This is a genomic window from Pseudomonas matsuisoli, from assembly GCF_014647635.1.
In the GTDB taxonomy this organism is placed as follows: domain Bacteria; phylum Pseudomonadota; class Gammaproteobacteria; order Pseudomonadales; family Pseudomonadaceae; genus Pseudomonas_P; species Pseudomonas_P matsuisoli.
Genome location: NZ_BMPO01000011.1, coordinates 57,672 through 115,342 on the forward strand (window position 1 = coordinate 57,672; position 57,671 = coordinate 115,342).

42 protein-coding genes and 1 pseudogene (3 of these 43 running past the window's edge) are annotated in these 57,671 nt (G+C 60.9%); 27 read left to right on the forward strand and 16 right to left on the reverse strand.

From position 1 onward, the window contains the following. Positions 1-32, forward strand: partial view of an STAS domain-containing protein gene (locus tag IEY47_RS19165; RefSeq protein WP_188985711.1) — the final stretch only. The gene continues 394 nt to the left of window position 1, outside the view; 32 of the gene's 426 nt are visible here — the last part of the coding sequence; its start codon lies off the left edge, out of view; its stop codon occupies positions 30-32. Continuing rightward, positions 1-390, forward strand: partial view of an ATP-binding protein gene (locus IEY47_RS19170; protein WP_229779533.1) — the 3' portion only. The gene continues 9 nt to the left of window position 1, outside the view; only the last 390 of its 399 coding nucleotides appear in the window; the start codon falls outside the window, past its left edge; its stop codon occupies positions 388-390. Before IEY47_RS19165 ends, IEY47_RS19170 begins: the two co-directional genes overlap by 41 nt. After that, a complete protein-coding gene (locus tag IEY47_RS19175) occupies positions 387-1,355 on the forward strand; it encodes a SpoIIE family protein phosphatase (RefSeq protein WP_188985713.1) in 969 nt (322 codons plus the stop codon). Before IEY47_RS19170 ends, IEY47_RS19175 begins: the two co-directional genes overlap by 4 nt. Continuing rightward, positions 1,348-3,105 carry an ATP-binding response regulator gene (locus IEY47_RS19180; protein ID WP_188985715.1) on the forward strand — a complete coding sequence of 586 codons (1,758 nt, stop codon included), beginning with the start codon at positions 1,348-1,350 and terminating at the stop codon, positions 3,103-3,105. The genes IEY47_RS19175 and IEY47_RS19180 overlap by 8 nt, the downstream gene beginning before the upstream one ends. After that, positions 3,098-4,213, forward strand: coding sequence for an ATP-binding response regulator (locus IEY47_RS19185; protein ID WP_188985717.1), 1,116 nt, complete (start codon positions 3,098-3,100; stop codon positions 4,211-4,213). Before IEY47_RS19180 ends, IEY47_RS19185 begins: the two co-directional genes overlap by 8 nt. Positions 4,214-4,635: 422 nt before the next feature. Beyond that, positions 4,636-5,199, forward strand: coding sequence for a type 1 glutamine amidotransferase domain-containing protein (locus IEY47_RS19190; RefSeq protein ID WP_188985719.1), 564 nt, complete (start codon positions 4,636-4,638; stop codon positions 5,197-5,199). Positions 5,200-5,257: 58 nt separating this feature from the next. On the opposite strand, the gene IEY47_RS19195 is transcribed toward IEY47_RS19190, so the two are convergent. Continuing rightward, a complete protein-coding gene (locus IEY47_RS19195; protein WP_188985721.1) occupies positions 5,258-6,199 on the reverse strand; it encodes a LysR family transcriptional regulator in 942 nt (313 codons plus the stop codon). Positions 6,200-6,359: 160 nt separating this feature from the next. On the opposite strand from IEY47_RS19195, the gene IEY47_RS19200 reads away from it, so the two are divergent. The 8 genes from IEY47_RS19200 to IEY47_RS19235 all read left to right on the forward strand — a co-directional run bounded on the left by IEY47_RS19200 (position 6,360) and on the right by IEY47_RS19235 (position 15,990). Next, complete coding sequence (locus IEY47_RS19200) at positions 6,360-8,069, forward strand: AMP-binding protein (RefSeq protein WP_188985722.1); 1,710 nt, start codon at positions 6,360-6,362, stop codon at positions 8,067-8,069. Between the two features lie 153 nt (positions 8,070-8,222). Beyond that, positions 8,223-9,716 carry a CoA-acylating methylmalonate-semialdehyde dehydrogenase gene (locus IEY47_RS19205; RefSeq protein ID WP_188985724.1) on the forward strand — a complete coding sequence of 498 codons (1,494 nt, stop codon included), beginning with the start codon at positions 8,223-8,225 and terminating at the stop codon, positions 9,714-9,716. A 28-nt stretch (positions 9,717-9,744) separates the two neighbouring features. After that, the gene (locus tag IEY47_RS19210) at positions 9,745-10,518 is read left to right on the forward strand and encodes an enoyl-CoA hydratase (RefSeq protein WP_188985726.1); all 774 of its coding nucleotides are present in this window, start codon (positions 9,745-9,747) and stop codon (positions 10,516-10,518) included. Positions 10,519-10,806: 288 nt separating this feature from the next. Continuing rightward, positions 10,807-11,706, forward strand: a complete 900-nt coding sequence (gene mmsB, locus IEY47_RS19215; protein WP_188985728.1) for a 3-hydroxyisobutyrate dehydrogenase — start codon at positions 10,807-10,809, stop codon at positions 11,704-11,706. Then, entirely contained in the window at positions 11,699-12,757 is a 1,059-nt protein-coding gene (locus IEY47_RS19220) for an enoyl-CoA hydratase/isomerase family protein (RefSeq protein ID WP_188985730.1), read from the forward strand. Before mmsB ends, IEY47_RS19220 begins: the two co-directional genes overlap by 8 nt. Before the next feature lie 156 nt (positions 12,758-12,913). Next, positions 12,914-14,065 carry an acyl-CoA dehydrogenase family protein gene (locus IEY47_RS19225; protein ID WP_188985732.1) on the forward strand — a complete coding sequence of 384 codons (1,152 nt, stop codon included), beginning with the start codon at positions 12,914-12,916 and terminating at the stop codon, positions 14,063-14,065. Positions 14,066-14,418: 353 nt separating this feature from the next. Beyond that, complete coding sequence (locus tag IEY47_RS19230) at positions 14,419-15,276, forward strand: cation diffusion facilitator family transporter (protein ID WP_229779535.1); 858 nt, start codon at positions 14,419-14,421, stop codon at positions 15,274-15,276. A gap of 33 nt (positions 15,277-15,309) precedes the next feature. After that, complete coding sequence (locus IEY47_RS19235; protein WP_188985736.1) at positions 15,310-15,990, forward strand: SDR family oxidoreductase; 681 nt, start codon at positions 15,310-15,312, stop codon at positions 15,988-15,990. An 18-nt stretch (positions 15,991-16,008) separates the two neighbouring features. Here IEY47_RS19235 and IEY47_RS19240 read toward each other — a convergent pair whose 3' ends face one another. Continuing rightward, on the reverse strand, positions 16,009-16,530 hold the full coding sequence (locus IEY47_RS19240) for a GNAT family N-acetyltransferase (RefSeq protein ID WP_188985738.1): 522 nt from the start codon (positions 16,528-16,530) through the stop codon (positions 16,009-16,011). A 76-nt stretch (positions 16,531-16,606) separates the two neighbouring features. Between IEY47_RS19240 and surE the strand changes: the two genes are divergently transcribed. Continuing rightward, complete coding sequence (surE, locus tag IEY47_RS19245; protein WP_188985740.1) at positions 16,607-17,401, forward strand: 5'/3'-nucleotidase SurE; 795 nt, start codon at positions 16,607-16,609, stop codon at positions 17,399-17,401. Between the two features lie 76 nt (positions 17,402-17,477). Then, entirely contained in the window at positions 17,478-18,548 is a 1,071-nt protein-coding gene (souR, locus tag IEY47_RS19250; protein ID WP_188985742.1) for a transcriptional regulator SouR, read from the forward strand. A gap of 112 nt (positions 18,549-18,660) precedes the next feature. On the opposite strand, the gene IEY47_RS19255 is transcribed toward souR, so the two are convergent. From IEY47_RS19255 to IEY47_RS19265, 3 genes are all read right to left on the reverse strand, one after another. Continuing rightward, complete coding sequence (locus tag IEY47_RS19255) at positions 18,661-19,026, reverse strand: histone-like nucleoid-structuring protein, MvaT/MvaU family (protein WP_188985744.1); 366 nt, start codon at positions 19,024-19,026, stop codon at positions 18,661-18,663. Between the two features lie 443 nt (positions 19,027-19,469). After that, positions 19,470-20,036, reverse strand: coding sequence for a sugar O-acetyltransferase (locus tag IEY47_RS19260; protein WP_188985746.1), 567 nt, complete (start codon positions 20,034-20,036; stop codon positions 19,470-19,472). A gap of 121 nt (positions 20,037-20,157) precedes the next feature. Beyond that, entirely contained in the window at positions 20,158-21,054 is an 897-nt protein-coding gene (locus IEY47_RS19265) for a LysR family transcriptional regulator (RefSeq protein ID WP_188985747.1), read from the reverse strand. Between the two features lie 62 nt (positions 21,055-21,116). Between IEY47_RS19265 and IEY47_RS19270 the strand changes: the two genes are divergently transcribed. From IEY47_RS19270 to IEY47_RS19285, 4 genes are all read left to right on the forward strand, one after another. Continuing rightward, complete coding sequence (locus IEY47_RS19270) at positions 21,117-22,511, forward strand: MFS transporter (RefSeq protein ID WP_373293638.1); 1,395 nt, start codon at positions 21,117-21,119, stop codon at positions 22,509-22,511. A 67-nt stretch (positions 22,512-22,578) separates the two neighbouring features. Continuing rightward, positions 22,579-23,856 (forward strand): glucarate dehydratase family protein, encoded by a 1,278-nt coding sequence (locus tag IEY47_RS19275; RefSeq protein ID WP_188985751.1) that lies wholly within the window; start codon positions 22,579-22,581, stop codon positions 23,854-23,856. Between the two features lie 247 nt (positions 23,857-24,103). After that, on the forward strand, positions 24,104-24,604 hold the full coding sequence (locus IEY47_RS19280; protein ID WP_188985753.1) for a response regulator: 501 nt from the start codon (positions 24,104-24,106) through the stop codon (positions 24,602-24,604). A 425-nt stretch (positions 24,605-25,029) separates the two neighbouring features. Beyond that, positions 25,030-25,431 (forward strand): response regulator, encoded by a 402-nt coding sequence (locus IEY47_RS19285; RefSeq protein ID WP_188985755.1) that lies wholly within the window; start codon positions 25,030-25,032, stop codon positions 25,429-25,431. Positions 25,432-25,463: 32 nt separating this feature from the next. Here the strand turns inward: IEY47_RS19285 and IEY47_RS19290 are convergent, their stop codons facing one another. After that, positions 25,464-25,925 carry an Lrp/AsnC family transcriptional regulator gene (locus IEY47_RS19290; protein ID WP_188985757.1) on the reverse strand — a complete coding sequence of 154 codons (462 nt, stop codon included), beginning with the start codon at positions 25,923-25,925 and terminating at the stop codon, positions 25,464-25,466. A gap of 450 nt (positions 25,926-26,375) precedes the next feature. Here IEY47_RS19290 and IEY47_RS19295 point away from each other — a divergent pair, with 450 nt between their 5' ends. The 4 genes from IEY47_RS19295 to lpdA all read left to right on the forward strand — a co-directional run bounded on the left by IEY47_RS19295 (position 26,376) and on the right by lpdA (position 31,833). Beyond that, a complete protein-coding gene (locus tag IEY47_RS19295; protein ID WP_188985759.1) occupies positions 26,376-27,611 on the forward strand; it encodes a 3-methyl-2-oxobutanoate dehydrogenase (2-methylpropanoyl-transferring) subunit alpha in 1,236 nt (411 codons plus the stop codon). 3 nt (positions 27,612-27,614) lie between these two features. Next, positions 27,615-28,676, forward strand: coding sequence for an alpha-ketoacid dehydrogenase subunit beta (locus tag IEY47_RS19300; protein WP_188985761.1), 1,062 nt, complete (start codon positions 27,615-27,617; stop codon positions 28,674-28,676). Between the two features lie 313 nt (positions 28,677-28,989). Further along, complete coding sequence (locus IEY47_RS19305) at positions 28,990-30,423, forward strand: dihydrolipoamide acetyltransferase family protein (protein WP_188985763.1); 1,434 nt, start codon at positions 28,990-28,992, stop codon at positions 30,421-30,423. A 3-nt stretch (positions 30,424-30,426) separates the two neighbouring features. After that, positions 30,427-31,833, forward strand: coding sequence for a dihydrolipoyl dehydrogenase (gene lpdA, locus IEY47_RS19310; protein ID WP_188985765.1), 1,407 nt, complete (start codon positions 30,427-30,429; stop codon positions 31,831-31,833). 53 nt (positions 31,834-31,886) lie between these two features. Here lpdA and cynS read toward each other — a convergent pair whose 3' ends face one another. Next, positions 31,887-32,336 carry a cyanase gene (gene cynS / locus IEY47_RS19315; RefSeq protein WP_188985767.1) on the reverse strand — a complete coding sequence of 150 codons (450 nt, stop codon included), beginning with the start codon at positions 32,334-32,336 and terminating at the stop codon, positions 31,887-31,889. A gap of 343 nt (positions 32,337-32,679) precedes the next feature. Between cynS and IEY47_RS20840 the strand changes: the two are divergent. Then, positions 32,680-33,687: pseudogene (locus tag IEY47_RS20840) on the forward strand (cache domain-containing sensor histidine kinase); the annotation flags it as partial. A gap of 90 nt (positions 33,688-33,777) precedes the next feature. After that, complete coding sequence (locus IEY47_RS20845; protein ID WP_373293640.1) at positions 33,778-34,545, forward strand: methyl-accepting chemotaxis protein; 768 nt, start codon at positions 33,778-33,780, stop codon at positions 34,543-34,545. Between the two features lie 101 nt (positions 34,546-34,646). Here IEY47_RS20845 and IEY47_RS19325 read toward each other — a convergent pair whose 3' ends face one another. The 9 genes from IEY47_RS19325 to IEY47_RS19365 all read right to left on the reverse strand — a co-directional run bounded on the left by IEY47_RS19325 (position 34,647) and on the right by IEY47_RS19365 (position 43,808). Further along, positions 34,647-34,901 carry a hypothetical protein gene (locus IEY47_RS19325; protein WP_188985771.1) on the reverse strand — a complete coding sequence of 85 codons (255 nt, stop codon included), beginning with the start codon at positions 34,899-34,901 and terminating at the stop codon, positions 34,647-34,649. 129 nt (positions 34,902-35,030) lie between these two features. After that, positions 35,031-35,933: a LysR substrate-binding domain-containing protein gene (locus IEY47_RS19330; protein ID WP_188985773.1), complete on the reverse strand. Its 903-nt coding sequence runs from the start codon at positions 35,931-35,933 to the stop codon at positions 35,031-35,033. 189 nt (positions 35,934-36,122) lie between these two features. Continuing rightward, entirely contained in the window at positions 36,123-38,174 is a 2,052-nt protein-coding gene (locus IEY47_RS19335) for an oxidoreductase (RefSeq protein WP_188985775.1), read from the reverse strand. 93 nt (positions 38,175-38,267) lie between these two features. Further along, entirely contained in the window at positions 38,268-39,047 is a 780-nt protein-coding gene (locus tag IEY47_RS19340; RefSeq protein WP_308426310.1) for an amino acid ABC transporter ATP-binding protein, read from the reverse strand. Beyond that, complete coding sequence (locus IEY47_RS19345) at positions 39,034-39,852, reverse strand: amino acid ABC transporter permease (RefSeq protein WP_188985777.1); 819 nt, start codon at positions 39,850-39,852, stop codon at positions 39,034-39,036. The genes IEY47_RS19340 and IEY47_RS19345 overlap by 14 nt, the downstream gene beginning before the upstream one ends. After that, positions 39,849-40,595 carry an amino acid ABC transporter permease gene (locus IEY47_RS19350; protein WP_188985779.1) on the reverse strand — a complete coding sequence of 249 codons (747 nt, stop codon included), beginning with the start codon at positions 40,593-40,595 and terminating at the stop codon, positions 39,849-39,851. The genes IEY47_RS19345 and IEY47_RS19350 overlap by 4 nt, the downstream gene beginning before the upstream one ends. A gap of 51 nt (positions 40,596-40,646) precedes the next feature. Further along, positions 40,647-41,501 (reverse strand): transporter substrate-binding domain-containing protein, encoded by an 855-nt coding sequence (locus IEY47_RS19355; protein ID WP_229779537.1) that lies wholly within the window; start codon positions 41,499-41,501, stop codon positions 40,647-40,649. A 340-nt stretch (positions 41,502-41,841) separates the two neighbouring features. Then, positions 41,842-43,044: an acetyl-CoA C-acyltransferase gene (locus tag IEY47_RS19360; protein ID WP_188985781.1), complete on the reverse strand. Its 1,203-nt coding sequence runs from the start codon at positions 43,042-43,044 to the stop codon at positions 41,842-41,844. Beyond that, on the reverse strand, positions 43,041-43,808 hold the full coding sequence (locus IEY47_RS19365) for an SDR family NAD(P)-dependent oxidoreductase (protein ID WP_188985784.1): 768 nt from the start codon (positions 43,806-43,808) through the stop codon (positions 43,041-43,043). Before IEY47_RS19365 ends, IEY47_RS19360 begins: the two co-directional genes overlap by 4 nt. Positions 43,809-44,370: 562 nt before the next feature. Between IEY47_RS19365 and IEY47_RS19370 the strand changes: the two genes are divergently transcribed. After that, on the forward strand, positions 44,371-57,671 hold the 5' portion of the coding sequence (locus tag IEY47_RS19370) for an Ig-like domain-containing protein (protein ID WP_188985786.1). Its footprint extends 9,025 nt past the window's final position; the window shows 13,301 of its 22,326 coding nt (coding positions 1-13,301); it begins with the start codon at positions 44,371-44,373; the stop codon falls past the right edge of the window.

Here is a 57,671-nt window from a genome sequence, read left to right on the forward strand (position 1 = left end):
ACGCAGACACTTCCGCTTCAGCAGGAGACTGACATCGTCCTGATTCGCCAGCAGGTACGCAAAGCGGCCGAGAGCATAAGGCTGGGTATCATCTCGCAGACGAAAATCGTGACGGCCGCCAGTGAGATCGCGCGAAACGCGTTGATCTATGGCGGCGGTGGCGAGTGCGTTCTGGAGGAGACCCAGCGCAATGGCAAACCTGCGGTCCGCCTTCTTATCAAGGACAACGGCCCCGGCATTGCGGACATCGAGCGCGCCATGGTCGACGGCTACACCTCCGGGAATGGCCTCGGCCTGGGTCTGTCCGGCTCTCGACGATTGGTGGACGAGTTTTCCATCGACAGCGCGGCTGGCCGTGGTACGGCCATCGAGCTCTGGAAATGGCGATGAGCGCGAATCCGTTACTGATGGTCGCGGAAAGTGCCCATGTGGATGCGGCGCGGCGAGCCGTCGTGCGCCTGGCTGCGACGGTGACGAGCGACGAAACAGTGCTCGGGCGTATCGCGATCGTGGTGCAGGAACTGGCGTACAACCTCGTTCGCCACGCCGGACATGGTGAGCTCTTGCATGCATTGAACGATGGCGTGCTGGACATCATTGCCCTGGACAAAGGCCCTGGCATGACGGATGTGCGGCGCTGCCTGTCCGACGACTACAGCACCGCCGGCACGATGGGCGCTGGACTTGGCGCGATCCAGCGGCAATCGGACGTGTTCGACATCTATTCGCAGCCAGGCCAGGGAACGGTCGTGTTGTCCCGCTTTCATCTCCTGCCGAAACGCAACGAGCCCTTCCTGGTCGGTGCGGCGGGCACGCCCTACCCGCAGGAAGAGGTGTCTGGGGACAGCTGGGCTGTCAAAGGTAACCGCTTCATGATCTGCGATGGGTTGGGACATGGCCCGAGCGCGGCGGTTGCCTCCGAAAAGGCGCGGGAGATCTTCCTGGCCTATGCGGATCGTTTCCCGCTGGATGAGCTGATGGAAAACCTGCATCAGGCATTGATGTCGACCCGTGGCGGCGCGTTGTCGATGGCAGAGGTCGATCCCGAGCATGGGCAAGTCAGTTTTTGCGGGATTGGCAACGTGGCGGGCCGCCTCCTGACGAACGACTCCCGCAGTATGGTTTCGAACAATGGAACGCTCGGTTACAAGATCGGCCGGATCCAGACGTTCACCTATCCATGGACGCCTGGCGCGCTGCTGGTCCTGAACTCGGACGGCCTGACCTCCAAGGTCGGTTTGAAGGACTACCCCGGCAGCCTGCTTCGTCACCCCGCACTCATCGCCGGATTGCTTCATCGGGATTTCCGTCGCCACAACGACGATGCCACCGTATTGGTAATCAAACATGCCTGACTTGCGGCACCTCATCAGCCTGCCCATCGAAACCGAACAGGACATCGTTCATTGCCGGCAATCGGCCAAGCGCCTCGCGGCTAAAATGCACTGGAACACGCTCGACCAAATTCGATTGGCCACTGCGGTTTCCGAGCTTGCTCGTAATATCTATCAGTACGCTGGCAAAGGTACGTTCAAATTTTCCCTCGCCGTCAACGCGCGCGGTCAGCTGTGCGGTATCGGCATCCGTGCCGAGGACAAGGGCCCAGGCATCGCGCAGCTCAATGCGATTCGCGCCGGGACCTACCGCTCGCCTACGGGAATGGGCGTAGGGCTGCGGGGCGCGCAGAAGTTGCTGGACGATTTCGAGATCGAGTCGTCTAGCACCGGCACCTGCATTCAGGCCTGCAAATACCAGTCACCGCACGCGTTCCCCGATGATGCCACGCTTACGCTGCTGATTGCCGAACTCTCGGGAGCCGAGAAACCCGATCCGTATCAGCAGATCCGCCAACAAAGCGCCGAGCTGCTGATCACCAACACAGAGCTGCACACAAAACAGCAAGAGCTCGAAGCGACCAACAAGGAATTGGAAAACACCAACCAAGGGGTGGTGGCGCTCTATTCCGAGCTGGAAAAAACGGCACATGACCTGCAAGAGGCGAGCACCGCCAAGAGTCGCTTCTTCTCCAACATGACCCACGAGTTCCGCACGCCGATCAACATCATTGAAAACGTGTCGAAGCTGCTGGCCAGCGGCGTGGACGGATCGCTCAACTCGGAACAATTACGGCAGGTCCGCTTCATCAGCAACGCCGCCGTCGAACTGTCTAATCTCGTCAGCGAATTGCTGGCGCTTGCTGAAGTTCAGTCGGGACGGCTGGCCATCGATCCGCAGCCATTCGAGTTGGTCGCCTTCGTGGAACGACTCGATGATTTCGCCGCAGCGATGGCGCCTCGCTACCCGAACGTCAGCTACGAAGTGGTGAAGCCCAAGGCCGAGCTCAAGCTGGAAACCGACGAGAGCCGACTCTTTCAGATACTACGTAACCTCATCTCCAATGCGTTCAAATACACCCCGGCGGGCCACGTGCGTATCCAGGTGTTCCAGACGGACGATGCCACTGTGGAATTCCTGGTCGAGGACAACGGCCTGGGCATCGCGCCAGAGAACCGCCAGAAAATTTTCGAGGAGTTCGGCCGGATCAAATCGCCGCACCTGACGCATATCGAAGGCACGGGGCTCGGTTTGCCCTTGGCGCAAAAGCTTGCGGTGCTGCTCAAGGGCGAACTGCTGCTGGAGAGCGAGGAAGGTCAAGGCAGCCGCTTCACCGCACGTATTCCGCGTCAATTCCAGCCCGCCAAAGCCGATACCGTTGCGCCGGACCTCAGCGGGACGACCATTCTGGTGATCGATGACAGCGAAGCGGATCGCTATCTCGTCCGACGCACGCTTGAGCCGTGCAACCCCGTCCTCATCGAGGCAGATAGCGCGCGTGCCAGTCTCGACCGCCTGAACGCTGTGCGTCCGGATATCATCCTGCTGGACCTGGACCTGCCGGACATTAGCGGTGAAGACCTGCTGGCCAGCATGGACTGGAGCATGCACCAGCGCGTGCTGATCAACACTGCAAACCCTTTGGATGAAACAGCATTGGCAAGGCTGCAAGGGCACTGCCGCGCGGTGCTATTCAAACATCAAGCCGATCACGCCGAGCGACTCTTGGCCGAGGTTCGCGATCTGGCCCGGAGCCTGGACCATGAGTAGGCCATCACAGCGCATCGTCATCATCGACGACACCGATGCCAATCGGTACGTCCTGCGCCGCATTCTCGAGGCGCAGACGCAGCTGCAAATCCTCGAAGCCCCCAGCGGCAGAGCCGGCTTGGAGCTGATTGACGATGACGTCGAACTGGTGATCATCGACATCAACCTGCCCGACATGACGGGCTTCGAACTTATTCAGGCGATCGAGAAGAAGCGCGGCCGTGGGCGGTTGCCCGCGATCATCAACATCTCCGCGACCTTCATCACCGGCAAGGACAAGGCGCTTGGCCTGAACACTGGCGCGCAGGCCTATCTCACGCACCCGATCAACGCTGAAGAAGTATTGGCAACGGTAGGGTCGCTGCTCAAGGCCAGCTCCCGGGTTGGTCGCATGGAGCGTCAGCGCAATTCGGCGATCGCCCGCAGTGAGAATCTCCAGGCGGAAAAGGTCATGCTTGAGCGCTTCATGCGCTCACTCAACCATGACCTGCGCTCACCGCTGACCGCCGCCACGATGATCGTCAATTTGATGCAGAAGAACCCGGCGCGCCGCTCGGAAGACATGCTGCAAACCCTGCATGACAACCTGCAACGCATGAACCAGATGATCACCAACGTACTGGATATCTCGCACATGAGCCTCGGTGGCGGCGTGCAACTCCGGGGCGAACCGCTCGTGCTAGGCGAGTTGCTTAACGAGGCGAATCACAATCTTCGTCTGCAATTTTCGAACGCACTGAACGTGCACATCGAGACGCCGGAACAAGAAGTTCACTGGGACAGAAACGCCTTCCTGCGGATCTTCGATAATGTGGTGCTCAATGCTGCCAAGCATGGCGCTGACGACACACCAATCGAAGTCAAGCAGGTCTTCGATCCCAATGGAGTGATATTGACGATCAGCAACTATGGTCGTCTTCCAGACGACGTTCTCGCCAACCTCGCGACGCCCTACTTCATCTCCAGCCGCAGCGAGAAACGCGGCTGGGGGCTTGGCTTGCCCATCGTGAAGGCGCTGTGCGAAAGCTTCGGCGGCAACGTGCGCTTTGCCAACGTGGATGATCAGGTGGTGATTACGTTGTGTTTGCCCAAGACCATCGGCGCGTAATGCGCGACGGGAGGCCATAGAACGCACCTTCCAGGCCGTTTCCATCGATCCAAACGGATGAACGGCCAGGAAAAAGTCGGAAAAGCGTGCTGGACTTCACGGTATCGGACTGGATCTGGATATCGGACGTTATAGCTATCACAAGAGCGAGCGCGCACTTCTCTCCTTTTTCCTAAGTGGCCAACACGCTGCAACGTCAATCGGGCAGACAGATGGCCACTGGTGCAAACGGTAATGTCACTAACGGCAGCGTTGACTGTACCGCTCTACCCGCCATGAGCACCCGATCGCCTAGCGATCCACCACACCACTGATCCTGTCCGCCTGAACTTCACAACCCTTGCCGCTTTCCTGATTTATAGGGGTCGATGCGGTGCGCCGCGTCCGACACGTTCAACAGCATTCGCTCAGGAGATCGCATCATGAGTAACCGTCTCGACGGCAAGAAGATTCTTATCATCACGTCCAACACCGGTATCGAGCGCGACGAACTGGTCAAACCCATGGAAACGCTCAGCGGGTTCGGCGCCTCCGTTGTCCATGCCTCATCCAAAGGCGGCACCACCCAGACGTTTTTGCAGGACACCGAGAAGGACAAGACCGTCGAATCCACCGCGCGTCTGGCGGATGTCAACGCAACGGAATTCGATGCGCTCGTCATTCCCGGCGGTACGGTCAATGCCGATACGCTGCGTCAAGATGAAAGCGCTCAGCGCCTCGTCAAGGCCTTCGTGGACGCAGGCAAACCCGTCGCCGCGATCTGCCATGGCCCTTGGGTGCTGATCAACGCGGGCGTGGTCGAGGGCAAGACGTTGACCTCTTACCCCAGCGTGAAAACTGACCTACTCAACGCTCATGCAGCGAACTGGGTAGACGAGCAAGTCAAAGAGTGCCCAGCGAACGGCTACACGCTTATCACCTCGCGCAACCCCAACGACCTGCCGGCGTTCAATGAAGCGATCGCCAAGGCGGTCGCCGCGGCATGATCCCGCACGTGTGACTGAACGGTGGATTACGCCACGGCGTGGCTGATCCACCCTACGTCTACACGATCAACGCCCTCTCCTCTCCCATCAAGAACGCCCGGTTCTGGTCGGTGGCACTCTTCAGGTAATCCACCAACACCGTAATGCGCTTGAGACGGCGCAAGTCTTCTCGGTAGTAGATCCAGAAACGCCGCGTCACATGCACATCGTCCGGCAAAACTTCAACGAGACGCGTATCCGGCGCTGCGACGAAACAGGGCAGGATGGCTAACGACCGCCCTTGCAGCGTCGCCGTGTACTGCGCGATCACGCTCGTGCTGCGAAAGGCCGTGTTGGCATTCGGCACCGTACGCTCGAGATAGAGCAATTCAGGACTGAACACCAAATCGTCGACGTAGGTGATGAAGCTGTGCTGTGCCAGATCGTCCACCGACCGTATGGGCGGATGTCGTTCCAGGTAGGCCGTCGTGGCATACAGCTTGAGTCTGTAGTCGCAGAGCTTCGAACAGACATAAGGCCCGCGTTCCGGCCGTTCGAGGGTGACGGCGATATCCGCGTCACGCCGCGACAGATTGATGAAGTGCGGCACCGGCATCAGGTCCAGCGTGATGTTCGGATAGCGTTCCTGGAAACGGCTCAGTTGTGGCGCGATAAAAAACGTCCCGAAGCCTTCGGTCGAACCGATCCGAATGTTTCCAGACAACGCCAGCCCCGTGCCCGACACCTGCTCGCAAGCCGCCTGCAAGGTGTTCTCGAGAGACTCCGCGTAGCCCAGCAGGTGCGACCCTTCGGCGGTCAGTACGAAACCGTTGGCGCGGGAGCGTTCGAACAGCAGCGCACCCAGGGCCTTTTCCAAAGCGCCAATCCGGCGCGACACCGTCGTGTAATCGACCCCGAGGCGCCGCGCAGCGCTGCTGGCCGTTCGGGTGCGGGCGACTTCGAGGAAAAACTTGAGGTCATCCCAATTCAACTCGCTGGGGCTATTCGGGGTTTTCTGCATAACCAACCGGCTTATTTGTTGTTATCGACGAGAAGTTTGCACACCTATACTCAATTCGACCCTGCCCTGCTACTAGACAAATAACCGAGTCCGCGAACCGAAAGCTTTCCTGCACCACGTCTCACCTCGACTTCCAATAACAACAAGAAGGAGGCTTCACGTGAACAGCACCTCGCACCCTTTCCTCGCCGCACGCGACTTCCTGCTGCGCCATCGTGACGACTACGACACGGCATACCGCGACTTCCAATGGCCCGCACTCGACAACTTCAACTGGGCCCTGGACTACTTCGACCCCATGGCTGCGGGCAACCAACAGCCGGCACTTTGGCTAACGGCCGAAGGGGGTGACGAAGAGCGTTACAGTTTCGAAGAGATGCGAGCGCGCTCCAACCGCGTCGCCAATTACCTGCGCGACCTGGGCGTGACGCGCGGGTCGCGGCTCCTGCTGATGCTCGGTAACGAGGTGGCGCTGTGGGAAACCATGCTTGCCTCCTTCAAGCTTGGCGCGGTGATCATTCCAGCCACGGGATTGCTGACGGGCGATGACCTGAAGGATCGCATCGAGCGCGGCCGGGTGGAACATGTCGTGATCGGCGACGGCCACACGGATAAGTTCGCGGCGGACGCGCAAGCACTGACGCGCATCTGCGTTGGCAGTGCGCCGGAGGGATGGCACGCGTATGCCGACAACGAGCGCCATCCCTCGACCTTCCAGCCCGACGGGCCAACCCTCGCCAGCGACCCCCTGCTCCTCTACTTCACCTCTGGCACGACCTCGAAGCCCAAGCTCGTGCTGCACAGCCACCAGAGCTATCCCGTCGGGCATCTGTCTACGATGTATTGGATCGGCCTGCGGCCCGGCGACGTTCACCTGAATATCTCCTCGCCAGGGTGGGCCAAGCATGCATGGAGTTGCTTTTTCGCACCCTGGAATGCGGGCGCCTGCGTATTCATCCACAACAGTCCACGCTTCAACGCGAAGGGCCTGCTGGAAAACATCACGCGGCACCCGGTAACTAGCCTGTGTGCGCCACCGACGGTTTGGCGCATGCTGATTCAGGAAGACCTGCCGATCTATCGCGAGCGGCTCAAATTACGCGAAGTGATCGGCGCCGGCGAACCGCTCAATCCCGAGATCATTGACACTATTCGCGAGGCCTGGGGCCTGACGCTGCGTGACGGTTTCGGGCAATCGGAAACCACCGCCGTGGTCGGTAATTCGCCCGGCCAAAGGCTCAAGCCAGGATCGATGGGCCGCCCCCTACCGGGCTTTCGCATCAACATGCTGGACCCGGACGGTAACGTCGCTCGTGAAGGCGAGGTGGCGCTGCAGACGTCCCCAAGGCCTCTTGGGCTGATGCTTGGGTATGAAGACAGCGCGGACAAAACCGCGGAAGTCATGCGCGGCGACCACTACCGAACCGGCGACACCGCGCAGGTGGATGAGGACGGCTACATTACGTTCGTGGGTCGAGCGGACGATGTGTTCAAGGCGTCCGACTACCGCATCAGTCCGTTCGAACTGGAAAGCGCCCTGATCGAGCATGAGGCCGTGGTGGAAGTCGCCATCGTTCCCAGCCCCGATCCCCTGCGCCTGGCGGTGCCCAAGGCGTTTCTGATCCTCGCGCAGGGCTATGCGCCGAGCCCCGCGCTCGCCGCCGAATTGCTCGGTTTCGCTCGCGCAGCACTCGCGCCATACAAACGCGTACGGCGGCTGGAGTTCGTCGCGGAGTTGCCCAAAACCTTGTCCGGCAAGATTCGCCGCGTCGAACTGCGCCTGCTCGAAGCAGAGCGTCGCAAGAGCGGTACACGCGCAACGCACGATTACTGCGAGGAGGATTTTCCCGACCTCAAAGCGGCTGGCTAGCATTCCGCCCTGCTCTTGTAGGAGCCAGCTTGCTGGCGATCTCGTACCTAAATTCAGCTTTGTATCGCCGATAAGGTCGCGATCGCCAGCGAGCTGGCTCCTACAAAAAGCACGTCGCCCCTATTCATCAAACAACTACAAAAAGGCCCGACCATGACCACCACCGTCAAACTCCTCATCAACGGCGAATTCGTCGAATCGCAAACCACCGAGTGGCGCGACATCATCAACCCGGCCACCCAGGACGTGCTGGCACGGGTGCCGTTCGCTACGACGGATGAAGTCGATCGGGCCGTCGCCAGCGCGCAGGCGGCTTTCAAAACCTGGCGCAAGACCCCCATCGGTGCCCGCTCGCGAATCTTCCTGAAATACCAGCAACTCATTCGCGAGCACATGAAGGAGTTGGCCGCGATACTCACGGCCGAACAAGGCAAGACACTGGCCGACGCCGAAGGTGATGTGTTCCGCGGCCTGGAAGTCGTCGAGCACGCGGCAGGTATCGGCAACCTGCAATTGGGCGAGCTGGCAAACAACGTTGCCAGCGGCGTCGATACTTACACCCTGCTTCAGCCCCTGGGCGTCTGCGCCGGCATTACGCCCTTCAACTTCCCCGCGATGATCCCGCTGTGGATGTTCCCGATGGCCATCGCCACCGGCAATACCTTCGTGCTCAAACCGTCCGAGCAGGATCCGATGGTCACGATGCGCCTGTGCGAACTCGCGCTGGAGGCCGGCATTCCGCCTGGCGTGCTCAACGTCGTTCATGGCGGGCCGAACGTGGTAAACGCCATTTGCGACCACCGGGACATCAAGGCCGTGTCCTTCGTGGGCTCGACGCGCGTGGGTACTCACGTCTACCACCGCGCCAGCCAGGCGGGCAAACGCGTGCAATGCATGATGGGGGCGAAGAACCACGCCATCGTGTTGCCCGATGCCAACAAGGAGCAAACGCTCAACAACCTCGCAGGCGCCGCATTCGGGGCGGCGGGTCAACGCTGCATGGCCGTATCGGTGGCGGTGCTCGTTGGCGAAGCGCACGACTGGCTACCGGACCTGGTGACCAAAGCGAAAGGGCTGAAAGTCAGCGCCGGCCATGAAAGCGGCACCGACGTCGGCCCGTTGATTTCCTGTGCGGCACTCGATCGCGTGGGCAGTCTCATCGAACGCGGTGTGAGCGAAGGCGCGACGTTGTCGCTGGATGGGCGCAACCCTTCGATCTCCGGGTATGCCAACGGCAACTTCGTCGGGCCGACCATTTTCGATGGCGTGACTCGCGAAATGAGCATCTACAAAGAAGAAATTTTCGGTCCGGTGCTCTGCGTGATGCACGCCGCCACGCTGGATGATGCGATCGAGTTGATCAACGCCAACCCCAATGGCAATGGTGTCGCCATCTTCACGCGTTCAGGCGCCGCGGCACGGCATTTCCAGGAAGAGATTGACGTGGGCCAAGTGGGCATCAACGTGCCGATCCCTGTTCCCGTTCCCATTTTTTCCTTCACGGGGTCGCGCGCCTCCAAGCTTGGCGACTTGGGCCCTTACGGCAAACAGGTCGTGCAGTTCTACACGCAAACGAAGACGGTCACCGAGCGTTGGTTCGACGAGAACGACGTTGGCACGGTGAACACCACGATCAATCTGAAGTAACGCGTATACGGACGCGAAGGGACATACCATGACATTCGAAACCATAGCGCTCGAGATCCAAGGACGCGTGGGCCTCATCACGCTGAACCGTCCGCAGGCGCTGAACGCGCTGAATCGACAGCTCATCGCCGAACTGAACGCAGCACTCGATACCCTGGAGGCCAACCCGGATATTGGCTGCATGGTCATCACCGGATCGGAAAAGGCCTTCGCCGCGGGTGCCGACATCAAGGAAATGGCCGGCCTGGGATACCCGCAGGTCTATCTCGACGACTTCTTCGATACCGCTGACCGCATCGCACGGCGGCGTAAGCCATTGATTGCGGCCGTCTCGGGCTATGCGCTCGGCGGCGGCTGCGAACTGGCGCTGATGTGCGACTTCATCTATGCCGCCGAGACCGCCAAGTTCGGCCTGCCGGAAATAACCCTCGGCGTACTCCCCGGTATCGGCGGTACCCAGCGGCTGACACGCGCGATTGGACGAGCCAAAGCCATGGAGATGTGCCTGACCGCCCACCAGATGAACGCGGACGAAGCCGAGTGCGCCGGACTGGTCGCCCGTGTGTTTCCGTATGCGGAACTGCTCGAAGAAACGCTGAAGGCGGCGAGCACCATCGCCGCACGTTCACTCCCCACCGCGATGATGGTGAAAGAGTGCATCAACCGCGTGGATGAAATCGGCCTCACCGAAGGCATTCGTTTCGAACGCCGCCTGTTCCACTCGGTATTCGCCACCGAGGACCAGAAGGAAGGCATGAACGCATTCGTGGAGAAGCGCAAGGCGGTGTTCAAGCATCGATAGCGGACATATCAACGCCCCTGTAGGAGCACACCGGGCTGCGATCAGCTTGTGGGCGATCGTGTGCGCCCACTCTAAAACGTGCTTTCTGTTGGATCTGGATCGCCCACAAGTGGGCTCCTACAGGTGTCCGCCGGACCTGCCGATCGCCTTCGATCTTGTAGGAGCCAGCTTGCTGGCGATCGCGTTATATCTGCCGCGTACATCGTTTCTGTAGAACCTCGATCGCCAGCAAGCTAGCTCCTACAAAAAGAGCAACTGCATGCCCTACAACAAAAAGAGGCAAACACCATGAACATCGGATTCATCGGCCTGGGCAACATGGGAGCGCCCATGGCGCGCAACCTCATCAGGGCTGGCCATACGCTGACCGTTTTCGACCTCTCCGCGCCCGCTGTTGCAGAACTCGTAGACGCAGGCGCGACGGGAGCGGATTCGCCTACCGATGTTGCCCATGCGAACGTCGACATCATCATCACCATGCTGCCCGCGTCGGCACACGTCAAAAGCGTTTACCTCGGCGAAAGCGGACTGCTAAGCACGGTAGATCCGCAGGTGCTGCTGATCGATTCGTCCACCATCGACCCGATCAGCGCCCGCGAGGTCGCCAGGGCCGCGAGCGCAAACGGCAATTCACTGCTCGACGCTCCCGTGTCCGGAGGCACCGGTGGCGCCGCAGCGGGTACCTTGACGTTCATGGTCGGCGGCACCGAAAACGAGTTCGAGAAAGCGCGCCCGATCCTTGCCTGCATGGGCAAGAACATCGTCCACTGCGGCGCCAGCGGCAACGGCCAGGTGGCCAAAGTCGCCAACAACATGCTGCTGGGCATCTCGATGATCGGCGTGGCGGAAGCGATGGCGTTGGGCACACGGCTGGGGATGGATGCGAAGGTGCTGGCGAGCATCATCAACACGTCCAGTGGGCGCTGCTGGAGCTCGGACACCAATAACCCCTTCCCCGGCGTGCTGGAAAACGTCCCGGCCTCACGTGGCTACAGCGGTGGGTTCGGTACGGACCTGATGCTCAAGGACCTCGGGCTTGCCACCGATGCGGCGCGGGCTATTCGCCAACCGGTCATCCTCGGTGCTCTGGCCCAGCAGCTCTACCAGCAATTCAGCAGCGGCGGGAACGGCGGACTAGACTTCTCGGCAATCATCAACAATTACCTGGAGCCCGCTAAAAATGAGTGATGCCACCGTACTGGTCGACGTCCGCAACCAGGTCGGTCATTTGGTCCTTAACCGTCCCAACGGCCTTAACGCCCTTTCCCTGGAGATGATTCGCGTCATCGAAGAACGCTTGAGGGAATGGGAGACCGATGACGGCGTACAAGTCGTCGTTTTGCGCGCCAACGGGGAGAAAGCATTCTGCGCGGGTGGCGATATCCGCGCGCTGTACGACAGCTATGCGGCCGGCGATGAGTTGCACCGGATCTATTTCGACGAGGAGTTCGCGCTCGACCGCCATCTGCACGACTATCCAAAGCCCATCGTTGCGCTCATGGATGGCTACGTGCTCGGCGGCGGCATGGGCCTTGCGCAAGGGGCCTCGATCCGCGTGATTAGCGAACGGGTGCGCATGGCGATGCCGGAAACGGCCATCGGCTACTTTCCCGACGTTGGCGCGAGCCACTTCCTTGCCCGCTTACCGCACAACGTTGGGCTGTATATGGGCCTGACCGGCAACCAGATCAACGCCGCAGATGCCCTGGCGCTCGGGCTGGCGGACTGGCATCTGCCGCGTGAACGCTTTGGCGCGTTCCTGGACGCGCTGGATGTGCTGCCCTGGCAACAGAGCGCAATCGCTGAGCTGGACGCCCTGCTAAACGAGTACGCTGCGAAATCATTGCCGGACGCTGAGCTGGAAGGGTTTTACTCCACCATCGAGCGGCATTTTACCTATGAAGGTGTTAACGCCATCCTTGCGTCGCTCCAGCGAGAGTCCGATCCCCATTACCAGGCGTGGGCGCAAGCCACCCGTAACACCCTCGAAAGCCGCTCGCCGCTGGCGGTGAATGTCGCGTTCGAGGCGTTGAAGCGCGGGCAGACGTTGAACCAGCATCAGGCATTCGATCTGGAGCTGCATCTGGTGAAGCAGTGGCTTGACCGTGGCGACCTGCTCGAAGGCGTGCGCGCACTCATCGTCGACAAAGACAAAGAGCCGCGCTGGAAACCGGCACGCTTTGAAGAGGTCGATCAAGCCAAGGTAGCGGCGTTTTTCGATGGGTTCTCGGCAGCATGAATGGGATAACACCGAACCGCGTGGAAAAGGCTCCGCCGTTTTCCACCCTACACCTCGGATTCGGACACAGGCACACGTAGGGTGGATGGCCGAAGCCATCCACCTGGACAACCTCTAACCGCGCGGAACACGACAACAAGAACAACAGGAGTCCCCATGCAAGACCTCGAATTGACCGAAGATCAGCGCCTGATTCGCGACATGGCACGTGATTTCGCCAAGGGCGAGATCGCGCCTAAATCGCGTGCATGGGAGGCGGCAGGCTGGATCGACGACACCACGATCGCGCAAATGGGCGAACTCGGCCTGCTGGGGATGATCGTTCCGGATACGTTTGGCGGCAGTTACATCGACTACGTTGCCTACGCCCTTGCGGTAGAGGAAATCTCGGCTGCGGACGGCGCGCTTGGCGCATTAATGAGCGTCCACAGCTCCGTCGGCTGCGGGCCGCTGCTCAACTACGGCACGCCCGAGCAGCAACAAACCTGGCTGCCCCGCCTCGCCAGTGGCGACGTCATCGGCTGCTTTTGCCTCACCGAACCGCAAGCCGGCTCCGAGGCACACAACCTGAAAACGCGTGCGGTGATGGAAAGCGGTGAGTGGGTACTCAACGGTGCCAAGCAGTTCGTCACCAACGGCAAACGCGCAGGCTTAGCCATCGTGTTTGCCGTGACGGATCCTGAGCTTGGCAAGAAAGGCCTTTCCGCCTTTCTCGTGCCCACCGACACGCCCGGTTTCAACGTCGAGCGGACCGAGGACAAGATGGGCATTCGTGCGTCCGACACCTGCGCCATCACCCTCTCCAATTGCCGTGTTCCGGAAGCGAATCTGCTGGGCTCGCGCGGCAAGGGACTGGCAATCGCCCTGTCCAATCTCGAGGGTGGCCGCATCGGTATCGCGGCGCAGGCGCTGGGCATTGCCCAGGCGGCCTTCGAAGCGGCGCTGGGCTACGCCCGCGAGCGGGTGCAGTTCGACAAGCCCATCATCGAGCACCAGAGCATCGCCAACCTGCTGGCCGACATGCACACTCGGCTCAACGCCGCGCGCTTGATGATCCTGCATGCGGCGCGCCTGCGCAGTGCTGGTCAACCCTGTTTGAGCGAAGCTTCCCAGGCCAAGCTGTTCGCCTCCGAAGCTGGTGAATGGATCTGCTCCAAAGCTATCCAGATCCACGGTGGCTACGGCTACCTCGAGGATTACCCAGTCGAGAAGTATTACCGCGATATCCGCATCACGCAGATATATGAGGGCTCGAGCGAGATCCAACGCCTGCTCATCGCGCGGCAGCTGGCGCATTACGATCTTTGACGGAACGCATTCCGCTTTTGTAGACCGAGTGAAACCCGGGTGCTGTAGCGGCACGCCATACACCGCACGCGGGTTCCACCCGCCCTACGGATGCACTCTCACCTGTAGGAGCGAGCCATGCTCGTGAGGGATCATCCTACTGATCAAACGCATTTCGACGAACCCGCAGCTGAACAAATGCCTCCGGCGTTGACTCTGTAGTGACTCCAAGGTCTATGGTGCTCAGGCATCCACGTCTTCAACGGAGTTCGCGCATGGGGCATGCCCACCACGATCATTCAGATCACCACGACCACACTCACCACGCCGGTCATCATGACCACGGCGCTCATGGTCACAGTCACGCGCCTTCGGTGACCGACGGGAACGAGCGCCGTATCCGTTTCGTGTTCGTCATTACAACGCTATACGCGGCCCTCCAGGCATTGGGCGGGTGGTTATCCGGCTCCCTAGCCCTGATCGCCGATTCCGGCCACATGGTCTCCGACGCGGCGGCGCTGCTGCTGGCCTTGATTGCCTACCGTTTCGCCGCTCGTGCTCCTGATCACCGCCGCACCTACGGCTTCCATCGCGTGCGGGTTCTGGCCGCACTCGCGAATGGCGCGGCCTTGCTGTTGCTCGTGGCGTGGATCGTCTGGGAGGCGTTCAGCCGCTTCTACACGCCAGTCGAAGTCATGGCGATGCCGATGCTGATCGTCGCGTCGATCGGGCTGGTCGTGAACATCGTCGGTGCGCTGGTGCTCAACGCCGGGAACAAGGGTGACAGCAATCTGCGTGGCGCCTTCCTCCACGTGATCGGCGACCTACTGGGCTCCGTGGGCGCGATCGCCGCCGCACTAGGGATCATGTACACGGGCTGGTCGATACTCGATCCTCTGCTATCGATCATCGTTGCATTGCTGGTCGTGCGTTCGGCGTGGCGCTTGGTGATCGAGTCCATCCAGGTGCTGTTGCAAGCCACGCCACGCGGTATCGACCCCGCTCGGACCGAGGCTGAAATCCGCGCGCTGCCGGGCATTGCCGAGGCGGGTCATTTTCATGCTTGGACCTTGATGGACGATCGCAACGTCGCCACGGTACACGTCACGCCGGCTCCCGAGGCCGACCCGCTGGCGCTGCCAGCCCTGGTGAGCGAGCATTTGCGGCGTAGGCATAAACTTTCGCACATCACCGTTCAGGTCGATCCACCCGGTCAATTGAACGCGCATTGAACCCTTTTCGCATTCCAACGTGGAGTACACCCTTTGCAGTACATTCTCGTCGTCGGCGCCTCGCGCGGTATTGGCCTGGCTTTGGTAGAAAACTATCTCCAGCAAGGTCACCAGGTATTCGCAACCCTTCGTAAAGCGGGCAACTCCGCGCTGGACGCCCTGTCCCGCAAACACCCAGGGAAACTGACGCAGATCCTGTGCGACCTTACCGATACGGACGCCGTGGCTACGATCGAAGCGGCACTTGGGGACATAACGTTAGACGTCGCACTGTTCAATGCCGGTATCAAGGGCCCGGATAGCCTCGACGACGCGAGCAAGGAAGAGGTTGCCTCGCTGTTCATCACCAACACCCTTGCACCGGTGCGCATGGCGCGAAGGCTGAGCCATCGTGTTTCCCCTCAGGGCGTCATTGCCTTTACCAGCTCGCAAATGGGCAGCGTGTCGCTCGCGTTGTCAGCGAGCATGCCGCTATATGGCGCCAGTAAAGCGGCGCTGAACAGCCTGCTGCAAAGCTGGAATCAGGCAGAGGACAAACCTGCCTCGACGCTCCTCGCCTTGCATCCGGGCTGGGTAAAAACGGACATGGGTGGTGAAAATGCGGCAGTGAACGTCACCGAGAGTGCGACCGGTCTTATCGAGACAATCCAAGGATTTTACGGCGTGGGCGGCTGCCATTTCGCCGATTACCGCCAGCGGCCGATGCCCTGGTGAGCTGAACGCACGCGCCCGTCAGGTACGTTCGAGTCGGCGCGACATGTGAATCGTCTGCCAGACGGGGTCGGTGTCGCGTACATCCACCTGAAATCCGTGGCGCGTCCAAAATGTCTCGGCTCCGGGTAGGTAAGGATGCGTATGCAAATAGAGCGTCTTGATGCCGTTTGCCAGCGCGTATGCCTCCAACCCGAGAAAGAGACGGTCGGCCAGGCCCTGCCGGCGTTGATCGGGCCGGACGTACAGTTTGACGACTTCGACGACGCGCGCGCCGCGGAGGTCGAGTTGCGGGAAGCGATGATCATAGGCCCGGTAGCCGATGGTACCGACGATCTCGCCCTCCCGACGTGCGATCCGCAGGTAGCCGTCACTTCCGCCATATACCGCTGGGATGTCCTTCAGGTCCGCAGGGATCGGCCCCCGCTCGAAACGGTCGCCGAACATTTCGGTACGCGCCTGCATCGCAAACGTACGGACGTCATCGAGTGCGCTGGCGTCAGGCACTTCGATGCGCCAGGTGTCGGTATCAGGTAAAGCCATGGGCTCCCTCGCGGGTGGCGGAGGTCAAGGCGTACATGGTAAATCAACGGGACCGAATCGCGCCTGGAGGCCATTGATGACGCATGCACGGTTGTTCCAACGAATCCTGCTGACCAACGATGACGGCATCGACGCGCCCGGCTTGGCGCTACTCGAATCCATTGCCTCCACGCTTGCAGAGGACGTCTGGGTCGTCGCGCCGGCCGAAGACCAGAGCGGCACGTCGCACTCACTTAGCCTGCACGCCCCCTTGCGCGCACATCCCAAAGGCCCCCAGCGTTTTGCCGTATCAGGTACGCCCGGTGACTGCGTGGCCCTGGCCATTGCCCACATTATGGACGGCCAGCTGGATGGGCAGCTTCCTGAGCTGATTCTTTCGGGTATCAATCGAGGTGCGAACCTTGGTACCGAGACGGTGTTCTCGGGCACAGTCGGCGCAGCCATGACCGGCATGTTGCTGGGCATTCCCTCCATTGCGCTGAGCCAGGCGTTCCGCGACCGCAATGATGTGCCCTGGGACATCGCCCGGGAACATGCCCCCGACGCGATTCGCCGCGTCGTCGAAGCCGGCTGGGCAAAGGATGCCTGCATCAACATCAACTTCCCTGCCGTGGCACCGGGGGATGTCAAACCGCTCAAAGCGACGCGCCAAGGCGCCGGTCTGCTACAGGGTGTGGACGTCGTCTCCGGGCGGGACCCTCGCGAGATGGCTTACCATTGGCTGAAACTGAAGCGGGCCTGGAACAATGATGCCGACGACACCGAAAGCGGCGCCTTGGAGGCTGGACATGTCACGGCAACACCGCTGAAGTTCGAGCGCACTCACGAACAGGCGCTCGATCAACTGCGAGCGCTGTTGGAGCGGGCCTGAAGCAAAGAAAGTTAGGGTTTATTCAAGTGAACCGTATTTCATCACTCAATCGCCGTAGTGATCATGTAGGTGCCCGATGAGGCTAGAGCGCACATTCAGCGAAAGTCTGCAGGGCCGTAATTTGAAGCCGGTTCAATCAGGTACGGTCACAGACAAGACAATGAAGGTCGGCTTTCTATTGCTGACGCATTTCTCGCTGCCGTCGTTTACGCAGTCGCTCGACACTCTGGTGACAGCCAACCTCATTCGTACGGGCTCGTTCGAGTTCTTTACATTCGGGTTGGAAGAAGGCGACGTGGTCAGTGATTTGGGGATTCCCATCAAACCAGGCCAGGTGCTCCGGCCCGGGGATGTCCTCGGGCTCGATCTGCTCGTCGTCTGCGGTGGCCTGCGCACGCCCTGTAACACCCGCCCTCACCTCTCTAGCATTCTGAAGAAAGCATCGGACCAGGGCGTTGCATTGAGTGGTTTGTGGAATGGCGCCTGGTTTCTTGCCGACGCGGGCCTTTTGAATGGCTATCGCTGCGCCATTCATCCTGAACAGCGTCTGGCCTTGACCGAGATCGCCCCGGCCACCCAGGTCACCAACGTCACGCATATGGTTGACCGGGACCGGCTGACAGCGGCCAGTCCCAATGGCGCGTTCTACATGATCCTCGAGTGGATTGGCCGGCTCTACGACAGCGGTCTGGTGAACGGCATCGTCGATATTCTCGCGTTCGACATGTCGCGGGTCAGAGCCGTCACCCGCTCGCGCTACCGTAACCTGGCGGCTCCGGTGCAGGAGGTGATCAGCCTGATGGAAGCCAACCTGGAAGAGCCCTTGTCCATGGACCAGATGGCGCACTACGTGAAAAAGTCGCGACGCCAGATCGAACGGTTGTTCAGTGAGCAGCTCGGCACGACACCGCAACGCTATTACCTGGAGCTCCGCGTCACCGAAGCACGCCGTTTGCTCCAGCATTCATCCAAGTCGATTATCGAAGTGAGCCTGGCGTGCGGCTTCGTATCGTCGAGCCATTTCAGCAAATGCTATACCGCCTACTTTGGGCATAGACCGTCGAAAGAGATCCGCCTGGATCGTCGGATGGATCGACAAGAACCGGCGAACACCGAAGTCGTGTCGTTTCAAATAGAAGAGGTTTAGCGAAGGGCGGGCTGGCCGTGGAGTCACGTCCCCTTGGAGTGACAGTATTTTCAGCAAACTAAGCAAACAAAAAAGGCTGCATATGCAGCCTTTTCGTTTGAAGCAGGACCGATTATTCGAGCCAGCTTTCAACCTCGGACGCACCGTGTTCCTGTTTCCAGGCTTTGAGCGTTTTATGGTTGCCGCCTTTGGTTTCAACGACTTCGCCGTTGTGCGGGTTCTTATAACGCTTCACTGCACGCTCACGGCGTGTAGTCTTCGCAACCGGCGCTGCAGATTGACGCTTGTTGCCCGACTCAGGATCGAGCATGTTGATGACATCACGAAGTGACATTCCATACTCGCCCAGCAGCGAACGCAGTTTGGTTTCGAATTCGATTTCCTGCTTGAGCGAAGTGTCGTTCTTCAACGCTTCGAGGCGCTTGCGTTGCTCTTCGATCTGCGCTTCGAGCGCCTTGTATTCAGCAAGTTTAGACATGAGAAACTCTCAAATTTGATGATGCGAAGCACTATAAGCATCGAAGGTGAATTTAGCAAACAAGCACTGCAACTTTATTTAGATTTTGTTGAGTGCCGCTGTCTTTGTTGCACCGCCAACCATGAACGCCAAAAAACTTGGGCACTGCGAGCCTGCAACATACGAAAAATACCGCGCGAAGCATCGGTGATGTACATGCTCATCAATGACTTAACTTTTAAAGGTGAATACCCTTCAAAAGGAACTGTGTGAGCTCCTTACAGCCAGCAAGACAACGCTATGCGAGGCCCGTGAGCAGCTAAACGTCGAAGGCCTGATGCCTGAACTCGACCGCCGAATGCCGCGAGAAAATAAGCCATCCGAGATTAAGCGGCCAATATTCGCTTGCGTAGCAATTACGCCCTAGCGCGTAGTTCCGTTATCGACAACAACTTGGGATCTTGTCACAGAGCACGCACCTTTGCAGGATTGCCAACGACCGTCGCACCAGCAGGCACGTCGCGAGTCACGACACTACCTGCGCCGATAATTGCGTTATTGCCAACAGTGATACCGGGAAGAATCAGAGCGCCCGCACCTATCCAGACGTCTTCGCCAATAGTGATGGGCTTTCCCGATTCGAACAGTTGCTTTCTGAGTTCAGGGTCTCTTGGATGATCTGCCGTCAGGATCTGAACACCTGGCCCGATCTGAGTACGATCGCCGATGGCGACCGGATTGACGTCCAGAATGACGCAATTGAAATTGATGAATACATTCCGACCGAGATGGATGTTGTAACCATAATCGCAATGGAAAGGGGGACGAACATTGGCGCCCTCCCCGACAGAACCAAAAAGTTCGGCCAGCATTGCGAACCGTGTTTCAAACGGGTTCGTGTAGTTCGTGTAGTTCGTGTTGTATTCCTGCATCCATACGTGCGCTTTCATACTGTCTGCCGCTAACTCCGGACAGTCCGCCACGTACAATTCTCCGGCAAGCATTCGATCTTTCTGCGTACGGTTTTTCATCGCCCTGCTCCAGTTATCACATCGGGCACTAGACGCTGGGAAACGTCAAGCGTTCAGTTCGGGGTTAGCAGCCGAAAACCGATAGCGACTCGGAGACGTTATATTTCGAAAAGTGTGAAGTTCAGTGTTCGGCTTTAGTCGCCGCCCTGATCGCATCAAGCAGCATCATGCAGGCAGGATTGTCGTTATCGGAGCGCCACACCAGATGTAGCTCGCTCTGCACACCTTCGCCCAAGTCGATGTCGCGGAAAACGACGTTCTTAAAGACAACATTCGTGGCGCACCGTGGAACCAGCGCCAAGCCCATTCCGGCATTGACCAACGAAAGCATCGTCAGCGATGACCCCAACCATTGCACATACTCTGGCTCCACACCTGCTGTGCGAAATACGCCCATGAGCAACTCATTGAATGGCGGATAGGCGGAGTGCGAGTACATGAGAAAAGGCACGTGGTCCAGATCAGCCACGGCAACCATGGTCGCCGTAGCAAGCGGATGCCCCACGGGGATCCCCAATACGAACGGTTCGCGCACGAGGCATTCGGTTTCGTACCCTGGCTGCAACAGGGGAGCTCGGGTGATCCCCAGATCGATACGACGCGCTCGCAGCGCTTCGTGTTGTTGATGGGTGTTCATTTCGGCCAGCGACACCTTCACATGCGGCTGACTGAGTCGCGCTTCCGCAAGCACCCGGGGTAGGAATTCGTACACGGCACTGCCAACGAAGCTGATCGTAACCGAGCCGATATCCCCTTGAGCAAAACGTTTGGCAGTCAACACGGCTTGCTGGGCGCGTTCCAGAACGGCTTGCGCCTCGATGAAAAAGGCGCGACCAGCGGCCGTCAAAACGACGCTTCGCGTACTACGCAGGAGCAATTCGACGCCCACCGCATGCTCTAGCAGTTGAATCTGTCGGCTAAGGGGCGGCTGGGTCATGCTCAAGCGCTCGGCCGCTCTTCGAAAGTTAAGTTCGGTCGCCACGGCGACAAAACAGCGGAGTTGGTTTAAGTCGAACACTGATCCATTTCCAGTATCAATCAAGCCGGAATATAGATTAGACGGCAACAATTACCCGGTCCATGATCGGCTCACCCACAAAAACAACATCCGGGAGCCATCCTTTGAATACCGTCCATGCTCCAGTGGATCCCGTGGTACTTGCCCGCGCGGTTTCCAAAGTTAAGCGTCATGTCCTACCGTTGTTCGTCGTGATGTTTATCGTGAACTACATCGATCGTGTGAACATCGGTTTCGTCCGTAGCCACCTGGAGACCGACCTTGGTATCGGCGCGGCGGCTTACGGCCTCGGTGCCGGGCTGTTCTTCATTGGCTACGCGCTGTTCGAAGTGCCCTCGAACATCCTGCTACAGCGGTTCGGTGCGAAAGTCTGGCTGACGCGAATCATGTTCACCTGGGGCGTCGTCGCCACTGCGATGGCGTTCGTGCCCAACGAAACCTGGTTCTACATCCTGCGCTTCCTGCTCGGCGTTGCCGAAGCCGGCTTCTTCCCGGGTGTCGTCTACTACTTCACCAAATGGTTGCCAGCAGGCGAACGTGGCAAGGCCATGGCGATCTTTCTCAGCGGCTCTGCCATTGCCTCGATCCTTTCCGGACCACTATCCGGCGCCCTGCTCAGCATCGAAGGGCTGGGCATGCGTGGCTGGCAATGGATGTTCTTCATCGAAGGCATGTTCTCGGTCGTACTCTGTGGCTTCGTCTGGTTCTGGCTGGATTCGCTGCCGAAAGATGCGAAATGGTTGAGCCAAGCGGAAAGCCAGGCGCTGACCGACTGCATCGACGAGGAGCAACGTCAGCGTGAACTGGCTGCGGGGGAGACCGGCAAGGTCAAGCACTCGGCGTTCCGTCTGTTGCGTGATCCGCAGATCATGCTGTTCTGCTTCTTGTACTTCTCCATCTCGCTGACGATCTACGGCTGCACGTTTTGGCTGCCGAGCATCATTCGCTCGATGGGTGGGCTGGGTGACTTCCAGATCGGCCTGTACAACTCGATCCCCTGGATCATCTCGGTCGTCGCGATGTACCTCTTCGCGGCCTTGGCGGCGCGCTATAAATGGCAGCAGGCCTGGGCATCGTCGGCGTTCATCATCGCGGCCATCGGTTTGTTCGCCTCCACCACCGGCGGCCCGGTCTTTGCCTTCATCGCCATCTGCTTTGCCGCGATCGGTTTCAAGGCCGCATCGTCGCTTTTCTGGCCGATCCCACAGGCGTACCTCGATGCGCGGATTTCGGCAGCCGTGATCGCGTTGATCAACTCGGTGGGTAGCCTTGGCGGCTTCGTGGCGCCTGCGACCTTCGGGATTCTCGAAGAGCGTACCGGCTCGATCGAAGGCGGTCTGATCGGGTTGGCATCCGTCTCACTCATCGCAGGGATTCTCGTCTTCATGACCAAAACGCGTAAAGGCTCTGGGAACGGTACCGGAATCAGTACTCGCGCGGCGGCCTCTCCCGCCTGATGGCCATGCCCTCGGTTGCCCGTAACGCGGGCAACCGCAACACCATTAATAGTTAGGGAGTTCTTCCGTGAAGATCAAACACGTTCGTGTCACCCCAATTGCCTTCCGCGATGCACCGCTGCTGAATGCCAGCGGCATCCACGAGCCCTATGCGTTGCGTTCGATCATCGAAGTCGAGAGTGACAACGGTTTTGTCGGGCTCGGTGAAAGCTACGGCGACGCGCCGGTCTTGAGCGTACTGAAAGCGATGAAAGACAGCCTCGTCGGGCTGGATCCCTTTGACCTCAACGGCCTACGCGCCCGCGTGAAAGCTACTGTTGCGCGCATTCAGCCGGGTAGCAACTCGGGCGCTGAGCTGGCGCCAGGGTCACATCCAAGCAAACAGGTCGCTAATGCCTATTCGGCATTCGAGGTGGCCTTTCTCGACCTGCAGGCGCGTTCATTGGGCATGCCACTGGTGGACTTGTTGGGTGGGGCGGTTCGCAACGAAGTGCCATTCAGTGCCTACCTCTTCCTGAAATACGCAGAGCATGTCGATTCGCCGTATCAGCCCGATCGTTGGGGCGAAGGCATCAGCCCCGAACAGCTCGTCGCCCAGGCCCGCAAGATGATCGACGAGAACGGCTTCCAAAGCATCAAGCTCAAGGCCGGTACCTTGCTGGGCCCTGAGCACGAAGTCGCGTGCATCAAGGCGCTCAAGCAGGCGTTTCCAAACGCTCCACTGCGCATCGACCCGAATGGCAATTGGTCCCTGGAAACCGCAATTCGCATGGCGGAACTGATGGGCGACGATCTGCAGTACTACGAAGACCCCTGCCCTGGCCTCGAAGGGATGGCCGAGCTGCACCGCCGTACTGGTATTCCGCTGGCGACCAACATGGTCGTCACCGATTTCGACGAGTTCCGCCGCAGCGTTGCCCTGAACAGCGTGCAGATCGTTCTTGCCGACCACCATTATTGGGGTGGCCTGCGCGATACGCAGATCCTGTCGCGCATGTGCGAGACGTTCGACATCGGTGTATCCATGCACTCCAATTCGCACCTGGGCATCAGCCTTATGGCCATGACACACGTGGCCGCCGCCGTCCCGAATCTTTCCTATGCCTGTGACACGCACTATCCATGGCAGGAAGAGGACGAAGAGGTCATCAAAGGGGGCAAGCTACCGATACGTAACGGTTGCGTAACGATCACCAAAGCCCCTGGGCTAGGTGTCGAACTGGATTACGATCAACTCGGCAAACTTCACGATCAGTACCTGGCGATCGATATCCGTAGCCGCGATGACGTGCGCCAGATGCAGAAATATCGACCAGATTGGAAAGCCGTGAAGCCACGCTTCTGATCCCTTCCAGCGTAAATGTCGCGTCCATTTCGGGCGCGGCGTCGACGCTGGATCCCACCCCTACGCGGCAATCGTTTTGCAATGTTCACATCAGCGCAAAAGTCGCCATAGGGCGCGACGCGCGCCGATCCCCTCCAGCCTTCGACGAACGACGAACGACGAACGACGAACGACGAATACAGGGTGTCGAGGTTTCTACGAGCGGGCTTCTCCTGTAACGTAGTGCACCAATCAGGAGGGCCATGGCGTGATTAGATCGATACTGCTCATCGAGGACGATCCCAGAGACGCGGAGCTCGCGAGCATGGCGCTTGAGAAATTCAAGATGCTGAAGAAGCTCGACCACGTCGTGGACGGCGTTGAAGCCATTGACTACCTGACCCGCTCCGGCCGCTACAGCAACCGCTCGAATCAGGTGCCGGACGTCGTCATTCTCGATTTGAAGCTGCCCCGTCTCGATGGACTCGAAGTGCTCAAGCGCGTGCGCAATACGCCCGAGCTCAAGGGCGTACCTTTCGTAGCCTTCACCTCATCCAATTTCGATGCCGACATCCAGCAGGCCTACGACCTTGGCGTAAACAGCTATGTCGTCAAACCGCACAACTTCAAGGCGTATATCGCAGCCCTGGCCGACATCGGTCACGTTTACGGATCGCTCAACGAGGTTCCGGCTGGCCGCGGTCTGGCTCGACCCGCAATTCATCGGGATTCAAATGAGAAAGATCGGACCGGTCCCGTAGTTCATTGACCGCGTCGCGCATCACCGTATAGACCAGTTCTTCGTTACTCAGATTGCGATTGCTCAGCACCCGGCTGACCTTCAGCAGGCGCGCCGGGTCGATCAACGTGATCACGACGGACTCCCCGCGAGATTCGATCAAATGCTTCAGTGGCGGATCGAGCGCCGCCAATCGTTCTTTTAGTCGCTGCACAGTGCCTCCATAAGCCGCCATTTAGTGACCGAAGCGCGTATGAGGTGGTTCAGCACAGACGCTGTTGCGCGAGCAATGACGCGCCGCCCGGCCACCCTGCGTTCGAAAAGGAAAATTACGGAACCCTTTCGAATGTGCACAGCCTAATCGACATTATCGCCGCGACCTTTCGAAGTGGTTTCCCTTCAGATCGTCGGATCGATCGTTCAAAGCGGCCACTCCGGCCAGATGGGGTAAAAGGATGTTCAATATCGTTGTCGCGGAAGACGAAGAGAATCTTCGCCTTCTCCTGTGCGAAGCACTGGAACTGCAGGGCTATCAAATCCATGCCTTCGGCAACGCTGTCGATGCCTGGAAGCATATTTGCAAAGCCGATGAACCGATCGATCTCCTGATTACCGATGTGCGCATGCCGGGCGAAATCGACGGCCTCGACCTGGCTTGGCTCGTACATCGCCATCAACCTACGCTGCCCGTCGTGCTATCCACCGGGGGCTTCGATCACACGAAGAATCCTGGGCGCCCCTACACCGAGATCCTTGCCAAACCTTGGACGCTGGATGGCCTGATCGCCACCTGCGAGCGCTTGTTGTGTCGGCCTACGGGCGCAACTCAGCCGCTGCAAGCTGCGGCATACTGCTGAGTACCAAACGAGGCAATTACTTTATCGAGCCCTCATAAAGGTGGGGAAGACCGCAGCAATACCGGCTTCAACGAAAACGCCGAGGTTACCGTCGCAACGCCGGGGATCGCGGTCAGGGTGTTGTTGACGAACTGCTGGTAAGCATTCAGGTCACGCACCACCACGCGCAGGATGTAATCGTGATCGCCGGTCATTTGGAAGCAACTCATTACCTGAGGCGCCTTGACGATTTCGCGCTCGAACGCGGCCAGATAGTCCGTGGATTGCTTCTCCAACCGCACGGATACGAACACGCTCACACTGCCTGCAAGCCGCGCCTCGTCTAGGCGCGTGAAGTAACCCTGGATGTACCCCTCATCCTCCAGCCGTTTGATCCGTCGTAGCGTAGGCGTCAGCGAGAGGCCGATTTTCTGCGCAAGATCGCGCCAGCTCACTCGCCCATCATCCGCAAGCGCGGCGAGAATCTTCAAATCGATCCGGTCCAGGTCTGCCATGGCGCATTCGTGCTCTTGTTATGGTTTGTGGCAATGCAATCCTACTCAAAGACGGCGCCAAGCGGCGTCAATTTGAGACAAAAACCCTAGCCCACCGCGCCTATACTCGAAGCCAGCACAACAACAATAAGCGTCGTGTTCGACACGGATGGCCTCACGGCGAACGCCAAACGGGCGAGCGCCGTCGAAGAGCGGCGCGACGAGCGAGGGCCAATGCATGTCTTATCGAGACGACCGCCAAGCTTCTCCGAGCGACTGTCCGCAAATGGGCAGCTCTAAGAACGTAGGCGAGGCAGTTAGCGCAGCGCGAAAATACACTGGAAAGCGACCAGCGTCGCGTTCGACTTTTCGCGTGGTCACTGAGCCTTTTGAGATGCCGCGTCCCGAAGTCTTTACCGCGGCGATGACCGTGCAGGTCGTTTTTAGCTCCGCCCAAATGAGGGCGTTCTCATGAGTGCGAGTGTCGAGCGCCTGCAACTCCATGTCCCGGAACCCAGTGGCCGACCGGGCTGCCAGACGGACTTTTCCTACCTACAGCTTTCCCCGGCCGGTTCGGTGGATAAACCGCCCATCGACGTCCTTCCCGTCGACACCGCCTCTTTGGCGTCCCAACTGATCCGCATCCTCGATGAGGAGGGCAATGCGGTTGGGCCCTGGGCCGAAGACCTGCCCGTCGACCTCATGCAAACTGGCCTCAAGGCGATGCTGAAAACCCGCATCTACGACGCCCGAATGATGACCGCGCAGCGGCAAAAGAAGCTGTCCTTCTATATGCAATGCCTCGGCGAGGAAGCCATTGCCATCGGGCAGACCCTCGCGCTACGGCCGGACGACATGCATTTTCCCACCTACCGGCAGCAGGGCATTCTCATTGCGCGCGAGGCACCGCTGGAGGAGATGATTTGCCAACTGCTTTCCAATGAGAACGATCCGCTCAAGGGCCGCCAGCTACCGGTGATGTATTCATATCGGGACCTCGGCTTCTTCTCAATTTCCGGCAACCTTGGCACGCAGTACATCCAGGCCGTCGGCTGGGCCATGGCCTCGGCGATCAAGGGCGATACGCGTATTGCTGCCGGTTGGATTGGAGATGGCGCCACCGCCGAAGGCGACTTCCACGCCGCGCTGACGTTCGCCCACGTCTACTGTGCGCCCGTGATCCTGAACATCGTCAACAACCAATGGGCTATCTCCACTTTCCAGGCGATTGCCGGCGGCGAAGGCATCACCCTGGCTAACCGTGGGCTCGGCTACGGCATTGCGTCGCTACGCGTAGATGGCAACGACTTCCTGGCCGTGCATGCCGTCTCGAAATGGGCGGCCGAGCGCGCCCGGCGGAATCTCGGCCCAACGCTCATCGAGTGGGTCAGCTACCGCGCAGGCCCTCACTCGACCTCAGACGACCCCTCCAAATACCGCCCGGCGAACGACTGGGAGCAATTTCCGCTGGGCGATCCCATCGAGCGTTTGAAACAGCATTTGATCAAATTGGGCGCTTGGTCCGAAGACCAGCATGAGCAGACCCGCAAGATCCTGGAAGCCGAAATTGCTGAGGCGCAGAAGCGCGCCGAGAGCCATGGCAACTTCACCAGCGACCATATCCCCAGCGCCGCCGATATGTTCGAAGGCGTTTACAAGGACCTCCCACCGCACCTGCGCCGCCAGCGCCAACAGCTAGGGAAATAAGCCATGAATACCCAGACCAAAACCGACACGCCGCTGGCCGATGGCGCCCGTACCACCATGACGATGATCCAGTCGTTGCGCTCGGCAATGGACGTGATGCTCGATCGCGACGAAAACGTCGTGGTATTCGGCGAGGACGTCGGCTATTTCGGCGGGGTGTTCCGCTGTACCGATGGTCTTCAGAAAAAATACGGCAGCTCGCGCGTGTTCGATGCGCCCATCTCTGAAAACGGCATTGCTGGCGCGGCAGTGGGCATGGGCGCCTACGGCTTGCGACCGGTTGCGGAAATCCAGTTCGCCGACTACGTCTATCCGGCGGTCGACCAGATCGTTTCCGAAGCGGCGCGCCTGCGCTACCGCTCGGTAGGCCAGTTCACGTCGCCCCTGGTATTTCGCATGCCCTGCGGTGGCGGTATCTACGGTGGCCAGACCCACAGCCAGAGCCCGGAGGCGATCTTTACGCAGGTCTGCGGGCTGCGCACGGTCATGCCATCCAACCCCTACGATGCCAAGGGCTTGCTGATCGCCTCCATCGAATGCGACGACCCGGTGATCTTTCTTGAGCCCAAGCGCCTCTACAACGGGCCTTTCGATGGCCATCACGACCGTCCCGTAACGCCATGGTCGAAGCATCCGCTGAGTGCGGTTCCAGAGGGTTACTACAACGTGCCGCTGGACAGTGCTGCCGTCGTTCGGCCAGGCAAGGACCTGACGGTCCTTACCTACGGTACGACGGTTTGGGTCGCCTTGGCGGCTGCCGAAGAAACCGGGATCGACGCGGAAGTGGTCGATCTGCGCAGCCTGTGGCCGCTGGACCTGGACACCCTGGTAGCGTCAGTGAAAAAGACGCGCCGCTGCGTGGTCGTCCATGAGGCCACACGCACCTGCGGATTTGGCGCGGAGCTGGTGTCGCTGATGCAGGAGCATTGCTTCCACCACCTCGAAGCACCGATCGAACGCGTTACTGGCTGGGACACACCCTACCCTCACGCCCAGGAGTGGGATTACTTCCCCGGCCCCGAACGGGTCGCCGATGCGCTAAAGCGGACGATGGCGGAGCGGTAAGCGGATGCCACACCTAGAACCTGTAGGCGCTCACCGGGCTGCGGTCAGCTCATAGGCGATTGGGAGTTCTTGATCGCCCACAAGCTGATCGCAGCCCGGTGGGCTCCTACAAAAAAGCATAAGCGCCATCATCCCGATGCGGAGCTAGAACCGAACCTGTAGGAGCCCACTTGTGGGCGATCAGGAACGAAAGACAACACGGAGCTGAATGACAGCCCTCAATCGCCCATGAGCTGACCGCAGCCCGATGGGCTCCTACAAAACGCGTAAACCTGAACATGCCACCGCTGACAGAACAACAACGAGGCACCACATGGGTACACACGTGATCAAGATGCCGGATATCGGCGAGGGCATTGCCGAGGTCGAGCTGGTGAAATGGTACGTTGCGGTTGGGGATACCGTGACTGAGGACCAGCACCTGGCTGACGTCATGACCGACAAGGCCATGGTGGAAATCCCCTGCCCCGTCGATGGTGTCGTCGCCACGCTCGGCGGTGAGCCCGGGGAAGTTATGGCGGTAGGCGCCGAATTGATCCGCCTCGAGGTCGAAGGCGCCGGCAACCTCAAAGCCTCGTCAACCACGCCAACCGGGGACCAGCGTGCAGCCGCCAGACCCTCCGCGCCAGCGGCAGATGCGGAAGCACGCGAACCCAGCAGCGCCGCCGGCGGCCAACCAGACGATGGCGGCGATCGTCATCCGGACACCTCGCCGTCCGGCGCACCGTCGCAGACCGCGCACCCCTCTTCCGCCCCAGGCACTCATACCTCACCCACAGCCAAACCCAATGAGGTCGCGACGCATCAGTCCGACCGCGCGCGCGCGCAAGAGGGCTCGACTCACGCACAACAGGCTCGATTGCCCAGCGAGCCTCCACTTGCATCGCCCGCCGTCCGGCAACACGCCTGGGACCTGGGCATCGAGCTGCGTTACGTGCACGGCACCGGGCCAAATGGGCGCATTCTTCATGAGGATCTCGACGCGTATCTCCAGCACCGCTACGCCCCGGTCGAAGACGCATCCCAGGGCTCGCCTTATCAGCGGCGCGACGACGAGCAGCAGGTCCCGATCATTGGCCTGCGCCGAAAAATTGCCGAGAAGATGCAGGAAGCCAAGCGCCGCATTCCCCACTTCACCTACGTGGAGGAACTGGACGTCACTGACTTAGAAGCACTGCGTATTCACCTGAACCACACATGGGAAGGACAACGACCGAAGCTGACCGTGTTGCCCTTTCTCATGCGGGCGTTGGTCGTTGCCCTGCGCGACTTCCCGCAGCTGAACGCACGCTACGACGACGAGAACGGCGTGGTCACCCGCTACGGCGCGGTACATCTGGGTATCGCAACCCAGAGCGAGGCAGGCCTGAGCGTGCCGGTAGTCCGGCACGCCGAAGCGCGTGATCTATGGACCAGCGCTACCGAAGTCTCCCGGCTGGCAGCGGCCGTTCGCGCGAACAAAGCCACGCGAGAAGAACTGTCTGGGTCGACGATCACCATCAGCAGTCTCGGCGCCCTGGGCGGCATTGCCAGTACGCCCGTAATCAATCATCCGGAAGTTGCCATCGTTGGGGTCAACCGTATCGTCGAGCGGCCGGTCATCAGGGGCGGTCAGGTGGCCGCCCGCAAGATGATGAACCTATCCTCGTCCTTCGATCACCGTGTTGTGGATGGCATGGACGCGGCAGCCTTTATCCAGGCCGTGCGCGCTTTGCTCGAACACCCGGCCACCCTGTTTCTGGAGTAAGCCATGATGCCTTCACGGGATACGCATGTATTGATCATCGGTGGCGGCCCTGGCGGCTACATCGCAGCCATTCGCGCCGCGCAATTGGGCCTGCACACCACGCTGGTCGAAGCTGACGCGCTCGGCGGCACCTGCCTTAACGTTGGCTGCATTCCTTCCAAGGCGCTGATCCATGTTGCCGATACGTTCGACCGCGCGCGCCAGCAGGCAGACGGGGCCGCACTCGGCATCCGCGTCATGTCGCCTTCGCTCGACGTCGATCAAGCGGTCAGCTGGAAAAACGGCATCGTTGACCGGCTCACCACGGGTGTTGCGGGGTTATTGAAGAAAAGCGGCGTAGACGTGATCAATGGCTGGGCGAAGATCATCGACGGCAAGACCGTCGAGGTTTCTGCCGACGGCCACGGCGCCACGCAGCGCATCCACTGCCAACACTTGGTGCTCGCTACCGGCTCGCAGTCAGCCGAACTCCCGAACCTGCCCTTTGGCGGCAACGTCCTCTCGGCCACCGAAGCGCTGTCCCCTCGCCATGTACCGAAACACCTAGTGATCGTCGGCGCCGGCTACATTGGTCTCGAGCTGGGCACGGCATACCGCAAGTTCGGCGCTGACGTCAGCATCGTCGAATCCCTGCCGCGCATCTTGCCGAGCTACGACAGCGAACTCACCAAGCCGGTACTCGACAATCTCAAGCGGCTGGGCATCCGGCTGTACCTCGGCCACCGCACCGAAGGCATGAGCGAAGACCGGACGGCGCTGCGTATCGCCGCCGCTGACAATGGCGAAACACTGGAACTGCCTGCGGATGCAGTGCTGGTTGCCGTCGGCCGCAAGCCGCGTACGCTGGGCTTCAACCTCGAAGAGCTGATGCTCGATATGGAGAACGGCGCGGTGAAAGTGAATGATCAATGCCGTACGTCCATGCGTAACGTTTGGGCGATCGGCGACCTGACCGGGCAACCCATGCTGGCGCACCGCGCAATGGCCCAAGGCGAGATGGTCGCTGAATTGATCGCGGGCAAGCAGCGGCATTTCACGCCCGCCGCCATCCCCGCGGTGTGTTTCACCGATCCAGAAGTCGTCGTGGTCGGGCTGACGCCGGAACAGGCGGTAGCGAGCAACCTCGAAACCAAGGTTGGCCTCTTCCCATTCGCGGCCAATGGTCGGGCCATGACGCTCGACGCGCGGGACGGCTTCGTACGCGTCGTCGCCCGCGCGGACAACCATCGCATACTGGGATGGCAAGCCGTGGGTGTTGGCGTTTCTGAACTGGCGACGGCGTTCATTCAATCGCTGGAAATGGGGGCGCAACTGGAAGACATGGCGGGAACGATCCATGCTCATCCAACGCTAGGCGAGGCCGTCCATGAAGCGGCCCTGAAGGCTCTGGGGCGTGCTTTACACGTGTGAGCTTTAGCCAGGCACCCACTGCCGTCTCAGGCAGTGGGTTCGCACCGCAGCGATCAGTAGCTTTTGTAAGGCAGGAACTTGCCCGACAGCACCACGTTGACGCGATCGCCCTTGGGATCCGGCTCGCGCTGGATGTCCATGGAAAAGTCGATGGCGCTCATGATGCCGTCGCCGAACTCCTCGTGAATCAGCTCCTTGATGGTCGTCCCGTAGACGTTGACAAGCTCGTACCAGCGATAGATCAGCGGATCGGTGGGCACAGCCGTTGGTAGCGAGCCTTTGTAGGGGACAATCTGTAGCCAGGCCACCGCTTCATCGGAAAGGTCGAACAGCTTGCCGATGGTTTCCGCCTGAACCTTGTCAAAGGTCATCTGCCCCAGGCAGCCGGCGGTCGTCCATTCCTTGCTCATGCCCACGGCCTCGGCGACCTGGCTCCATTTGATGCCCTTCGCGACCTTCGCGGCGATGATCATCTGGGTGACGTGTGAACGGTCCGAAATCATGCGTTTTCCTTATCTGATGGAGGAAATAACGACGCACGACGCTCACACGCACAAGCGCTGCGAGCGTCGACGCGGATACGTGATGTCGGGGGGCAGCACAGTAAGCCATCCGGAGGCGCTGCTGTCACGCGGCGAGTGAGGCAATACGCGCGCTCAAGTCGTCGGCGACCACGCCGATATTCCTTCATCGGTTCTACTCTCGGGAAACCGATTCCCGGCATTTCGCAATGAATGCCGATCTCGACCAGCCTTCTTGCGGGTGCGCCTCGTGAACATAAAACAGAAACTAACGTGGGCTTTTGCGGCAATCGCGTGTGCACCGGTGGTGTTGGTTGCCATCGTCGTGATCATCAATCTCCGTAGCCAGGCAGCCGAGAACTTTCTCGATAGCAGTGGGCGCGAGATTCGACAGATCAACAACGCAATGAATATGTACTTCGATGCGGTGGGGCAAAACGTCGACTTCCTGGCCCAGGCGCCTGAGATCGAGCAGGCACAGAACCTCAAGGACTACACATCTGCGGATGCGGCCAACACACCGCTTCCTCCAGGCAACCAGCAACTCTTGGAATTCTTCGATCGCTTCGCCAAGACGCATCCGAACACCGCTTATCTGTCCGTGGGTCGCCCGGACGGTACATACGCCATCTGGCCTGATGATCCCAAATTGAACACCTACGATCCGCGCTCGCGCCCTTGGTACAAGGCCGCGATGGCCGATCCAGGCAAGACGGTGCGAACCAGTGCGTACTATTGGGCCGCTGATGACGTTGTCCTGATCAACACCGTACATACCATCAAGGACGCGCAGGGCCGTAACAATGGCGTGTTTGGCGTGGACGTTTCACTCAAGCAACTCACCGATTTGGTCAAGCAGATCAAGATTGGCGACAGCGGCTACCTGATGCTCGTGGAAAAGAGCGGCGCCATCCTGGCCGATCCGAGCAACGCAGAGCACACCTTCAAGGCGATCACCGAACTGGGCGGCGGCTACGCGCACCTCGACAAGGCCAATGGGTTGGTGGAAGTGGAGCTCAATGGCAAGAATTACATGGCGAACGTCTGGTCCTCCGACTCGCTGGGCTGGCGCTTCATCGGCTTGATCGAACGTGATGAGGTCATGGCCGATGCCAATAGCTTGACCTGGCAGATCGCGTTGATTGCCGCAGTGCTTGCGGTGATCTTTGCCATTGTGGGCGCCGCCTTTGCCGGCATGATCGTGCGCCCGATTCGCAGCGTAGCCGGCGGTCTAGAAGGCATTGCGCAAGGCGAAGGGGACCTGACCCGCAGCCTCGACGTGCGCGGCAAAGATGAAACCGCCCTGCTGGCTCGCTGGTTCAACCAGTTCCTTGGCGCCATCCGCCTACTGGTGCAGCGTATTGGCAACGCGTCGGTCTCTCTGAATGAGGCGTCTACGGTCTCGACGCGCGTGGCGAACGACATGAACAACGCCGCAGGCCGCCAGCGCGAAGCCGTCGAGCTCGTGTCGACGGCGTTCAACGAGATGACCGCCACGGCCAACGAAGTTGCGCGGTCTTGCAGTGAGGCCGCAAGCTCCGCAGATGCCGGGCAGCGCCAAGTACATACCGGCCAACTGCAGATCGACGAAGCCACCGGCAGCGTCTCGCTGTTGAGCGAAAACCTGCGGCAATCCACGCAATCCATGCAGGCGTTGGAGCAGGACAGCCGTAACATTAACGCCATCCTCGACACCATTCGTTCCATCGCTGAACAAACCAACCTGCTCGCCCTCAACGCTGCGATCGAGGCGGCACGGGCAGGCGAGCAAGGTCGTGGGTTTGCGGTCGTTGCCGACGAGGTGCGAGCGCTCGCCAAGCGCACGGCCGATTCCACCGGCGAAATCGACGGCCTGCTCGGCGGCCTCGCCCGCCGGACCGAAGATGTCACCAAGCAGATGCAGAATAGCCTGGAGATGTCCAAGGCCAGTGTCGATCGCATCCAGCAAGCCCGCGACAGCTTCGAGCGCATCCGCGATTCGGTCGACCATATCCGCGACCAGAACACCCAGATCGCGACGGCTGCGGAAGAACAACACCAGGTTGCCGAAGACATTAACCGCCACATCGCACAAATCCACGAAGACGCGCTGCTCGTGGAGCAACTGGCCGGTTCGGCACAAAGCGACTCGCAGCGGCTGTCGCAGATTTCCGGCGAGCTTCATGGATTGGTCGGACGTTTCCGTACCTGAGACGGTGCATCCGCACCAGGGGGCGTTACGACCTTGGTGCGGATGCACGTATGCCCGAACAGCCCCGGACGGCCCATAGCCCGCCAGGATTTGCCGGCGGGCTATGCCGCGGCAACCCCACATTCGGCTAGACGCTGTTTGAATGCAGCGAGCGAACCTTCGTACTCCCAGACCTGCACGGTGTCATGCGGGCATTCGATGAAGATGTAGTCTTCAGTTACGGAAAGAATGCGCTCGACCTTGATGAGCTTGGTCACGAAACCGGTGGAGTCCAGCGTGTCGATGATCAAACGACGCTCACTGTCATAACCATGGTAGACCTTGGTAGCTCGGATACTGGCCGTTACGTAGCTCATTGAAAACCCTCTCTATAGCCTGCCGAACGGAGACTCGCGCTCCGCGTCGAGAGCCACTATAGATAAACGGATTTTCGTTTAGAAATTAGAAAAGCGGCGGCCGGTATGCACGGAATCGATACCGTCGGTTCAGACTGGCAGGCCGCGCAGCACGTCATCCTTGAGCCGCCACATGACCTCCAGCAACACCTTGGTTACCGGCGTACCCGGGCGCGTTTCCGGTTGCAGCAGCGAAACCCTGAAAGGCACAGCCGGCGTCAGCGCCACCAGCTTTACCTGGTCCAGCGGATGCAGCATGGCCGTGAACGGATCGATGATGGCTACACCCAGGCCACGCTTCACCATCGAAAGCGCCGATACGGAAATGTTGGTTTCGTAGACATAACGCGCCTCGATACCCGAGGAGCGGGCCACATGATCGAGCAGTTGCCGAGCGGGAGCGAAGTTGGAATATGAGATGAAATCCGTCTTGGCCAGATCTTCGAGGCTCAATGCTGCTCGTTGCGCGTAGGGATGCGCCAAGGGCACGGCCACGACATAAGGTGCCGTGCTGAAGGTATCCACCCTGAGGCCAGCCGTCTGGTAGGGCATTTCGACGAAACCGAAATCGATCTGCTGCGCCGTGGCGTACTCTTCCACACGCCCCGAATTTTGCACGCTCAGCGTCACCTTGACGTCTGGTTCGAGCCGATTGAACTCGGCGATCACATAAGGCATGAAGTCGATACCGAGCGCGGGCATCGAAGCGACGGTGACATGGGGGTCTTGTCCTTTCGCCAGCCGCATTGCGGAATGGCGCAGCGAGTCCATCGAAAGGTACGCCCTTTCGACTTCGGCCATCAGGTTGTGCGCGTTCTTCGTGGGTGTCACCAGCCCCTTGCGCCGTTCGAATAACTGCACACCCAGTTCGTGTTCCAGCTTGTCCAGAAGTCGGCTGACCGCCGGCTGGCTTCGCCCAAGGATATGGGCGGCACCGCTCACGGTACCCGCGAGCATGACGGCGCGAAATGCAGCGAAGTAGTTCAGATTCATGGCACATCCGGCTCGGCGGCGATCGAAGCCTGACAGTATCGCGTCGTCTGCAAGCACGTCATGCCGATCTTGGCGGGTTTGCCAGTGAAGAATGTTCCAGTCGCGCATTAAAGAACGAGGCGATTTCTCGAAAGGCAATCCAGGCAAGCCGTCGAAACCCAATCGCGCCCCTGCCGGGGCGCGATTGGGTCAGAGAACGCAGCTAATACGATAGGCGTCCAGAAGTGCGGTATTCACGTTGCGGCTGGAAACGGCATCGCCGATCCGGTACAGAGCCATCCCCGCCTCGCTCGCGAAGGGTTGTGCACGTGTCGCGACCAAGGCTTCGATATCGGTTACCCCCTTGTTGACCGAGTCTGACCGCAGCTCGGTGTAAAGCTCATCCATGGGAATTGTTCCTTGGTCAACGATCACATGATCGACCTCGAGATGGTGCTCGGTAGCATTTATCTCGTTGACGACCGTGGCCCTGAGACGCGTACCCACACGTTCGACGGCAACCAGCTTGGATTCGAATACCGGCGTGATACCCAATTCCAGAAAGCGCTTCTTCCAGCGATAACGTTCGGAATACGTCCCCTCTTCGGCAATTTGCCCGTCGATGGAAAAGTACACCACGTCCGCCCCCTGCTCGCGGATCTTCTCCGCCGCTAGTGGCGCGGGATGCCGCCCGGTACCGTCGAACACCAGCGCCTTGGCGCCAGCGGCCGGGGTCAGGTGACCCGAAACGACATCCCAGCTTGTCGCGCACAGCTCCGCGCCTTCGAGCAGATCCACATTGGGAAGCCCACCGGTTGCGATGATCACGACGTCTGCCTGCAGGCCGGCGAGCTCCGCGTACTCCATATAGGAGTCCGTATGGACCCTGACGCCAAGCCGCTCCAACTCTGCGACACGCCAATCGATCACGCTGATCAGATCGCGTCGCCAGGAGCCTATTGCCCCTAGAAGCACTTGCCCCCCCAGCTGCGAGGCCGCCTCATGCAGGACGACCTCATGCCCGCGCTCGGCGGCAACCCGGGCCGCTTCAAGACCTCCGGGGCCGCCACCGACAACCACAACCCGCTTGAGAGGCCCGTCGGTTTTGACGAGTTTCTGCGGCAGGCTTCCTTCCCTTCCTGTTGCCGGATTGTGCAGGCATGACGGCCGCTGGGCCGACTGGCAATAGGACGCGCCGATGCAAGGACGAATTTCCAGTTCCTTGCCGGCGATGATCTTCTCGACGAGATAGGGGTCCGCGATCTGCGCCCGCGTCATCGCAGCCATGTCGATCTTGCCCTCCGATACGGCATACCGGGCGGACGCGACATCGGCCATCCGCGCCGCGTGAAAGACGGGTAGCTTCACCTCATGCTTGAAACGACCGATGGCATCCACCCAAGGCGCGATGGGCGCGCCGATACCAGGCATGTTCTCCACGACCAGGCTACGGATGGTGTCCATGTTGCCGTACACCGCGTTGAAGAAATCCACGGCGCCTTCACGTTGGAGTATCTGCCCGATCGCTACGCAGTCCTCGAACGTCAGCCCACCGGATACGCCCTCGTCGACGCTAAGCCGGATGCCAACGAGAAAGCCATCACCTACTGCCTTGCGGATCGCTTCGTGAACTTCAAGCGCGAAGCGGCAGCGGTTTTCCAGGCTCCCGCCGAATCGATCGGTTCGGCGATTCGTCAGTGCTGAGAAGAACTGACCGATGAGGTGGCCACCCGCAAGCGTTTCGATACCATCCAGCCCACCTTCCTTGCAGCGTAGCGCGGCTGCGGCGTAGGCCTTCACCACGCGACCAATGTCGTACTCGTCCATTGCCTTGGGAATACTGCGATGGAGCGTTTCCCGCACGACCGACGGCGCGATCGTCGTCAGGCGATCGCCAGCGAACGGATCACCACGCCGCCCCAGGTGGGTGATCTGACACATGAGCGCCGCGCCCTGAGCATGCATCCGCTCGGAGAACTGCTGCAGGTGCGGGATGATCGCGTCGACCCCGACATTCAGCTGCCGAAAGATATTCGGCGAGTCGCGATCGACATTGGACGACCCCCCGAACATCGACAGCGCCAGACCGCCCTTGGCCTTCTCCGTGTGATAGAGCTGGTAGGCCTCCTTGGGCATGCCGCCCTCCTCCAGCCCACAGGCATGGCTCGTGCTCATGATGCGGTTGCGAAGGGTCAGGTGCTTGATCTGCAGGGGTTGGAGCAGAGGGTCTTTGCGAGCTGAGGACGTGGCGATTACGTTCATGTGAGCCATCCAATATGCAATAGAAGCCCGTTCCGTTCGTTTTCAGGGAACGGGCTGGTTGAACATCTCAAAAGGTGACGCGCGGTAAGGCGGTCAGATGACCTGGCTTAGGAATCGCCGGGTTCGTGGGTCCTTCGCATTGCTGAAAACCTCGGCAGGAGGCCCGTGCTCCACAATGACCCCGCCATCGGTGAAATAGATGTGATCAGCCACTTCGCGGGCGAACCCCATCTCATGGGTCACCAGGATGCAGGTCATGCCATCCGCCGCGAGTTCCCTGATCGTGGTGAGCACTTCTTTAACGGTTTCGGGATCGAGCGCCGCCGTTACTTCATCGAACAGCATGATTTCAGGACGCATCGCCAGGCTTCGGGCGATCGCAACGCGCTGTTGCTGCCCGCCGGAAAGCTCCCCGGGGTAGGCGTCTTCCTTGCCCGTAAGCCTGACCTTGGCGATAAGCGCTTTGGCACGCTGCTCGGCGGACGCCCTGCTTTCCTTCAGGACCAACCGCGGTGCGAGCATCACGTTTTCGAGCACCGTCTTGTGCGGGAAAAGGTTGTATTGCTGAAACACGATGCCAACTTTACGCCGCAGTGCGACGACATCCAGCCGGGCATCGTTCACTTCCGTTCCCGCAACACTGATGGAGCCTTGCTGGACATCACTCAAGCCGTTGATGCAACGGATCAGGGTGGACTTTCCAGACCCAGAGGGCCCGATGATGCAGACCACCTGCCCCTTGAGCACGTCTAGCGAAATGCCTTTGAGCACTTCCAGCGAGCCATAGAATTTTCGGACATCCCGAATGCTGACGATCGGTGCGTCCGCGGATACCGAAGCCGTCTCAGCACCGTAGGGTTCATGACGCTGCATGCTTTTTCTCCAGGGCTTTGGTCAGAAGGGCAATCGGGTAGATGTAAATGAAGAAGAGGCAGAGCAGGAACAGGTAGAACGGGATCAGAAAGTCCGGGCGCCCGCCCCCGGCTTCCATCGCCGCCTGCGCGCTGCCCACCGCCTCGCGAACACCGAGAATGGCCGCCATGGGCGTTGCCAGCGTCAACAGCGCGTACCAGTTCATCCAGGACGGCAGAGACCTTTTCACACATTGCGGCAGGATGATGTGGGTCATGGTCTGACGCCTCGTGAGCGCAAGCCCCTGTGCGGAATCCCATTGCCCAGTGGGCACCGAGACGATGGCGCCACGCACGATCTCGCTGATATTGCCCATGACGGGCAGCGCGAACGCCAGCGTCGCCTTGGCCCAGTCGGAGATGTCTACCCGCGTCAAGCCCAGGTCCACGGTCATGGGCATGACGTACATCACCGTGAACAGGACCACCAGCCAGGGCGTATTGCGGAACAGATGCGTGACGCCTTTCGCGACGGTCCTCACCAGATACACCCGGCTGACCTGCGCAACCCCCAACGGTACGCCGAGCAAGGTCGCCAAAAGCATCGCAAGAAAGCTCATGACGAGATTGAGCCCGAACCCTTCGAGAATGAACGGCATCCAGCGAACGAGCGTCGCGACCGGGCTTTCCGGTTCGGATTGCAGGATGAGTGTGGCCGCAAGGGCGACCACCGTCAGCACTGCTGCTCCCACGACGTGCTGCCAACGAATCCGCGTCACGTTCATGAGCAACACGCTACTGCGTGCATGTACTTTGTCCCTGATCATTGGCCAAACCCCGGAATCCGGAGCTTGCGCTCGAGCAGGCTGAACACGGCACCAATCAACGCGATGACGATCCCGTAGAACAGGAACAGCACGAAGATCATCTCGGGTACGTTCATGCTGTCCGACCATATCTGGTTGAGGACATAGGTCATTTCCGGCACCGAGATGACGTAGACCAGCGAGGTAGTCTTGGCCAGGCTGATGACATTCGCAGTCAACGACGGCAGGCTGACCCGGATAGCCAAAGGCAGGACGATATGAAGGTTGGTCTGCCACTTCGTCAGGCACAGGCTTTCGGATGCCTCGAGTGTCGATCGAGGGACCGACTCGATACCGGAGCGGAATATCTCCACGTTATAGGCCGCACCGAACACGCTGAGCCCGATAACCGCCCAGGCGAAGGACGAGATCAGCGGCTCGTTGTACCCGCCCATGTCGACCTGAGGCGTGATGCTGCCCAACCCGAAATAGAAAAAGAGCAGTTGAACCATCGGCGGCGTATTACGAAACACCTGGACGTAGGCTTCGACCAGCCCCTTGAGCGTGCGCGACCCCATGTGCTGCAGGGACGCGCCGATTACCCCTAAGACGATCGACAGGCAAATGACCCAAGCCATCAGTTCGAGTGAGGTCACCGCGCCCGCAAGGACGCGGTCGTACTCGAACTCGTCGTAGAAAATGTTGAAGTTCAGTCCTGTCTTTTCGTAAAGATCCAAAAAGAAACCGGATATGGCATCGAACATATCGACCCCGACACGTTGGAGTGGATTGAGTCTTGTCGATTACGCGAAAGATCATTCGCCGAGATAAGACGTGTCCCAGACATGCTTCGCATGCTGGTCCGCAAACCACGCAGAAGGCTGGAGGTCGTAAGCCTTCTCCAGATCCATCAACTTGCCGGACGACTGCCAGCGGTAGGCCAGGCCGGAAATGAAAACGCCCCAGGGTTTATCGCGCTCTTCGATGGCAACGGCGGCGCCCCAGGGGTTGTTGTAGAGCACCTCTACCGGCATCTCGTAGTCACTCCACTCGGGCAGTTTCAAATCCGCCTGAATGCCCACGTCGTCGTAGAGCCATGCGATGCATTTGCCCGACCGCAAGGCTTCCTTACCTTCGGAGTTACCGGCGAACGCAACGATCTTGACCTTGTAGTCCTGCTCGACTTTTTTGTTGTAGACCACGCCCTGCTTTGCGCAGACGGTTTTACCTTCGATGTCCTTCCAGTCACTGATGACGCCCTTCTTGGCCATCAGTGCAGGCCCTGACGACCAGTAGGCCGGCTCGATGATCCCCACGACCTTGCGCCGCTCGGCGGTGTCGTACATACCCGCGATCAGCAGGTCCACGCGCCCCTGCTGCAGGAACTGGATTCGATTGGCCGACGTGATCACTACCGGTTCGAGCTTCACGCCCAGTTTGTCTGCGACATCCTTCGCGAGATCGACCTCGATGCCTTCCATCGCGCCGCTGGCATTCGGGTATGACCAGGGCTTGAAAGCACCTTGCACGCCGACCCGCACGACACCGCGCTCCAGGATCTCGGATAACCGATCGGCCGCCGAAGCCGTTTCGATCGCCATCAGCGAACTTGCCACTACCGACAATGACATCAATGTGCGTGCAAACGTCGTTCGAGTGATCGTGCTCACGGTCTCTATTCCTCTCAGGTTTGGATTATTTTCAAATCTCAGCTAGGCATAGAAGTCAGGATCCGAAGACGGTCCTGTAACGCTGACTTTCTTATGCTTGTGATTCATGTCAGCCGATGGCCCGATCATGGCAGAGGCGCATATCGCCTCAAAATCAGAAGAGCGCCGACCACTATGCAAAGAACGCATAGCGGCTTTCAGGTCGAAGCCGGTGCGGCCCCTGCTAAAGCATTGGCGTTATGAAACAGGAGGTCTGGAAGGAAAAACTAGCGACAGGCGAAGTGCCCGGTGGCGTTTATGCAGATAGCGAGACCGGCACCGATCTACCCGACGTAGAGAGTCAGAGCATTTCTACTTCTACCGCCATTGCCGTTGCTTCGCCGCCACCAATGCAGATCGCGGCGATGCCTCGCTTGAGGCCGCGCGCCCGCAGGGCGTGGAGCAGTGTCACCAGGATGCGTGCGCCAGACGCACCGATCGGGTGGCCCAGGGCGCACGCACCGCCGTTCACGTTGACCTGTTCGTGGTCGAGCGCAAGCTCGGCCATCACTGCCATGGGAACGACCGCGAACGCTTCATTGATTTCGAACAGATCGACATCCGCCAGCCCCCAGCCGGTCCGCTCCAGCAACCGCTTTATGGCCCCGATAGGCGCGGTGGTGAACTCGCCGGGCGCGCGGGCATGCGCGGCGTGCCCGCGGACGATCGCCAACGGCTGCAGCCCTAAACGCATCGTAGTCGATTGTCGTGCTAACAGCAGCGCCGCCGCGCCATCTGAGATAGAACTGGAATTGGCCGCCGTTACCGTACCGTCCGAACGAAACGCCGGTTTCAACGTTGGAATCTTGGCGAGATTGGCCTTTGGTGGCTGCTCATCCCGTTCGATTTGCCGCGTTTCCTTACGGCCCACCACCTCGACCGGAACGATCTCGTCCGCAAAGGCCCCGTTTTCAATCGCCGCATTGGCCCGCGCCAGCGACGCCACGGCGTAGCCGTCCTGCTGCTCACGGGTGAAGCCGAAGCGCTCGGCGCAGTCCTCCGCGAAGGTGCCCATGAGGCGGCCTTTATCGTAAGCATCTTCCAGACCGTCAAGAAACATGTGATCCAGCACGCGCCCGTGTCCCATGCGGTAACCGGCACGCGCTTTTTCCAGTAAGTAGGGCGCGTTGCTCATACTTTCCATCCCGCCGGCAATCACGGTCTCCACACTACCCGCCAGCAGCATGTCGTGCGCCAGGATCACCGCCTGCATGCCCGACCCGCACATCTTGTTCAAGGTGGTACACGGTACAGCGTTAGGCAGACCCGCCCCTAGCGCCGCCTGCCGCGCAGGTGCCTGGCCGAGCCCCGCCGGCAACACACACCCCATCAGAACCTCGCTGACCTCTGCTGCGGCAATACCGCTACGTGCGATGGCCGCGGCAATGGCCGCTGCGCCTAGTTCAGGCGCACTCAATCCCGCGAGGTCTCCTTGGAAGCCGCCCATGGGCGTACGCGCCGCCTCGGCGATGACGATTGGATCGTTCACGTTCACCTCCTTCATTTCGCCGCCATCCGCAGCGCCCCATCCAGGCGGATGACTTCGCCGTTGAGCATGCTGTTCTCGAAGATATGCCGCACCAGCGCCGCGTATTCGCTATCGCGTCCCAGCCGCTTCGGGAAAGGAACGTCTGCCGCCAGCGCTTCGCGCACCTCCGGCGTCATGCCCGCCATCATGGGCGTTTCGAAAATCCCTGGCGCGATGGTCATGACGCGAATCCCATGGCGCGCCAGCTCGCGCGCCGCCGGCAACGTCAGCGACGCGATGGCCCCTTTCGACGCCGCATAGGCCGCCTGGCCGACCTGCCCGTCATAGGCCGCGATGGATGCGGTGTTGATGATTACGCCCCGCTCGCCTTCCGCGTCGGCCTCGCCCCGCGACATCAATTCCGCCGACAGCCGCAGCATGTTGAAGCTGCCGATCAGATTGATCCCCACGATCCGGCTGAAGCCCTCAAGACCATGCGGCCCGGTACGCCCGAGAATGCGCTCGCCACCGACCACCCCGGCGCAGTTCACAAGACCGTGCAGCCCGCCGAAGGTATGCTCGATGGTCGCCAGCGCGTGCTTCACGGCGGTTTCGTCGGTGATGTCGGCAACCAGCTGCAAAGGCTCCCCGGGCAATGTCCGCGCTTTCGCCTCGAGGGCGTCCGCATTCATATCCAGAAGCGCCACGCGGGCACCCGCATCGGCGAGTACGCTTGCCGTGGCGGCGCCAAGTCCCGAGCCGGCGCCCGTGATCAATACGTGCTTGTGTTGAATCTGCATAGGCCTGCTCTTCTTATTTGTCTGTAGGCGTTTATGAGCGGCAAGCCACAGCGGTTCCAAAAGCGCTTACTGCCTAGGCACTGTGGCTTGCGTAATTCGTCTTCACTATAGCCATCGACATCTCCAGACGCTCGATGAGCGCATATGGCTTTCCACAGCGCTGCTTATCTGACTATCGCGCGTATCAACCGTCATTAAAACGTCGCCGTCGATAGACACGCCGGGCAGTCCCGTCATTTCAACCGCCGGCCAACTCAACAGCCTGCTCCTGAAACCCCGTGGTAGAGGGGCCGCTCATTCGATTCGATCAACGGACGTGCAGCTCATCGGCCCGGGCACGCACTTTGCGACGTTCAGGAAAGACGAGCGGCGTGCACTTTGTCGGATTTCGACGTGCGTCGACTTGTGAACTGCATCACACAGTACTAATTTTTGACGTCAAAAATAAGTTCAATTTCATTGATGCGATGCCTGCGCGCAACCGATGGCTGGCTTCTAACCTTAAAGAGCCTTTACCCCTTTCGGCTGTTGCCAACGCCCTGCCTTTGCGCTGGAGATTCACATGAACGGTTCGTATAAACACAGCTCCGCCATCCGCATCGCGCTCGAAACCCGGGTGATGTTCGACGGTGCGGCAATCGCCACGGCAGATGCGGCAGTCAATGCCAGCGCGCCTGCGGCAGCGGCGGCGGAACCGGCTCATGTGCCCCTACCCACCCATGCTTCGGACGCTCCCGGGGCGGTTGCAGCTGATGCGGGCCACGCGGATGCGAACTCTGTGGGTGCGGACGGATCGAGCGATGCTGACGCTCATCATGCGTCTGCCGAGCCCCCTGCGGTCGACGCAGGGCATGACTTCACCGACCAGACCACGGCCGACATCGTCAATGCGCTGACTGCGACCGCACCACCCGAGGGGACGGCGCGGCACGAAATCTATTTCATCGATGGCAGCCTGCCCGACCAAGACATCTTGCGTAGCGCCCTGCCAACGGGTGCCGACGTCGTGTACCTCGATAACAGTCGCGACGGTCTCAGCCAAATCGCCGACGCGCTGAAAGGTCGTACCGGGCTGGACGCGATCCACATCGTCACACATGCCTCCGAGGGCCTGCTGCAGGTCGGCGGCACCCAGCTCGACGCGCAATCCATTCAAAGCCAGTACGCCGACATCCTTGGCCAGATTGGGCTGCACCTGAATCCCAACGCCGACGTGTTGTTGTATGGCTGCGACCTCGCCGCTGGCGAGCGTGGCATGGAAACGGTCAATGCGCTGGCGCAGGCACTAACGAGCGACATCGCCGCGTCGATCAACACCACCGGTCAAGGCGGTGACTGGGTGCTGGAGACGCATGTCGGGACGATCGAGACGACATCGCTGGTGGCATCGGAATGGAACCATAGCCTTCTCGCTGTCAGTAATGATTCGTACACCGTCAACCAGAACAGCGGACCTACGACGCTCAACGTCCTGAGCAACGATTTACTCGTAACAAAGATTGCTTCTTTCACCCAACCGGCCCATGGCACGGTCACCATCAACGCTGCAAGTAATGCATTGATTTATACGCCAACACCCGGATATTCCGGCCCTGACGCCTTTACTTATTCAGTTAACGATCTGCTGGGGCCTGTCACTGGGTCCGTGGCAATCACCGTCAACGCGCCACCGGTCATAGTGAAGCCGACACTCACAGGCCTTAGCGAAGACGTACCCGTTACGTTCTCCAGCGCGCTCGGTACGCAACTGCGGGTGACCGACGATGGCGCGACGGGCACGGTTACGCTTTCGGTTCCTCATGGCACGCTCGCGCTGAACGCCAACATTCTGGCCGAGCTCCTGTCCGGCTTACTTTCCGGTACCAGCCAGACCGGGAACGGCACGAACAGCATCACGCTGACGGGCCAGCTATCGATCATCAACAACGCCCTCAACGGTCTCGTCTACACCCCGACCGCCGATGCCAACGGCCCGGTCAACCTGACCGTCACCGCCAACGACGGTATCGCCTCGGCGGTGACCACGGTCGTACCCATGAATTTTGCGGCAGTCGCCGACATCGTTCCCGACACCGCCACCGCCTACCTGAACACCGCATCGAGCTTCAACGTCCTGGCGAACGACAATTTCGAGAACGCCGGCCGTGTGGTCACCGGCTTCACCCAGCCGGCCAACGGCAGCGTGACGATCGATACCCAGGGCAATGCCGTCTACACGCCCAAAACCGGCTGGACCGGCACGGACACGTTCACCTACACCGTCACCTCGGGCGGCGCGACCGAAACCGCGACCGTCACCATGACCACGGTGATTCCGAACTACGCACCCACCATTGGCGCCCCCGCCACGCAGACCTTCATCGAAGACGCCGTGCGTGTGTTCTCGACCGCCAATGGCAACGCCATCACCGTCAACGACGCCAACGGTGACAACCTCTCTGTCACGCTAAACACCGCCAACGGCACGCTCTTGCTTGCCCAAACGGCTGGACTGACCGTCAGCGGAAACGGCACGGGCAGCGTGACCCTGAGCGGCAGCATCAGCAACCTCAACAACGCCTTGAACGGCCTAGCGTTCACACCGGTCGCCGATTACAACGGCGCCGCGAGCATCTCGGTCACGGCCAGCGATGGCCAAGCAGCCGTACAAACCACCACCATCGGCATGACGATTACTCCCGTTGCCGATGGCGTCGCGGACAGCATCAGCACCGGGCCGCTGCGTCCGGTCACCTTCAATCCGCTGGCGAACGACAACTTCGAAAACGCTAACGCCACTGTGACCGCCGTCTCCCAAGGCGCGAACGGTGTCGTCCTGCTGGGTCTTGGCAACACGATCACCTATACGCCTGCGCTGGGCTTTGTCGGCAACGATACCTTCACCTACACCGTGACCTCCGGCGGCGTCACCGAGCAGGTGTCCGTCAGCGTGCTAGTCGGCAATACGACGCCAGTCAGCACCGCCTTGGGCACGCTGAACACGGTCGACAAAGGGCCCGTACTCATTCTGGCGGGCTTGTCCTTCTACGACCCGGACGGCCTACTGGACGTACTGCGGTTCTCGGCGACGGGACTGCCGGCTGGGTTGAGCATCGACCCGATCACCGGAACCATCGGCGGCATCGTTGACGGTCATGCCTCGGTGAACGGCACCAACGGCACCGGCACTTACAACGTCGTCGTCACTGCGACTGACCTCGCCGGCGCGTCGGTCAACAGCACGCTCACCGTCAATGTCAGCAACCCGCCGCCAATCCCGATTCTCGGGCTTCAGCTCACGACCGATGCAGCCGAAGACACGCTGCTGAACCTTAGCCTCAGTGCGCTCTTGATCATCGATCCCGATGGCGACGCGTTCAGCATCACGCAGGCGTCGGCGGCCAATGGAACGGTCACCATTCGCCCGGATGGCTCGCTGGATTACCAACCGAACCCCAACTTCAACGGCATTGACACCATCACCTACACCGTGCGCGATGTGGATGGCGGTCAAGCCGTCGGTACGGCGCTCGTCGTGGTACTGCCCGTTGCCGACCTGCCCATCATCAACTTGCCGGCGTTGCCACTGCTTCAGGAAGATACGCCGCTGATCTTCGCCAACATCCTTGGCCAGCAACTGTCGATCGGCAACATCGATGGCGGTCTTGTCGAGCTCGCCATCAACGTACCGATCGGCAACATATCGATCGTGGAAACCGGCGGCGTGACCATCGCCGAAAGTACCGATGCCAATGGCCAGCAGATCGTCAACCTGAGAGGCACTGTCGCTGACATTAACGTCGCGCTCGGCAGAATGATCTACACGCCTGCCGCCGACTACAACGGTCCGGTGAACATCACGCTGAACCTGGGCCAGCTCACCGGCGGTCTGCTTAACGTCAACGCGAGCCTGCCGATCATTACCATCGGCGCCGTCGCGGATATCGCCGACGACAACGTCCGCGTGGTGCTGGATACGCCCGTCCAGTTCAACGTCATGGCCAATGACACGTTCGAGAACCCGAATGCGGCCGTAACCAGCTGGACGCAGCCGGCCCACGGCACGGTGCGCTATGACGGCAACGGCCTGTTCACCTACACCCCGAACGCCGGCTGGACCGGGACGGACACGTTCACCTACACCGTGTTGGCGAACGAAAAGGCGAGCATCCCGACCGAAACCGCGACCGTCACTCTAACCACCGCCCTACCGAACTACGCCCCAACCATTGTGACTCAGGCACCGGCGCTGACCTTCGCCGAAGACACCCCGCAGGTGTTCTCCACGGCCAATGGCAACGCCATCGTGGTCGCCGACGGCAACAACGACACGCTGACCGTCACCCTCACTGCCAACCATGGCGCCCTGACATTGGCGCAAACCACCGGCCTCACGCTGATCGACGGCAACGGCGCCGATGGCACCCTGACCGTGCGCGGCAGTGCCGCCGACATCAACGCCGCCCTGAACGGCCTGCGGTTCACGCCGACTGCCGATTACAACGGTCCCGCCACTTTGAGCGTCACGGCCAGCGACAGTATCGCTACCGTGCAGAATGCGGCGGTCACGATGACCATCACGCCGGTGGCCGATGGCGTTGCGGACAGCATCGTCACCGAGCCGCTCGTACCGATTACCTTCTACCCGCTGGCCAACGACAACTTCGAAGGCAACGCGGTCATCACCAGCATTGGCGCGGCCGCCCATGGCACCGTATTGCTCTTGGGCAACGCCGTGACCTACACGCCCGTCTTGGGCTATCGCGGAGCGGACAGTTTCACCTACACCGTCACTTCCGGCGGCGTGACCGAAACCATCACAGTGAACGTGACCGTGGGCACCAACCACGCACCGGTTGGCAGCAACCTCGGCACCCTGAGCACGGTCGATGCGGGCCTCGTCACGGTCGCCGCAGGCCTGTCGTTCGCCGATGTGGACCTATTCGACAAGCTCACCTTCAGCGCCAGCAACCTGCCGGCGGGCCTGACCATTGATCCGAACACTGGGCTCATCAGCGGCATCGTCGGCGGTCACGCGTCGCAGGTGAACGGTGGCGTCTACAACGTCGTCATCACCGCCAGGGATCTTGCCGGTGCAACGGCCACCAGCACCTTGACCGTCACCGTGGCTAACCCACCACCGATCGCTGGACTGAACGTCGCGATCTCGCTCAACGAAGACACGACGTTCACTGTCCCGCGCGACAGCCTGGCCATCGTCGATCTCGATGGCGATGCGGTCACCGTCACCGGGGCCTCGGCGCAGCATGGCACCGTGGTCATCGAAGCCGATGGCTCGCTGACCTACACGCCAAAGCCGAACTTCAATGGTATCGACGCCATTACCTACACCGTGCGTGACGCCGATGGCGGAACGGATGTGGGCGTGGTCGCGGTCACCGTATTGCCCGTGCTGGATCTGCCGAAGATCGAGCTGCTACCGCTTCCAGTGTTCTACGAAGACACACCGATCCTCATGGTCAGCGCGCTTGGCCAGGCGCTGTCGGTCGGCGACATCGACGGTAAATTGCTCGACCTGACGTTGAATACGCCCGTCGGCAGCCTCAACCTCAGCCAGGACAGCAACGTCAGCATCATCGCCAATGCGAACGGTACGTTGCGCCTGCAAGGCTCGGCGGCGGACATCAACGCCGCACTGGGTGCACTCGTCTACACACCCGGCGCCGACTACAACGGCCTGGTGAACATCAGCGTGCAGCTCGCCCAGCTCACCGGCATCCTCGGCACGAGCATCGACCTGAGCAGCCTGGTGACCCTGAACCTGCCGATCACCATCGTGCCGGTGGCGGACGTCGTCAATGACGAGGCCAACGTCACGCTCGATACGCCGGTCACGCTCAACGTACTGGCGAATGACAACTTCGAGAACGCCGGCCGCGAGGTCATCAGTATTACCCAGCCGGCACACGGCAGTGCCACCTTCCAAGCCGACGGCACCGTGACCTACACGCCGAACGCCGGCTACACCGGTAACGACAGCTTTACCTACACCGTACGCTCCAACGGCACCCTGGAAACCGCCACCGTTACCCTGCACGTCGCGCTGCCCAACTACGCCCCGACCGTGAACGCACCGGCGAGCCAGACCTTCGCCGAAGACACCCCGCTGGTGTTCTCCGATGCCAACGGCAACGCACTGACCGTGGCCGACCAGAACAACGACGCGCTGACGGTCACCCTCAGCACCAACCATGGTGCCCTCGCGCTCGCGCAAACCGCCGGGCTCGAGCTTATCGATGGCAATGGTGCCGACGGCTCGCTGGTCATCCGCGGTACCGCCGCCGCGATCAATGCCGCGCTTAACGGCCTCGTGCTGACCCCCAGCGCTGACTACTACGGCCCGGCGGCGTTGAACATCAGCGCCAACGACGGCGCATTGACTCAAAGCACCAGCATCGGCCTGACCATCACGCCGGTGGCCGACGGCGTCACCGACAGTATCCAGACCAGCAGTTCCAACGTGACCGGCGTGACCTTCTATCCGCTAGCGAACGACTCCTTCGAAGCGGCTCCCGTCATCACCGGTGTGAGTGACCCAGCCCACGGCACCGTCACGCGTGTTGGGAATGCCCTCACCTATTTCCCAACGCTGGGCTACACCGGTTCGGACAGCTTCACCTACACCGTGACATCCGGCGGCGTCACTGAAGTGGTCACCGTCAACGTGACCGTGGGCAACCAGGCGCCGACCACCGTGGGTGGCCTGCTGCCCGTGCTGACCGAAGATGGCGCCATCGTCGTCAACGTCGCGACCGGGCTTGCCTTCCGCGATGCCGATTTGCTCGACGTGCTGCGTTTCTCGGCAAGCAATCTGCCGGCGGGCCTGAGCATCGACCCGCTGACCGGCATCATTGCTGGCAAGGTGGATGGCCATGCGTCGACCGTGAACGGCGGCGTCTATACCGTGACGGTGACAGCCACTGACCTTGCGGGCGCGTCCGTGTCGACCACGCTGTCCATCAGCGTCTCCAACCCCGCGCCGGTGGGGGGCATCAACATCGCCGTGACGGGTAACGAAGACACGGCGCTAACGATTCCAAACGCCACGCTAGCGATCTTCGACCGTGACAACGATGTCGTGACCGTCACCGGCGCGAGCGCCGGCAACGGCACGGTCAGCGTCGATGCCAATGGCAACCTGATTTACACGCCGCGCGCCAACTTCAACGGCATCGATACGATCACCTACACCCTGCGCGACGCCGACGGTGCGACCGGCAGTGGCACCGTGGTCGTGACCGTGTTGCCCGTGCTGGATCTGCCAACCCTGCAGATCCCGACCCTGCCGGTCTTTACCGAAGACACACCCATCCTGCTCGTCAGCGCTCTCGGGCAGAGCCTGTCGGTCGGTGATGTGGATGGCAAACTGCTGGACCTGGTGCTGACTGCGCCACGCGGCAGCTTCAGCGTGGGCCTGGACAGCAGCATCGCCGTAGTCGCCAATGCCGGTGCCAGCCTGCATCTGCAAGGCACGCCGGCGGATGTCAACGCCGCATTGGCTGCCCTCGTCTACACCCCTGGCGCCGACTACAACGGCCCCCTCAACATCACGCTGCAACTTGGCCAGCTGACCGGCATTTTGGGCAGCCAGCTCAACCTCAGCAGCCTGGTCAATCTCAGCTTGCCGATCACCATTGCGCCGGTCGCCGACATCGTCGATGACAACGTCCGCACCACCCTCGAAGCGCCGGTGAGCTTCAATGTGCTCGCCAACGATACCTTCGAGAACGCCGGGCGCATTGTTACCGCTGTGGGCACGCCCGCCCATGGGAGCGTGACCTTCGATGCGCAGGGCAACCTCGTCTACACCCCGAACGCCGGCTACCTCGGCACGGACAGCTTCACCTACACCGTCACCTCCAACGGGACGGTGGAAACGGCAACGGTCACCGTGACCACCGCGCTGCCCAACTACGCACCCGTGGTGAGCGTGCCGGGTGCAGCCGTCGTCGCGAACGAAGACAGCACCCTGGTGTTCTCCACCGCGAACGGCAATGCCATCGCTGTCGCAGACGCCAATGGCGATGTACTGACCGTTACCGTACAGACCGACCGCGGCACCTTGAGCCTTGCGCAAACCACGGGCCTGACCTTGCTCACCGGCGATGGCGTCGATGACAGCGTGCTGATCGTTCGGGGCAGCGCGACAGACATTAACGCGGCCCTCAATGGCCTGACGTTCAAACCCACTGCGGATTACAACGGTTCGGCCAGCATCCAGGTGCAGGCGTTCGATGGCGTTGCCGCGCCACAGAGCGCCACGGTCGCGATCAGCCTCACGCCCGTCGCGGACGGCCGCACCGACCTGCTGACCACCGAGCCCCTCATCCCGGCAACGCTCTACCCGCTGGCCAACGATACGTTCAGCAACCCCAACGCCACGATCACCGCGGTCACCAACGGCGCGCACGGCACCGTGGTCATCGGTCTCAATAACGCGGTCACCTACCTGCCAGGAGCAGGCTATCGCGGGGCGGACAGCTTCACCTACACCGTCACCTCTGGCGGTGTGACCGAAACGATCACCGTGAATGTCGTGGTCGGGACGAACCAACCGCCCATTGGCACAGACATGTTGCCTCGCGTGAGCCAGGACGGCGCACCGATCGCCATCGTGGCATCCGCGGCGTTCGTCGACAGCGACCTGTTCGACCGCCTGACCTACAGCGCCACCGGACTGCCTGCCGGCCTTTCGATCGACGCCACCACCGGCGTAATCAGCGGCACGCTCGATGGGCACGCTTCGCAACTGGCGCCAAACGGCAACTACACCATCGTCATCACCGCGACCGACCTTGCCGGCGCGAAGGCCACCAGCACGCTGCAAATGCACGTGGACAATCCGGCGCCCATCGCGGGTCTGAACGTCGCGGTGACGGTCAACGAAGACACGTCACTGACCATCCCCCGCGCCACGCTCAACATCGTCGACCCTGATCGCGATGTCGTGACCGTGACCGGCGCGACGGCGCTGCACGGCACTGTCAGCGTCGCCGCCGACGGGTCGTTGATCTACACGCCAAACGCGAACTACAACGGCGTGGACGTCATCACCTACCTCGTCCGGGACGCCGACGGCGCCACGGCGACCGGTGCTGTTGCCGTGACCGTGCTGCCGGTGCTGGATCTGCCGACCATCAAGATCCCGACCATCCCCGTGTTCTACGAAGACACCCCACTGGTGTTCGCCGACATCCTCGGCCAAAAGCTGTCGGTCGGCGATATCGACGGCAAGCTGCTGGACCTGACGATCAATACCCCCGTGGGCGGCTTTAGCCTGAGCCAGCCGAGCAACGTCACGATCGTCGCCAATGCCAACGGCAGCCTGCATTTGCAGGGGTCGGTCACCGACATCAACGCGGCGCTGGCGCTGCTCGTCTACACCCCCGGCCCGGACTACAACGGCCCGGTCCAGCTCAGCCTGCAACTGGGCCAACTGACCGGTCTGCTCGGCAGCACTCTCGATATCAACAGCCTCGTCACCGTCGCGCTGCCGCTCACCATCGAGCCCGTGGCAGACGTGGTGAACGACCAGGTGGCCGTCACGGCCGGCATCCCGGCCAATTTCAACGTGCTGGCAAACGACACCTTCGAGAACGCGGGCCGTCTGCTGATCACGCACAGTGAACCCGCCAACGGCACGGTCACTATCGATTCCTATGGCAATGCCCGCTACACGCCGAACGCTGGTTTCACCGGCACGGACAGCTTTACCTACACCGTCGAATCCAACGGCACCTACGAAACCGGCACCGTCACGCTCACCGTCACGTTGCCGAACTACGCGCCCACCGTCAGCGCGCCGGCCGCCTTAACCGTTGCCGAAGACACGCCGCTCGCGTTTGCCGGTGTTAATGCCATCAGCGTCGCGGATATCAATGGCGACCGCTTGACCGTCACCCTGCTGGTCAACCACGGCACCCTCACCCTCGGGCAAACCACCGGGCTTACGATCACCACGGGCGACGGCACCGCTGACGCGCTGATGGTCATCAGCGGCAGCGCCACCGACATCAACGCCGCACTGGCTGGCATGACCTTCGCGCCGACAGCCGACTACAACGGTGGCGCGACCCTGAACGTGCAGGTCAGCGACGGCATTGCCCCCGTGCAAATCACCAGCGTACTGCTGACCGTCACGCCGGTTGCCGACGGCGTGGCCGACAGCATCAGCACTGGCCCGCTGGCGCCTTACAGCTTCTATCCGCTGGCGAACGATACCTTCGAGAATGCCAACGCGGCCATCACTTCGGTCAGCGCCGCGGCGCACGGCACCGTCGTGCTGGGCCTGAACGGCCAAGTGACCTACACACCTGCCCTTGGGTATGTCGGTGCGGACAGCTTCACCTACACCGTTACCTCGGGCGGCGTGACGGAAACCGTGACGGTAAACGTCACGGTGGGCAACCAGGCGCCGACTACCACCGGCAACCTCGGTAGCCTGAACGTCAACGATGCCGACATCGTGCTTGCCGTTTCCACCGCCCAGGCCTTCCGCGATGCGGATGCCCTCGACACGCTACGCTTCAGCGCTACAGGACTGCCCGCCGGCCTTACGATCGATCCCGCCACCGGCTTCATCAGCGGCACGGTCAACGGTCACGCCTCGGTCAACGGCGCCAATGGCGGCGGCCAGTACACCGTTACGGTCACGGCCACCGACCGCGCGGGTGCGTCGGTGTCCACCACGATGGTCATCAACGTCAGCAACCCTGCACCACTCACCGGACCGACTGTTGTCATCGGCAACGAAGACACGCCGATCGCCATCAGCGCCGCGCTGTTGAACGTGCGCGATCCGGATGGCGATAGCGTCACCATTACCGGCGCCACAGCCGCGAACGGAAGCGTGACGATCAACGCCAACGGCTCGCTGACTTACACGCCCAATCCGAACTACAACGGCATCGACACCATCACCTACAGCGTGCGCGACGCCGATGGCGCCGTGGCGACCGGCACGGTAGTGGTGACCGTGCTACCGGTAGTGGACCTGCCGACCATCACCCTGCCGACCATTCCGGTCTTCGCCGAAGACACGCCACTGGTGTTCGCCGACATCCTCGGCCAAGGGCTGTCCGTCGGCGACGTGGACGGCGAAGTGCTGGACCTGAAACTCAGCGTCCCGGTCGGCAGCTTCGCGCTGAACCAAACCGCGGGCCTCAACATCACGGAAAACACGGGCGGCACCCTGCGCATCGAGGGCAGCGTAGCGGCCATCAATGCCGCACTTGGGGGCCTCGTCTATACCCCTGGCGCCGACTACAACGGCCCACTGAACATCACGGTGCAACTCGGCCAATTGATCGGTGGCGTGCTTAACGTCAGCACCGTGCTGCCCATCGAAATCGCGCCAGTGGCCGACATCGTCGACGACCAGGTTCGTGTGGTGCAGAACACCCCAACCGGCTTCAACGTCCTGACCAATGACAACTTCGAAAACCCGGCCCGTGCCGTCACCGCGCTGGGCGAAGTCACCGCGCTCGGCAATGGCAACTATCTGACCGCCAATGGCGGCACGGTAACCTTCAACGCCAACGGCCAGGTGTTCTACACCCCGGCCAACGGTTTCACTGGCACCGACCGCTTCACCTACACCGTCACCTCCAACGGCACCACGGAGACGGCCACCGTCACGCTCATCGTGGCCGAACCGAACTACGCGCCAACCGTCGTTGCACCGGCGCTCGTGGCCGGTAGCGAAGACAACCCGATCGTGCTTTCCGGCGCCAACGCCATCACCGTGGGCGATGCCAACGCCGCCGATACGCTGACCGTTACCCTGAGCGTCAACCACGGCACGCTGAACCTTGCGGGCACGGCGGGCCTTACGGTCGTGAGCGGGGCCAATGGCTCGGCCAGCGTGACTGTCAGCGGCAGCGCCGCGGCCCTCAACGCCGCGCTGAACGGGCTGACCTTCACTCCCGTGGCGGACTACAACGGCAATGCGCTGATTCAGGTGCAGGTCAGCGATGGCGTCGCGGCGCCCATCAATGCCAGCGTCGCCCTGAGCCTGGCCGCCGTGGCCGATGGCGTCGCGGACAGCATCACCACCGATCCGCTGGTGCCGGTGACGTTCTCGCCACTGGCGAACGACACCTTCAATAATGCCAATGCGACCGTTACGGCCGTCACCAATGGGGCGAACGGTAGCGTGGTGATCGGTGCGAACAACGCCCTGACCTACCTGCCGAATGTCGGCTTCCGTGGCGTGGACAGCTTTACCTACACCGTGACCTCCGGCGGTGTGACTGAAACCATCGTCGTCACGGTGAACGTCGGTACCAACCAGGCGCCGGTGGCGGGCAGCCTCCTTCCGGTCAATGCGACGGACAGCGCCGAGGTGCTCGTTCCTGCGGCGTTGGCTTTCGCCGACAGCGACCTCTACGACCGGCTCACCTACACGGCCACCAACCTGCCCGCCGGTTTGAGCATCGACCCGGCCACAGGCGTCATCACCGGTACGCTCGGCAGTAGCGCCTCGGCCGGTGGAACCAACGGCACCTATAACGTCGTCGTCACCGCCACCGACCTTGCCGGCGCTAGCGCCAGCAGCACGCTGCAGATCCACGTGACCAACCCGGCGCCTGTCGCGGGTGCCACCGTTGCCGTCGGCGTCGAAGACACGCCGCTGACCATCCCCCGCGCGGACCTTGCGATCAGTGACATCGACGGAGATGACGTCACCGTCATCGAAGCGGTTGCCGGACGTGGCAGCGTGGTCATTGGCGCCGACGGCTCGCTGACCTACACCCCGGCGGCGAACTTTAACGGCGTTGACACCATCACCTTCACCGTTCGCGATGCCGATGGCGCGACCGCGATCGGTACCGTCGTGGTCACCGTGGCACCGGTGCTGGACTTGCCTACGCTACAAATCCCGTCGATCCCGGTGTTCGCCGAGGACACGCCGCTGATCTTCGCCAACGTGCTCGGCCAAACCCTCGCGGTAGGCGATGTCGACGGCAAAGTGCTTGACCTGACCCTCAACGCACCAAACGGCAGCTTCACCTTCAGCCAAGGCACCAACGTCACCGTGGTGAGCAACGTCAACGGCGTGTTGCACCTGCAAGGCAGTGCGGCGGACATCAACGCCGCACTGGGCGTGCTCGTCTATACCCCGGGCGCCGACTACAACGGCAACCTGCAGATCAGCCTGCAACTCAATCAATTGGTCGGTGCCGTGGGCTCGGCAATCGACGGTACGACGCTCGTCAGCAGCGTGCTGCCGCTGACCATCGCGCCGGTCGCCGATATCGTCGACGACCACGTGTCCATCGTGGGCGACGTGCCGGTGGCGCTCAACGTGCTGGCCAACGACAGCTTCGAGAACGCCGGTCGGCTCGTTACGAGCATGGGCGGCGTCACGATCGACGCCAACGGCAACGGTAGTTTCACCACCGCCAACGGCGGCAGCGTGACCTTCAGCGCGAATGGCGCGCTGATCTACACCCCGCGCGCGGGCTTCATCGGGGATGACAGCTTCACCTATACCGTCACCTCGAACGGCACCACCGAAACCGCGACCGTCACTATCACCGTCAATCCGGTGCCCAACACCGACCCAGTGGCCGAGCCGATCGCCAACCAGACGGCGCGCGACGGGCAAACGATCAGCCTCGACGTGGTGCAAGCCGCGTTCAGTGATGCCGACAACGACACCTTGTCCTTCAGTGCCAGCGGCTTGCCGGCGGGCCTGACCATGGATCCGGCCACCGGGCTCATTACCGGCACGCTGGGTGGGCACGCGTCCACCGTCGTGGCAGGCGGCAGCTATACCGTGACCGTTACCGCACGGGACGGCAACGGCGGCGAAGTCAGTCAGAGCTTCACGCTGACCGTCAGCAACCCCGCGCCAATCGC

Coding starts and splice junctions, on each gene's coding strand:
- IEY47_RS19300 (WP_188985761.1), top strand. CDS start 27,615: ATGAATACCCAGACCAAAACCGACACGCCGCTGGCCGATGGCGCCCGT.
- IEY47_RS20845 (WP_373293640.1), top strand. CDS start 33,778: ATGAACAACGCCGCAGGCCGCCAGCGCGAAGCCGTCGAGCTCGTGTCG.
- IEY47_RS19325 (WP_188985771.1), bottom strand. CDS start 34,901: ATGAGCTACGTAACGGCCAGTATCCGAGCTACCAAGGTCTACCATGGT.
- IEY47_RS19295 (WP_188985759.1), top strand. CDS start 26,376: ATGAGTGCGAGTGTCGAGCGCCTGCAACTCCATGTCCCGGAACCCAGT.
- IEY47_RS19270 (WP_373293638.1), top strand. CDS start 21,117: ATGATCGGCTCACCCACAAAAACAACATCCGGGAGCCATCCTTTGAAT.
- IEY47_RS19185 (WP_188985717.1), top strand. CDS start 3,098: ATGAGTAGGCCATCACAGCGCATCGTCATCATCGACGACACCGATGCC.
- mmsB (WP_188985728.1), top strand. CDS start 10,807: ATGAACATCGGATTCATCGGCCTGGGCAACATGGGAGCGCCCATGGCG.
- IEY47_RS19260 (WP_188985746.1), bottom strand. CDS start 20,036: ATGAAAAACCGTACGCAGAAAGATCGAATGCTTGCCGGAGAATTGTAC.
- IEY47_RS19190 (WP_188985719.1), top strand. CDS start 4,636: ATGAGTAACCGTCTCGACGGCAAGAAGATTCTTATCATCACGTCCAAC.
- IEY47_RS19305 (WP_188985763.1), top strand. CDS start 28,990: ATGGGTACACACGTGATCAAGATGCCGGATATCGGCGAGGGCATTGCC.
- surE (WP_188985740.1), top strand. CDS start 16,607: ATGACGCATGCACGGTTGTTCCAACGAATCCTGCTGACCAACGATGAC.
- IEY47_RS19205 (WP_188985724.1), top strand. CDS start 8,223: ATGACCACCACCGTCAAACTCCTCATCAACGGCGAATTCGTCGAATCG.
- IEY47_RS19180 (WP_188985715.1), top strand. CDS start 1,348: ATGCCTGACTTGCGGCACCTCATCAGCCTGCCCATCGAAACCGAACAG.
- souR (WP_188985742.1), top strand. CDS start 17,478: ATGAGGCTAGAGCGCACATTCAGCGAAAGTCTGCAGGGCCGTAATTTG.
- IEY47_RS19350 (WP_188985779.1), bottom strand. CDS start 40,595: ATGTTCGATGCCATATCCGGTTTCTTTTTGGATCTTTACGAAAAGACA.
- IEY47_RS19195 (WP_188985721.1), bottom strand. CDS start 6,199: ATGCAGAAAACCCCGAATAGCCCCAGCGAGTTGAATTGGGATGACCTC.
- IEY47_RS19220 (WP_188985730.1), top strand. CDS start 11,699: ATGAGTGATGCCACCGTACTGGTCGACGTCCGCAACCAGGTCGGTCAT.
- IEY47_RS19240 (WP_188985738.1), bottom strand. CDS start 16,530: ATGGCTTTACCTGATACCGACACCTGGCGCATCGAAGTGCCTGACGCC.
- lpdA (WP_188985765.1), top strand. CDS start 30,427: ATGATGCCTTCACGGGATACGCATGTATTGATCATCGGTGGCGGCCCT.
- IEY47_RS19330 (WP_188985773.1), bottom strand. CDS start 35,933: ATGAATCTGAACTACTTCGCTGCATTTCGCGCCGTCATGCTCGCGGGT.
- IEY47_RS19365 (WP_188985784.1), bottom strand. CDS start 43,808: ATGCAGATTCAACACAAGCACGTATTGATCACGGGCGCCGGCTCGGGA.
- IEY47_RS19175 (WP_188985713.1), top strand. CDS start 387: ATGAGCGCGAATCCGTTACTGATGGTCGCGGAAAGTGCCCATGTGGAT.
- IEY47_RS19210 (WP_188985726.1), top strand. CDS start 9,745: ATGACATTCGAAACCATAGCGCTCGAGATCCAAGGACGCGTGGGCCTC.
- IEY47_RS19255 (WP_188985744.1), bottom strand. CDS start 19,026: ATGTCTAAACTTGCTGAATACAAGGCGCTCGAAGCGCAGATCGAAGAG.
- IEY47_RS19225 (WP_188985732.1), top strand. CDS start 12,914: ATGCAAGACCTCGAATTGACCGAAGATCAGCGCCTGATTCGCGACATG.
- IEY47_RS19290 (WP_188985757.1), bottom strand. CDS start 25,925: ATGGCAGACCTGGACCGGATCGATTTGAAGATTCTCGCCGCGCTTGCG.
- IEY47_RS19340 (WP_308426310.1), bottom strand. CDS start 39,047: ATGCAGCGTCATGAACCCTACGGTGCTGAGACGGCTTCGGTATCCGCG.
- cynS (WP_188985767.1), bottom strand. CDS start 32,336: ATGATTTCGGACCGTTCACACGTCACCCAGATGATCATCGCCGCGAAG.
- IEY47_RS19285 (WP_188985755.1), top strand. CDS start 25,030: ATGTTCAATATCGTTGTCGCGGAAGACGAAGAGAATCTTCGCCTTCTC.
- IEY47_RS19360 (WP_188985781.1), bottom strand. CDS start 43,044: ATGAAGGAGGTGAACGTGAACGATCCAATCGTCATCGCCGAGGCGGCG.
- IEY47_RS19335 (WP_188985775.1), bottom strand. CDS start 38,174: ATGAACGTAATCGCCACGTCCTCAGCTCGCAAAGACCCTCTGCTCCAA.
- IEY47_RS19345 (WP_188985777.1), bottom strand. CDS start 39,852: ATGATCAGGGACAAAGTACATGCACGCAGTAGCGTGTTGCTCATGAAC.